Annotated in this window: 55 protein-coding genes and 1 pseudogene (2 of these 56 running past the window's edge); 28 read left to right on the top strand and 28 right to left on the bottom strand. The window is 64.4% G+C overall.

What is annotated here, in order from left to right:
• Window positions 1–14: the end of a type IV pilus twitching motility protein PilT gene (locus tag Mschef_RS12810; protein ID WP_081128995.1), read on the top strand. Its footprint begins 1,027 nt before the window's first position; 14 of the gene's 1,041 nt are visible here — the last part of the coding sequence; its start codon lies off the left edge, out of view; it ends in the stop codon at window positions 12–14.
• 116 nt (window positions 15–130) lie between these two features.
• Window positions 131–1,279: a PilT/PilU family type 4a pilus ATPase gene (locus Mschef_RS12805; protein WP_081128992.1), complete on the top strand. Its 1,149-nt coding sequence runs from the start codon at window positions 131–133 to the stop codon at window positions 1,277–1,279.
• Between the two features lie 27 nt (window positions 1,280–1,306).
• Here the strand turns inward: Mschef_RS12805 and Mschef_RS12800 are convergent, their stop codons facing one another.
• The 5 genes from Mschef_RS12800 to gshB are packed head-to-tail and all read right to left on the bottom strand — an operon-like array spanning window position 1,307 to window position 5,129.
• Window positions 1,307–2,233 carry an aspartate carbamoyltransferase catalytic subunit gene (locus tag Mschef_RS12800; RefSeq protein WP_081128990.1) on the bottom strand — a complete coding sequence of 309 codons (927 nt, stop codon included), beginning with the start codon at window positions 2,231–2,233 and terminating at the stop codon, window positions 1,307–1,309.
• Window positions 2,209–2,676, bottom strand: coding sequence for a Holliday junction resolvase RuvX (ruvX, locus tag Mschef_RS12795; protein WP_081128987.1), 468 nt, complete (start codon window positions 2,674–2,676; stop codon window positions 2,209–2,211). The genes Mschef_RS12800 and ruvX overlap by 25 nt, the downstream gene beginning before the upstream one ends.
• Complete coding sequence (locus Mschef_RS12790) at window positions 2,673–3,236, bottom strand: YqgE/AlgH family protein (protein WP_081130026.1); 564 nt, start codon at window positions 3,234–3,236, stop codon at window positions 2,673–2,675. Before Mschef_RS12790 ends, ruvX begins: the two co-directional genes overlap by 4 nt.
• A gap of 58 nt (window positions 3,237–3,294) precedes the next feature.
• The gene (locus Mschef_RS12785; protein ID WP_242426522.1) at window positions 3,295–4,173 is read right to left on the bottom strand and encodes an energy transducer TonB; all 879 of its coding nucleotides are present in this window, start codon (window positions 4,171–4,173) and stop codon (window positions 3,295–3,297) included.
• Window positions 4,170–5,129, bottom strand: a complete 960-nt coding sequence (gene gshB / locus Mschef_RS12780) for a glutathione synthase (RefSeq protein ID WP_081128984.1) — start codon at window positions 5,127–5,129, stop codon at window positions 4,170–4,172. The genes Mschef_RS12785 and gshB overlap by 4 nt, the downstream gene beginning before the upstream one ends.
• A gap of 281 nt (window positions 5,130–5,410) precedes the next feature.
• Between gshB and pilG the strand changes: the two genes are divergently transcribed.
• From pilG to prpC, 10 genes are all read left to right on the top strand, one after another.
• Entirely contained in the window at window positions 5,411–5,767 is a 357-nt protein-coding gene (pilG, locus tag Mschef_RS12775; protein ID WP_081128981.1) for a twitching motility response regulator PilG, read from the top strand.
• A gap of 12 nt (window positions 5,768–5,779) precedes the next feature.
• On the top strand, window positions 5,780–6,151 hold the full coding sequence (locus tag Mschef_RS12770) for a response regulator transcription factor (RefSeq protein WP_081128978.1): 372 nt from the start codon (window positions 5,780–5,782) through the stop codon (window positions 6,149–6,151).
• Window positions 6,152–6,173: 22 nt separating this feature from the next.
• The gene (locus Mschef_RS12765) at window positions 6,174–6,701 is read left to right on the top strand and encodes a chemotaxis protein CheW (RefSeq protein ID WP_242426521.1); all 528 of its coding nucleotides are present in this window, start codon (window positions 6,174–6,176) and stop codon (window positions 6,699–6,701) included.
• 34 nt (window positions 6,702–6,735) lie between these two features.
• Window positions 6,736–8,766: a methyl-accepting chemotaxis protein gene (locus tag Mschef_RS12760; protein WP_081128972.1), complete on the top strand. Its 2,031-nt coding sequence runs from the start codon at window positions 6,736–6,738 to the stop codon at window positions 8,764–8,766.
• 18 nt (window positions 8,767–8,784) lie between these two features.
• A complete protein-coding gene (locus Mschef_RS12755) occupies window positions 8,785–9,651 on the top strand; it encodes a CheR family methyltransferase (protein ID WP_081128969.1) in 867 nt (288 codons plus the stop codon).
• A 59-nt stretch (window positions 9,652–9,710) separates the two neighbouring features.
• On the top strand, window positions 9,711–15,821 hold the full coding sequence (locus Mschef_RS12750) for a hybrid sensor histidine kinase/response regulator (protein ID WP_081128966.1): 6,111 nt from the start codon (window positions 9,711–9,713) through the stop codon (window positions 15,819–15,821).
• A complete protein-coding gene (locus Mschef_RS12745) occupies window positions 15,805–18,009 on the top strand; it encodes a chemotaxis protein CheB (protein WP_168708917.1) in 2,205 nt (734 codons plus the stop codon). Before Mschef_RS12750 ends, Mschef_RS12745 begins: the two co-directional genes overlap by 17 nt.
• A gap of 4 nt (window positions 18,010–18,013) precedes the next feature.
• Complete coding sequence (locus Mschef_RS12740; RefSeq protein ID WP_081128960.1) at window positions 18,014–18,484, top strand: chemotaxis protein CheW; 471 nt, start codon at window positions 18,014–18,016, stop codon at window positions 18,482–18,484.
• Window positions 18,485–18,567: 83 nt separating this feature from the next.
• Window positions 18,568–19,464 carry a methylisocitrate lyase gene (gene prpB, locus Mschef_RS12735; protein WP_081128957.1) on the top strand — a complete coding sequence of 299 codons (897 nt, stop codon included), beginning with the start codon at window positions 18,568–18,570 and terminating at the stop codon, window positions 19,462–19,464.
• A gap of 106 nt (window positions 19,465–19,570) precedes the next feature.
• Window positions 19,571–20,725: a bifunctional 2-methylcitrate synthase/citrate synthase gene (gene prpC, locus Mschef_RS12730; protein WP_081130024.1), complete on the top strand. Its 1,155-nt coding sequence runs from the start codon at window positions 19,571–19,573 to the stop codon at window positions 20,723–20,725.
• Between the two features lie 64 nt (window positions 20,726–20,789).
• Here prpC and Mschef_RS12725 read toward each other — a convergent pair whose 3' ends face one another.
• The 5 genes from Mschef_RS12725 to Mschef_RS12705 form a co-directional block, all read right to left on the bottom strand.
• A complete protein-coding gene (locus tag Mschef_RS12725) occupies window positions 20,790–22,808 on the bottom strand; it encodes an NADPH-dependent 2,4-dienoyl-CoA reductase (protein ID WP_168708918.1) in 2,019 nt (672 codons plus the stop codon).
• Window positions 22,809–22,893: 85 nt separating this feature from the next.
• Window positions 22,894–23,118, bottom strand: coding sequence for a helix-turn-helix domain-containing protein (locus Mschef_RS12720; RefSeq protein ID WP_081128954.1), 225 nt, complete (start codon window positions 23,116–23,118; stop codon window positions 22,894–22,896).
• Entirely contained in the window at window positions 23,118–23,579 is a 462-nt protein-coding gene (locus Mschef_RS12715; RefSeq protein WP_136256419.1) for a hypothetical protein, read from the bottom strand. Before Mschef_RS12715 ends, Mschef_RS12720 begins: the two co-directional genes overlap by 1 nt.
• A 182-nt stretch (window positions 23,580–23,761) precedes the next feature.
• On the bottom strand, window positions 23,762–24,454 hold the full coding sequence (locus tag Mschef_RS12710) for a TerC family protein (RefSeq protein WP_081130023.1): 693 nt from the start codon (window positions 24,452–24,454) through the stop codon (window positions 23,762–23,764).
• Window positions 24,455–24,665: 211 nt separating this feature from the next.
• Window positions 24,666–25,466, bottom strand: coding sequence for a DODA-type extradiol aromatic ring-opening family dioxygenase (locus tag Mschef_RS12705; protein ID WP_206780159.1), 801 nt, complete (start codon window positions 25,464–25,466; stop codon window positions 24,666–24,668).
• 149 nt (window positions 25,467–25,615) lie between these two features.
• Between Mschef_RS12705 and Mschef_RS12700 the strand changes: the two genes are divergently transcribed.
• The 3 genes from Mschef_RS12700 to Mschef_RS12690 all read left to right on the top strand — a co-directional run bounded on the left by Mschef_RS12700 (window position 25,616) and on the right by Mschef_RS12690 (window position 28,309).
• Window positions 25,616–27,067, top strand: a complete 1,452-nt coding sequence (locus Mschef_RS12700; RefSeq protein ID WP_081128952.1) for a bifunctional 2-methylcitrate dehydratase/aconitate hydratase — start codon at window positions 25,616–25,618, stop codon at window positions 27,065–27,067.
• Window positions 27,068–27,257: 190 nt separating this feature from the next.
• Entirely contained in the window at window positions 27,258–27,992 is a 735-nt protein-coding gene (locus Mschef_RS12695; protein WP_081128951.1) for a porin family protein, read from the top strand.
• Between the two features lie 20 nt (window positions 27,993–28,012).
• Window positions 28,013–28,309 (top strand): OmpA family protein, encoded by a 297-nt coding sequence (locus Mschef_RS12690; protein WP_176212457.1) that lies wholly within the window; start codon window positions 28,013–28,015, stop codon window positions 28,307–28,309.
• Between the two features lie 105 nt (window positions 28,310–28,414).
• Here the strand turns inward: Mschef_RS12690 and Mschef_RS12685 are convergent, their stop codons facing one another.
• From Mschef_RS12685 to Mschef_RS12655, 7 genes are all read right to left on the bottom strand, one after another.
• Window positions 28,415–29,488 carry an SAM-dependent methyltransferase gene (locus tag Mschef_RS12685; RefSeq protein ID WP_081128949.1) on the bottom strand — a complete coding sequence of 358 codons (1,074 nt, stop codon included), beginning with the start codon at window positions 29,486–29,488 and terminating at the stop codon, window positions 28,415–28,417.
• Complete coding sequence (locus Mschef_RS12680) at window positions 29,485–30,279, bottom strand: DUF1295 domain-containing protein (protein WP_081130021.1); 795 nt, start codon at window positions 30,277–30,279, stop codon at window positions 29,485–29,487. The genes Mschef_RS12685 and Mschef_RS12680 overlap by 4 nt, the downstream gene beginning before the upstream one ends.
• A 13-nt stretch (window positions 30,280–30,292) precedes the next feature.
• Complete coding sequence (locus Mschef_RS12675) at window positions 30,293–30,850, bottom strand: DUF2878 domain-containing protein (protein WP_081128948.1); 558 nt, start codon at window positions 30,848–30,850, stop codon at window positions 30,293–30,295.
• Window positions 30,838–32,088 (bottom strand): SAM-dependent methyltransferase, encoded by a 1,251-nt coding sequence (locus tag Mschef_RS12670; protein ID WP_242426520.1) that lies wholly within the window; start codon window positions 32,086–32,088, stop codon window positions 30,838–30,840. The genes Mschef_RS12675 and Mschef_RS12670 overlap by 13 nt, the downstream gene beginning before the upstream one ends.
• Window positions 32,089–32,139: 51 nt before the next feature.
• Window positions 32,140–32,928 carry a DUF1365 domain-containing protein gene (locus tag Mschef_RS12665; protein ID WP_136256428.1) on the bottom strand — a complete coding sequence of 263 codons (789 nt, stop codon included), beginning with the start codon at window positions 32,926–32,928 and terminating at the stop codon, window positions 32,140–32,142.
• Between the two features lie 71 nt (window positions 32,929–32,999).
• Window positions 33,000–34,331 (bottom strand): NAD(P)/FAD-dependent oxidoreductase, encoded by a 1,332-nt coding sequence (locus Mschef_RS12660; protein WP_081128943.1) that lies wholly within the window; start codon window positions 34,329–34,331, stop codon window positions 33,000–33,002.
• Window positions 34,332–34,335: 4 nt separating this feature from the next.
• Window positions 34,336–35,292, bottom strand: a complete 957-nt coding sequence (locus Mschef_RS12655; RefSeq protein ID WP_081128941.1) for an acyl-CoA desaturase — start codon at window positions 35,290–35,292, stop codon at window positions 34,336–34,338.
• 106 nt (window positions 35,293–35,398) lie between these two features.
• Between Mschef_RS12655 and Mschef_RS12650 the strand changes: the two are divergent.
• A pseudogene (locus tag Mschef_RS12650) lies at window positions 35,399–36,214 on the top strand (pseudouridine synthase); the annotation flags it as partial.
• On the opposite strand, the gene Mschef_RS12645 reads toward Mschef_RS12650, so the two are convergent.
• The 4 genes from Mschef_RS12645 to Mschef_RS12630 are packed head-to-tail and all read right to left on the bottom strand — an operon-like array spanning window position 36,195 to window position 38,617.
• Window positions 36,195–36,578, bottom strand: coding sequence for a putative signal transducing protein (locus Mschef_RS12645; RefSeq protein ID WP_136256421.1), 384 nt, complete (start codon window positions 36,576–36,578; stop codon window positions 36,195–36,197). The pseudogene Mschef_RS12650 and the gene Mschef_RS12645 sit on opposite strands and share 20 nt — an antisense overlap.
• Window positions 36,579–36,580: 2 nt before the next feature.
• Complete coding sequence (gene tesB / locus Mschef_RS12640; protein WP_081128937.1) at window positions 36,581–37,450, bottom strand: acyl-CoA thioesterase II; 870 nt, start codon at window positions 37,448–37,450, stop codon at window positions 36,581–36,583.
• A gap of 48 nt (window positions 37,451–37,498) precedes the next feature.
• Window positions 37,499–37,930, bottom strand: a complete 432-nt coding sequence (locus Mschef_RS12635) for an HIT domain-containing protein (RefSeq protein WP_081128935.1) — start codon at window positions 37,928–37,930, stop codon at window positions 37,499–37,501.
• A gap of 21 nt (window positions 37,931–37,951) precedes the next feature.
• Window positions 37,952–38,617, bottom strand: a complete 666-nt coding sequence (locus tag Mschef_RS12630; protein ID WP_081128933.1) for a dienelactone hydrolase family protein — start codon at window positions 38,615–38,617, stop codon at window positions 37,952–37,954.
• 123 nt (window positions 38,618–38,740) lie between these two features.
• Here Mschef_RS12630 and rimO point away from each other — a divergent pair, with 123 nt between their 5' ends.
• The 10 genes from rimO (at window position 38,741) to Mschef_RS12570 (ending at window position 48,992) form a co-directional block, all read left to right on the top strand.
• Complete coding sequence (rimO, locus tag Mschef_RS12625; protein WP_081128931.1) at window positions 38,741–40,066, top strand: 30S ribosomal protein S12 methylthiotransferase RimO; 1,326 nt, start codon at window positions 38,741–38,743, stop codon at window positions 40,064–40,066.
• A gap of 366 nt (window positions 40,067–40,432) precedes the next feature.
• Window positions 40,433–41,797, top strand: coding sequence for a sigma-54 dependent transcriptional regulator (locus tag Mschef_RS18145; RefSeq protein WP_081130020.1), 1,365 nt, complete (start codon window positions 40,433–40,435; stop codon window positions 41,795–41,797).
• 439 nt (window positions 41,798–42,236) lie between these two features.
• Window positions 42,237–42,731, top strand: a complete 495-nt coding sequence (locus Mschef_RS12610) for a hypothetical protein (protein WP_136256422.1) — start codon at window positions 42,237–42,239, stop codon at window positions 42,729–42,731.
• 35 nt (window positions 42,732–42,766) lie between these two features.
• Window positions 42,767–43,366 carry a hypothetical protein gene (locus Mschef_RS12605; protein ID WP_081130019.1) on the top strand — a complete coding sequence of 200 codons (600 nt, stop codon included), beginning with the start codon at window positions 42,767–42,769 and terminating at the stop codon, window positions 43,364–43,366.
• A gap of 35 nt (window positions 43,367–43,401) precedes the next feature.
• Complete coding sequence (locus tag Mschef_RS12600; RefSeq protein WP_081128925.1) at window positions 43,402–44,754, top strand: hypothetical protein; 1,353 nt, start codon at window positions 43,402–43,404, stop codon at window positions 44,752–44,754.
• Window positions 44,755–44,830: 76 nt separating this feature from the next.
• Window positions 44,831–45,544 (top strand): C39 family peptidase, encoded by a 714-nt coding sequence (locus Mschef_RS12595; protein WP_081128923.1) that lies wholly within the window; start codon window positions 44,831–44,833, stop codon window positions 45,542–45,544.
• 60 nt (window positions 45,545–45,604) lie between these two features.
• Entirely contained in the window at window positions 45,605–46,393 is a 789-nt protein-coding gene (locus Mschef_RS12590; RefSeq protein WP_136256423.1) for a hypothetical protein, read from the top strand.
• Between the two features lie 48 nt (window positions 46,394–46,441).
• Window positions 46,442–47,815, top strand: coding sequence for a transporter (locus Mschef_RS12585; RefSeq protein ID WP_081130018.1), 1,374 nt, complete (start codon window positions 46,442–46,444; stop codon window positions 47,813–47,815).
• Between the two features lie 250 nt (window positions 47,816–48,065).
• Complete coding sequence (locus tag Mschef_RS12575; protein WP_081128917.1) at window positions 48,066–48,428, top strand: group I truncated hemoglobin; 363 nt, start codon at window positions 48,066–48,068, stop codon at window positions 48,426–48,428.
• Window positions 48,429–48,611: 183 nt separating this feature from the next.
• A complete protein-coding gene (locus tag Mschef_RS12570) occupies window positions 48,612–48,992 on the top strand; it encodes a hypothetical protein (RefSeq protein ID WP_136256424.1) in 381 nt (126 codons plus the stop codon).
• Window positions 48,993–49,203: 211 nt separating this feature from the next.
• Here the strand turns inward: Mschef_RS12570 and pcp are convergent, their stop codons facing one another.
• The 6 genes from pcp to pxpB are packed head-to-tail and all read right to left on the bottom strand — an operon-like array spanning window position 49,204 to window position 53,998.
• A complete protein-coding gene (gene pcp, locus Mschef_RS12565) occupies window positions 49,204–49,872 on the bottom strand; it encodes a pyroglutamyl-peptidase I (protein WP_081128913.1) in 669 nt (222 codons plus the stop codon).
• A gap of 39 nt (window positions 49,873–49,911) precedes the next feature.
• On the bottom strand, window positions 49,912–50,877 hold the full coding sequence (locus tag Mschef_RS12560) for a 5-oxoproline transporter, DUF979 family subunit (RefSeq protein WP_081130017.1): 966 nt from the start codon (window positions 50,875–50,877) through the stop codon (window positions 49,912–49,914).
• Entirely contained in the window at window positions 50,864–51,580 is a 717-nt protein-coding gene (locus Mschef_RS12555) for a DUF969 domain-containing protein (protein ID WP_136256425.1), read from the bottom strand. The genes Mschef_RS12560 and Mschef_RS12555 overlap by 14 nt, the downstream gene beginning before the upstream one ends.
• Window positions 51,577–52,335, bottom strand: coding sequence for a LamB/YcsF family protein (locus Mschef_RS12550; protein WP_081128909.1), 759 nt, complete (start codon window positions 52,333–52,335; stop codon window positions 51,577–51,579). Before Mschef_RS12550 ends, Mschef_RS12555 begins: the two co-directional genes overlap by 4 nt.
• Window positions 52,332–53,297 (bottom strand): 5-oxoprolinase subunit C family protein, encoded by a 966-nt coding sequence (locus Mschef_RS12545; RefSeq protein WP_081128908.1) that lies wholly within the window; start codon window positions 53,295–53,297, stop codon window positions 52,332–52,334. The genes Mschef_RS12550 and Mschef_RS12545 overlap by 4 nt, the downstream gene beginning before the upstream one ends.
• Window positions 53,294–53,998 (bottom strand): 5-oxoprolinase subunit PxpB, encoded by a 705-nt coding sequence (pxpB, locus tag Mschef_RS12540; protein WP_081128907.1) that lies wholly within the window; start codon window positions 53,996–53,998, stop codon window positions 53,294–53,296. Before pxpB ends, Mschef_RS12545 begins: the two co-directional genes overlap by 4 nt.
• A 152-nt stretch (window positions 53,999–54,150) precedes the next feature.
• On the opposite strand from pxpB, the gene Mschef_RS12535 reads away from it, so the two are divergent.
• Window positions 54,151–55,464, top strand: coding sequence for an NAD(P)/FAD-dependent oxidoreductase (locus tag Mschef_RS12535; protein WP_081128906.1), 1,314 nt, complete (start codon window positions 54,151–54,153; stop codon window positions 55,462–55,464).
• Between the two features lie 14 nt (window positions 55,465–55,478).
• Here the strand turns inward: Mschef_RS12535 and Mschef_RS12530 are convergent, their stop codons facing one another.
• A complete protein-coding gene (locus Mschef_RS12530; protein ID WP_136256426.1) occupies window positions 55,479–56,057 on the bottom strand; it encodes a DUF6491 family protein in 579 nt (192 codons plus the stop codon).
• A 52-nt stretch (window positions 56,058–56,109) separates the two neighbouring features.
• Here Mschef_RS12530 and Mschef_RS12525 point away from each other — a divergent pair, with 52 nt between their 5' ends.
• Window positions 56,110–56,275 carry the start of a class I SAM-dependent methyltransferase gene (locus Mschef_RS12525; RefSeq protein ID WP_081128904.1) on the top strand. It continues 467 nt past the right edge of the window, so 166 of the gene's 633 nt are visible here — the first part of the coding sequence; it begins with the start codon at window positions 56,110–56,112; the stop codon falls past the right edge of the window.

Genomic DNA, 56,275 nt, shown 5'->3' with positions numbered 1-56,275 from the left:
TTTTCAGGGCCTGAGGCGCTCGCGCGGTCAGCGCCACGGGTGTAGCGTTGCAAGGGGGCATGGCGCTTGCCGCCATGCTGGACCAACGGTTGGCCGCGCCGCGGCATGCGGCGCATTTCGGGAGGGTGCGATGAGCACGCCGGATTTCACCAGTTATCTCAAGCTGATGGCGCACAAGAAGGCCTCGGATCTGTTCGTGACCGCGGGCGTCGCGCCGTCGATCAAGATCAATGGCCGCATCACGCCGATCACCCAGGGGCCGCTCACCGCCAGCCAGGCGCGTGACATGGTGCTCAACGTGATGACGCCGGCGCAGCGCGAGGAGTTCGAGAAGACCCACGAGTGCCAGTTCGCCATCAGCCTCAGCGGCGTCGGCCGCTTCCGCGTGAGTGCGTTCTACCAGCGCAATTGCGTGGGCATGGTGCTGCGCCGCCTGGAGACGCGCATCCCCACGGTGGAGGAGCTCAACCTGCCGCCAATCCTCAAGCAGCTGGCGATGACCAAGCGTGGCATCATCATCTTCGTCGGCGCCACCGGCGCGGGCAAATCCACGTCGCTGGCGGCGATGATCGGTTACCGCAACCAGAATTCCACCGGCCACATCATCACGATCGAGGACCCGATCGAATATGTGCACAAGCACGAGGGCTGCATCATCACCCAGCGCGAACTCGGCATCGACACCGACAGCTGGGACAACGCGCTGAAGAACACCCTGCGCCAGGCACCCGACGTGATCATGATCGGCGAGGTGCGCACGCGCGAGACCATGAACCACGCGGTCAACTTCGCGGAAACCGGGCACTTGGTGTTGTGCACGCTGCACGCCAACAATGCCAACCAGGCGATGGAACGCATCATCCATTTCTTCCCGATCGACGTGCGCGAGCAGTTGTTCATGGACCTTTCGCTCAACCTGAAGGGGGTGATCGCGCAGCAGTTGATCCCCACGCCCGATGGCAAGGCGCGACGCGTGGCGGTGGAGATCATGCTGGGCACACCGCTGGTGTCCGACTACATCCGCAAGGGCGAGATCCACAAGCTCAAGGAAGTGATGAAGGAATCCACCCAGCTCGGCATGCGCACGTTCGATCAGAGCCTGGTCGAGCTGTACCACGCTGGCGAGATCACCTACGACGACGCGCTGCGCCACGCCGACAGTTCGAACGAGGTGCGCTTGAGCATCAAGCTGGCGCAGGGTGGTGATGCCAACACGCTGTCGCAGGGACTGGGTGAGGTCGAGTTGCTCGAAACGACGCCCAACGAATTGCGCCGCTGAGCGTGTCGCGCTGCCACCGTATCGCCTTCAGCGCGCCAGCAATTCCGCCAGCACAGCCATGCGCACGAACACGCCGTTGGCGACCTGTTCGAGGATGCGCGACTGCACGCCGTCGGCCACTTCCGAGGCAATCTCGATGCCGCGATTGATCGGGCCCGGATGCAACACCAGCGCGCCAGGCGCGGCGCGCTTGAGGCGCGCGCTGGTCAGCCCGTAGCGCGCGAAATAGGCGTCCTCGTCGGGCAACAGGGTGGCGATCATGCGTTCTTTCTGCAGGCGCAGCATGATGACCACGTCGCTGCCCGCGACCATGGCGTCGAAATCATCGCCGAGCACGCAGCCGGGGAATTCCTCGGCGCCGGGCAACAGCGCCCGCGGTCCGCACAGGCGCAGCTCGCGTACGCCGAGAGTACTGAAGGCGTGCACGTCGGAGCGCGCCACGCGCGAATGCAGGACGTCACCGCAGATGGTCACCGTCAGCGCATCGAAGTTGCGCCGGTGCTGACGCACGGTCAACGCATCCAGCAGGCCCTGGGTCGGGTGCGCGTGATGGCCGTCGCCGGCATTGATCACGCTGACCCCGCTGGCGGCATGGCGCACCATGAAATCGGGTGTGCCGCCCTCGCGGTGGCGCACGATCAGCGCATCCAGATGCATGGCCTCGAGCGTATGCAGCGTGTCCAGCAGGGTTTCGCCCTTGTTGGTCGAGGAATTGGCGATATCGAAATTGACCACGTCGGCGTCGAGCCGGCGCGCGGCCAGCTCGAACGAGGTGCGCGTGCGCGTGGAAGCTTCGAAAAACAGGTTGAGCACCGTGCGCCCGTGCAGCAGGTCGAGTTTGCGCGTGCCATGGGCGCTGGCCACGCGCAGCGCCTCGGCGCGATCGAGTAGGTGCACCAGCGTTGCCGCGTTGAGGTTTTGCAACGTGATCAGATGGCGCAGGTGCGGGTGCATGAGGGCTCACTCAACCAGGATTCGAGGATGACGGCTGCCGCCAGCGCGTCGAGCTGCGCGGCATCGCGCTTGCGTCGCTGCCCGGCCGCGCGCTGCGTGGCGAAGCGGCGCGCGGCCTCCTGCGAGCTGTGGCGCTCGTCGCACAGGTGCACGTCGATGCGGTAGCGCTGCTGCAGTTGCGTGGCGAAGGCGCGCGCGGCGCGTGTGATCGGCTGCTCGCTGCCATCGCCATCCAGCGGCAGCCCGACCACCAGCGCCAGCGGGCTCCAGGCGCGCAGCAGCGCATCGAGTTCATTCCAGTCCGGGACTCCTGCGTGCGCCGCCAGCGCCAGCAACGGGCGCGCGCTGGCGGTGAGGGTCGTGGCCACGGCCACGCCGATGCAGCGCAGGCCGAAATCGAAGCCCAGTACATTGCCCACGCGCGCGTCGGGGGCTGCGCTCATGCGTTGCCGGCGTAGTGGGTGAGGCGCTGCGCGTCCACGCCCATGCGCGCTGCAGCGGCGATCCAGCGCTGTTCCAGCGGCACCTCGAACAGCAATTCGTTGTCGGCGGCCACGGTCAACCAGGCGTTGTCGCGCAATTCGCGCTCAAGCTGGCCTGGCTCCCAGCCGGCATAACCCAGTGCGATCAGCATCTGTTGCGGTCCGTGCCCGGCGGCAATGGCTTCGAGAATATCGCGCGAGGTGGTTAGCATCAGGCGTTCATCGATCGCATAACTCGAAGCCCAGTGGCCATCCGGGTTGTGCAGCACGAAGCCGCGCTCGCGCTGCAGCGGGCCACCGGCCAACACGGCCTGCTGCGCGAGTGGGTCATCGTCGGTGCTGATGTCCATTTGCTGCAGCAGATCCTGCAGGTGGTAATCGGAGGGCCGATTGACCACCAAGCCGAGCGCGCCGTCCTCGCTGTGCTGGCAGATCAGCGTGACGGTGTGCTCGAAATCGGGATCGCGCAGCCCGGGCATGGCGATCAGCAGGTGGCCGGTAAGCGTGCTGGTTGCAATCATGCCCGCATTGTAACTGCGCGGCGGCCGCCGGCTGCAGGCTTGCGCTTCGACGCGTCGTTCAGCGTTCCGCCGCATGCTGACGCAACCGGCCGCCGGGCAGGAATTGCCAGGTGCGCGTGATGTACAGCTTGTCGAGACGGCCATCATTTTGCGGCAGCGGCGGGAATGGCGCCGCCATGCGCACGATGTGCTCGGCCGCCTGATCCAGCAGCGGAATGCCCGAGGATTTGATGATATCCAGATTGCGCACTGCGCCATCGCGGCCGATGCCCACGGTGAGGATCAGCTCGCCATGCAGATGTCCGGCACGCGCGGCTTGCGGGTAGTTGAGATTGCCGATGCGCTCGATGCGCTCCACCCAGGCCGCCATATAGGCGGCGAAGGCGTATTCGCGCGTGTTGGCCGAAATGAACTTGATGTGCGGGCGCCGTGCGTAGGCCTCGCGTTCGGCGCGCACTTCGGCGCTGAGCTGGGCCATTTGCTCGCGCGTGTCGGTCGGGATGGGCGCCTGCGGCAGGGGTTGGGCCGGCGCCGGACGCACAGCCGGACGCGAATCCACGCTGAAACGGTCGGCGCCGCGCGTGGTCACCAGCTCGGGACCGCTGACCACGGCCGGCGCCGGCGCGGCCGCATCGACATGTCGCGGCGCCTGTCCGCGGCTGTCCGCCAGCGGCGTGGAAAACGGTGCCCCGGGCTTGTGCGCATGCGCGCTGTTGCCGCCGCCGGCGTTGTTGGCCTGGGCGAGGAAATCCGCCCGCCGCGGTGTTTCCGCGTTGGCCGTATGCAGCAGGGTGATGTCCAGCGCCGGCAGGCTGGGACGCGGCGGCTCCATGCTGAAGCCCAGGCCGAGTATCAGTACCACATGCAGGATCAGCGAAAACAGCAAGGTTACGCTGATGCGTTCGTTGCCTTGATCCGGAGCAGGGATGCGCGTCACGCCAGCTTGCGCTCGATGGCATCGAACAGCGTCGCGGCGATGTTCAGCCCGTACTGCGTGTCCAGCTCGCGGATGCAGGTCGGCGAGGTGATGTTGATTTCGGTCAACCAGTCGCCGATCACGTCCAGACCCACGAACAGCAGCCCGCGCCGGCGCAGGTCCGGGGCCACCTGGCTGACGATCCAGCGGTCGCGCGCGCTGAGCGGCACGCCGACGCCGCGCCCGCCAGCGGCCAGGTTGCCACGGAACTCATCACCCTGCGGGATGCGCGCCAGCGCGAACGGCACGGGCTCGCCGTCGATCAGCAGGATGCGCTTGTCGCCCTCGCGGATGGCGGGAATGTACTTTTGCGCGAGGGCGAAGCGGGCGTCGTCGCCGACCAGGGTCTCGAGGATCACATTGAGGTTGGGATCGCGCGCGGCACTGCGGAAAATGCCGCGCCCGCCCATGCCATCCAGTGGTTTCAGTACGATCTCACCGTGCTCGGCGGCGAAGGCGCGCAGCGCGACGCGTTCGCGCGCCACCAGGGTGGGGACGCAGCACTGCGGAAACTGCAACGCGTAGAGTTTTTCGTTGCAGTCGCGCAGTGCCTGCGGCGGATTGATCACCAGCACGCCTGCGTCAGCAGCGCGCTGCAGCACCTGCGTGTCGTACAGGAACTCGCTGTCCAGCGGCGGATCCTTGCGCGCCAGGATCAGGCGCATCTGCGTCAGAGGTTGCCACTGCGCGTCACCCAGGCTGAACCAGTCATGGGTATCATCACGCACGACCAGCGGCCGCAGTCGCGCCCAGGGCTCGCCCGTGCGCATGGCCAGGTCGCCTTGCTGGAGATAGTGCAGCGCCCAGCCGCGGCGCTGCGCCTCCAGCAGCATCGCCAGCGAGGAATCCTTGTACGGCTTGATCTGCGCGATCGGGTCCATGAGGATGGCGAGGCGGGATGCAGGGCTGCTGTTCATGGGCTCTCCGGGGGGCGTGTGCGTGACGGTCATCACATGGCGGGCAGAGTTCACCAAAGCATCATCGCCGACAAGAACTTGCACGCTCAACTTGACACTTCGCATAAACGCGCGTTAAACAGTTCATAGCAGCGGAGCTAGGTCCGCAACTGTGCACCCCGCGCCGAGGCCTTGGGCTCCGGCATGCGGCTTGCATGTTTCCACAGGCCGCAGCGACCCTGACGCGGCGGGGGTGACAAGTGCTTGCAACCAGCAATACCAGCAATTCGACGTTGCGCGTGATGGTGATCGATGACTCCAAGACCATTCGCCGCACCGCCGAAACGTTGCTGAAGAAGGAAGGCTACGAGGTGGTGACCGCGGTGGACGGATTCGAGGCGCTGGCCAAGATTTCCGATCTGCAGCCGCACATCATCTTCGTGGACATCATGATGCCGCGCCTGGATGGTTACCAGACCTGCGCGTTGATCAAGAACAACCAGAATTTCCGCCACGTGCCGGTGGTGATGCTGTCCTCCAAGGACGGCTTGTTCGACAAGGCGCGCGGACGTATCTGCGGCTCCGACCAGTACCTGACCAAACCCTTCACCCGCGAGGAGCTGCTCGATGCGATCCGCTCCCACGTTGACGCGCACTGAGGCCGGCCCGTCATGGCGCACATCCTCATCGTCGACGATTCGCCCACCGACGTGCGCGTGTTCACCACGCTGCTCGAGCGCGCCGGACACCGCGTGTCCAGCGCCAGCAGTGCCGAGCTGGGCATCGAGATGGCGCGCAGCCAGCGTCCGGATCTGGTGATCATGGATGTGATCATGCCGGGCATGAACGGTTTTCAGGCCACGCGCACGCTCACCCGTGATCCCGTCACGCAGAATGTTCCGGTGCTGATCATCACCACCAAGAGCATGGAAACCGACCGGGTCTGGGGTTTGCGTCAGGGTGCCAGGGATTTTCTGACCAAGCCGGTCGGCGAGAAGGAACTGCTGGCGCGTATCCAGAAACTTCTGGTCCAGGCTGGATGAGGCACGCGCGATGAGTGTCCAAATGCCCTTCGCGATCCTGGCCGAATACGAGCGCCTCAGCCTCGTGCACCAGGCGGGTGTGCCGGAGCAGATCGAGGCGCCCGGACTGTGGCGCGGCATCGCCTTTCGTATCGGTGCGCGCAGGTTGGCCAGCAGCATCGGCGAGGTCAACGAAATCATGCTGCCGCAGGTATTGACGCCGGTGCCCGGCACCCGGCCATGGCTGCTCGGCGTGGCCAATGTGCGCGGCAATCTGGTGCCGGTGGTCGATCTCGGGCTGTTCCTGTTCGACAGCGTCACCCTGACCGGCGAGCGCACACGCGTGCTGCTGGTGCGTCAGGGCAACAGTGGCAGTGTCGGCCTGCTGGTCGATGAGGTCAGTGGCCAGCGCAGCCTGACCCTCGAAATGCAGTCCGACGCAGAAGGCGAGGACGACCCGCGCCTGCAGCGTTTCGTCGAGCGCAACGTGCGTATCGAAGCCCAGCGCCTGGGCATCTTCAGCATGCTGCGCCTGACCCGCGCGGTCGATTTCCAGCAAGCCGCCGCGTGATGCGTGCGGCACAATTTCAGGGTGAGGTGAAGGCATGAGCGCTACCAGTAACGTCATCGGCAAGGAGCGCAGCAACACGATCTGGATCGTGCTGCTGCTGCTTTCGATTGCGCTTGCCGTGATCGACTTCGCTTGGCTGACTGTGAACAGCAAGCACGAACGCGACGCGTCCAACTTGACCACGCAGATCCAGGTGTTGTCGCAGTCCACCGCCAAGTTCGCGCTGGAATCAGCCAACGGCAACCTGGATTCGTTCAAGGAGCTGGATGCCACGCGCGCCACCCTCGACAGCCTGATCAGGAAGCTCAAGAACGGCGATCCTGACACCGGCATGCCGGGCTACGGCGATGCCAGTGCCGGCGTCGGCACGTCCATCGCCGCGCTGGACAAGTCCTGGGCACAGCTGGATGGCGATCTGATCAAGATCCTGCGCAACAAGGAGCTGGTGCTTGATTCCAAGCAGCAGACCGACGCGTTCACCCGCGAGGTGCCGGTGCTCGATTCGCGCATGGACCAGGTGGCCAGCATCGTCAAGCAGGGCGGCGGCAGCGCCAACCAGACCTACACCGTGGTCAACCAGATGCTGCTGGGCGACCGCATGATCCGTCGCGCACTGGAAGTGCAGACCGGTGGCGAAGGCGCGCAAACCGCCGCCGATGGCCTCGCCCGCGACGCACAGTTGTACGGCGCAGTGCTCAGCGGCCTGATCCAGGGCAACAGCGAGGTCGGCGTGAGCCAACTGCCACAGCCCGCTGCGCACAACATCCTTGAAACCGTGAGCAATGGCTGGCAGGGCATATCCGATCCGCTCAACAAGCTGTTGGCCGCCGCGCCGACCCTGGTCGAGGTCAAACAAGCGGCCAATCAGGCTTCGGTGGATTCGCAATCGGTGCTGTTGCGCGCCAGCGACGTGTCCACGCGGCTGGACAAGCTGCCGCTGCAGCGTCCGTTTCCCAACGTCTGGCTCGGAGCCCTGGGCGCCGCCGGCGCGATCCTGTTTGCCCTGCTGCTGGTGTTCGCGCAGTCGCGCGCGCAGAAGCAGCGCCTCGCGGCTTCGGGTGAATTGAACCAGCGCAACCAGGAAGCCATTCTGCGTTTGCTGGACGAAATGGGTTCGCTGGCCGAGGGCGATCTCACGGTGCGTGCCACGGTTACCGAGGACATCACCGGTGCCATCGCCGACTCGGTGAATTTCGCCGTGGAAGCCCTGCGCAGCCTGGTTTCCACCATCAACGAAACCGTCGTGCAGGTATCGGCCGCGGCGCAGGAAACCCAGGCCACCGCCACGCATCTGGCCGAGGCGGCCGAGCATCAGGCGCAACAGATCACCTCGGCCTCGGCGGCCATCAACGAGATGGCGGTGTCGATCGACGAAGTGTCGAAAAACTCCTCCGAATCGGCCGAGGTGGCGCAGCGCTCGGTACAGATCGCCGGCAAGGGCGCCGCCGTGGTGCGCCAGACCATCGCCGGCATGGATGCCATCCGCGACCAGATCCAGGAAACCTCCAAGCGCATCAAGCGTCTGGGCGAGTCTTCGCAGGAAATCGGTTCGATCGTGGAACTGATCAACGACATCGCCGAGCAGACCAACATCCTGGCGCTGAACGCCGCCATCCAGGCCGCCTCGGCGGGTGAGGCCGGCCGCGGTTTCGCGGTGGTGGCCGATGAAGTGCAGCGCTTGGCCGAACGTTCGGCGACGGCGACCAAGCGCATCGAAGCGCTGGTGCAGGCGATCCAGTCGGATACCAACGAAGCGGTCAACTCGATGGAGCAGACCACGGCCGAAGTCGTCACCGGTGCGCGCCGCGCCGAGGACGCCGGCGCCGCGCTGGGCGAGATCGAAAAAGTCTCCAACGATCTGGCCGATCTGATCCAGAACATCTCCGAGGCGGCGCGCCAGCAGTCTGCGGCGGCAACCAATATCTCCTCGACCATGAACGTGATCCAGGAGATCACCTCGCAGACCTCGACGGGCGCGAGCCAGACCGCCGAGTCGATCGGCAATCTGGCGCAGATGGCGCAGGACCTGCGCCGTTCGGTCGCCGACTTCAAGCTGCCCGGCTGAGCGGGGGAATCGCAGTCCATGGCCGTCGCGCTCAACCCCCATGATTCCGCGCTTGCCCTCGCCGGCATGGACGAGGCTGTGTTCGCGCGGTGGGTGGCGTTGCTCGAACGGCGCACCGGCGTGGTGGTGGCGCCGCAGCGCAAGCCGTTTCTGGTCAGCGCGGTGCGTGCGCGCATGCGCGAAGTGGGCTACGGCAATTTCATGCAGTATTTCGAGCACATCAGCGCGCCGGGTGCGGGCGCGGTGGAGTGGGCCACCCTGGTCGATCGCCTGACCGTGCACGAAACGCGCTTTTTCCGGCACATGCCTTCATTCGACCTGATCCGCGAGCGCTGGCTGCCCGAGCGTCTGGGCAACGGGATCGGCGCGTTGCATGCGTGGAGCGTGGGCTGCGCCAGCGGCGAGGAAGCTTGGTCGCTGGCCATGGTCCTGCATCACGGCCTGCTTGGTCATGGCGGCAAAGTGCATTTTGGCGTGACCGCCAGCGACGTGAGTTCGGCGGCGGTGGCCACGGCGCGCGCGGCGATCTATCCGCGCGGCCGCATCGAGGAAGTCCCGGCGCTCTACCGCGCCAAGTACGTCGAGATGCGCGGCGAGGAGGCGTTCACGCCGATCGCCAGCCTGCGCAAGCGCGTGGCCTTCGCGCGCGTCAACCTGCTGCAGGCCGCCGCGGCGCCTCTGCAGCGCCTGAATCTCATTTTCTGCCAGAACGTGCTCATGTACTTCGCGCGCGAGCGTCGCCGCGAGTTGCTGGATGGTCTGGCGGGTCTCCTTGAACCACAGGGTCTGCTGCTGATCGGGCCCGGCGAGGTCACCAGCTGGAGTCATCCCGCGCTGACGCGGGTGGCCTGGCAGGGCACGCTGGCCTATCAGCGTCGTGACTGAGCGCTGATAGCGCCCAGCACTGCGTTCATGCAGCCGGTCATCGATCCCAGAGGCACACCATGCGACTCGACGAAGATATCGACTTCACCACCCTGGGTTGGGTCAAGAGTGAACTCGACGAGACCTTGCATCAGGCCCGGCTCTCGCTCGAAGCTTTCGTGCAGGATCAGGCCGACACCAGCCAGATGCGCTTTTGCGCGACTTATCTGCACCAGGTGCAGGGCACGCTGCGCATGGTCGAGTTGTACGGCGCCGCCATGGTCGCCGAGGAAATGGAGCAGTTGGCCAAGTCACTGCTCGATGGCGTGGTGTCCGATCGCGAAGCCGCCTATGCCGTGCTGATGCGCGGCATGATGCAGTTGCCTGATTATCTCGAACGCCTGCAAGGCGGCCACCGCGACGTGCCGCTGGTGCTGCTGCCGCTGCTCAACGAGTTGCGCGGTTGTCGCGGCGAGGCGCAGATTGGCGAGACCGCGCTGTTCATGCCCGATCTCAATGCCGAGTTGCCGTCGTTCGTGCCGGGTCTTGCCGCGGCGCCGGCGCCCGCCGCGCAGCAGCGCGCGCTGGCCGCGCTGCGCACGCAACTGCAGCTGCCGCTGCTGGCGTGGATTCGCAATCAGGGCGATGCCGCGCGTCATCTCGCCGCCATACGTGGCGTGCTCGACGGCATCTGCGCACAGTGTTATTCGCTGCCCGGGCGGCGCCTGTGGTGGATCGCGGGTGGCGTGGCGGAAGGCCTCGAACGCGGTCTGCTCGACGAGCACAGCGTCGAGGCCAAGAAGCTGATCGGCAAGGTCGATCGCAACGTGCGCGCGCTGATCGAAGAAGGCGAAACCGCGCTCGCCCGCGGCGACTGTGAGGAGCTGGCGCGCAGCCTGCTTTACTACGTGGCGCACGCGCGTCCGGGCAGCGAACGTCTGGCCGCGATTTACGACACCTACCGGCTCGATCGCCTGCTGCCCTCGCAGAGTGAAATCGCGCATGCCGAAGGCGCGCTGGCGGGCCACAACCGCATGCTGCTGGATACCGTGGCGCGCGCCATCAAGGAAGACCTGCTGCGCGTCAAGGACGCGCTGGACCTCTACCTGCGCAACGCCGAACACGATCCGCGCCAGCTTGCCGGCGAGGCTGATGCGCTGGCGCGTGTCGCCGACACGCTGGGCATGCTGGGCCTCAATGTACCGCGCCGCGTGGTGCACGAGCAGCGCGAAACCGTCGCGCAACTTGCCGCGGGCGCACGCACGGTGGACGAGTCGACTTTGCTTGATGTCGCCGGCGCCCTTTTGTACGTCGAATCCTCGCTGGACGATCACATCGATCGCCTGGGCGCCGAAGGTGGCGATGACGCCGAGCTGCAACTGCCCAAGGCCGAGGCGCGGCGATTGCTTGAAGCCGTGCTCAAGGAGGCTTCCACCAATCTGGCGCGGGTCAAGGATGACCTTGTGGCCTTTATTGAATCGCCCTGGGTGCACGCCCGTGTGGCCGCCGTGCCGGAACTGCTGGACGAACTCGCGGGTGCGCTGCGCATGCTCGATGTGCCGCGGTTGCCGGAGCTGGTCGAGGCCATCGGTCGCTTCGTGCACAATGAACTGGTGGCTGATCAACGCGTGCCCACGGCGGAGCAAATGGACCTGCTCGCCGATGCGCTGGCCTCGGTCGAATATTTCCTCGAAGCCGTGCGCGAACAGCGTCCGCAGCGCGAGCGCATTCTCGATGTCACCCAACGCAGTCTGAGCGCGCTGGGTTACTGGCCGGCACCGGCCTTGCGCGCCCAGCCTGCGGCAAACACTGGCATGGGCATCGCGCCGCAGGTCGCGCCCAGCCTGAGCGAAGCGGTCAGCGTGGTTTCCGGCACCGGTCTGGATGCCTTGCTGATCGGCACTGCCACGCCTGCGCCTGCGCCGAGTCAGGATCTGGCCGGTTTGCGCTTCGCCAGCACCGAGCCCACCACGCCGCCGCAGGCCGAATTGCCTGCCCCCGAAGCAGGTCCTGGTGAATGGGTCGAGATCACCGAGGAGATCGAAGAGTCGATTCCTTCCGGCGCCGAGCCACTGACTGGTTTTCGCCAGGACGGCGAGGCCGCCGATGCCGAGATCCGCGAGGTATTCATCGAGGAAGTCGGCGAGGAAATCCAGGCGCTCAACAATGCTCTGGATACGTGGCTGTCCACCCCGGAGGACATGGATACCTTGCGCAACATGCGCCGTGCCTTCCACACCCTGAAGGGATCCGGGCGCCTGGTCGGGGCGATGGAACTGGGCGAGTTCGCGTGGAAGGTGGAAAACCTGCTCAACCGCGTACTCGAGCGCAGCGTGCCACCCGGCCCGATGGTGCAGGCGCTGGTCAAACACGCCATTGCCGCTTTGCCGGCGGTGCAAAGCTCGCTGCAGGGCGAGCAGGCCTGGGCGCCGCTGGCGGCGATCATGCAAGCCGCCGAGCGCCTCAGCAATGGCGAGGCAGCCGAACTCGCCGACTTCGGCCTGGCTCCAGAAGCGGGTGTGCAACGGCGCCGCGTCACGCGCCGCGTCTGGCTGCCCCACGCACAGCCGCAGCCAGTCACTGCGCTGGAGACGGACACGGTCGCCGTGTCCGCCGAAATCCACCCTGACATGGAGATCGCAGCGCCGCTGTTGCCGCCGATCGATGCGGTGCTGCTGGAGATTCTGCGCAGCGAGACCGCGCAACATCTCGAAACCGTGCAGGCGTGGCTGGCCGCGGCCGGCGATGGCAGCGTCAGCGAGCCGCTGTTGCGCGCCGTGCACACGCTCAATGGTGCCATCGCCATGGTCGACATTCCGGTGATCGGTCACGTGCTGGCGCCGCTGGAAACCTACCTCAAACGCCTGCGCGGGAGCGCTGAGCGCATGTCCGCTGCCGGGCGCGAGGCACTGGGCGAAGCCGCTGCGCTGATTGCCCAAGTCATGGCCGAGTACGACCGCACGCAACCCGCGGTGCCCGATTCCGACGCGCTGGCGGCGCGGCTGATCGCGCTGCGCGATGCCTTGCCCGAGCCCGAGCACGCCGGTGCGATCTACGGCATCGGCATGCATGTCGATGACGTGCATGGAGCTGAGCGTGCCGGGGTTGAACCTCGGGAAACCGATCTTCCCGAAGACGAGGAAATTGACGCGCAACGCATGGAGGCCGAGCGTATGGAATCCGCGCGCGCAGAAGCTGCGCGTGTCGAAGCTGCGCGTGTCGAAACCGAACGCCTCGCTGCCGAGCGTGCCGAGATCGAGCGTGTCGAGATCGAGCGTGCCGAGGCCATGCGACTTGCGGCCGAGCGCATCGAAGCCGAACGCGCGGAAGTTGAGCGTTTGCAGGCCGAGCGTCTGCAGGCGGAGCATGCCCAAGCCGTGCGTGCCGCAGCCGATCAGGCCGTGGAAACCTGGCTGGCCGATCTCGCGCGACCGGGTGCCGAACCCGCCATTGAGGCCACGTCAGCGGCGCCGGACGTGGGCGCCCTCGCCGAGGATGCGCTGACCCGTTTGCTGTTGCAGGGCTTGCAAGCCCCAGACACCGAGTCCGGTGCTGCTGCGCCGCAAGAAGTTGTGTCGGATGCGGAGCCATGCGCACCCGGCGATGCGGAGTCATCGGAATCCGCACCGCAGTCCGCGATGGGTTGGCAAAACGCGGCTGTGCACGCTGCCGAAGTGCCCACTACGGCGCCTGCTGCGGAGCCGCCGTACCCGCAACCGGCACCGGAACTCGCTGCCAGCGCACGCCTGCCGGAGGCGCCTATCCCGATATTCCCGGACGATGCCCAGCCCGATGGACATCTGTCCCTTGCCGAGTCCGACCCGGATCTGCTCGAAGTCTTCGTGCAGGAGGGCTTGGAAATCCTCGATCAGGCGGATGTCCGCCTCAACGCATGGCGTGCGCAGCCCGATGCGCATGACGCCGTGATCGGCCTGCAACGCGACTTGCATACCCTCAAAGGGGGCGCGCGCATGGCCGGCATTCTGCCGGTAGGCGATCTTGCGCATGCCATGGAAAGCCTGCTGGATGCCGTGGCCGCCGGGCGTCGTCTGGGCGATACCGCCGTGGTCGCCTCGCTGGAGCGCGGATTTGATCGTCTGCACGAATTGGTCGAGCGCGTGCAGCACGGCCATGCAGTGGCATTGCCGGTCAACGCCATCAACTTGTTCGAGCGCCTTGCCGAAGTCGGCGTGGCGTCCGCAGCGCGCGCCGCAAAGGCCGAACCCGCGGTCGTGCCCGCTGTCGTCGACACAACCGCACGCGTGCCGCTGCAGCCGCTGCCGCCGATCGAGGCCGAGGATGTCGTACGCACCACCCAGGAAATGGTGCGCGTGCGCTCGGATGTACTTGATACGCTGGTCAACCAGGCAGGCGAGGTTTCGATCTACCGTTCGCGTCTGGAGCAGCAGATTTCCACCTTCCGCTTCAATCTGGTCGAGCTCGACCAGACCGTGGCGCGCTTGCGCGATCAGTTGCGCAAGCTCGAAATCGAAACCGAGGCGCAGATCATCGCGCGCTTCCAGCGCGAGCAGCAGATCGCCGCGCATGACAGCGGTTTCGACCCGCTCGAACTGGACCGTTTCTCGCAGCTGCAGCAATACTCGCGCGCGCTGGCCGAGTCGGTGTCCGATCTGGCTTCGCTGCAGGGCTTGCTGGATGACACCACGCGTCAATCGGAAACCCTGTTGCTGCAACAGTCGCGGGTCAGCTCCGAGTTGCAGGAAGGGCTGATGCGCACGCGCATGGTGCCGTTCGAGGCACTGGTTCCATCGTTGCGTCGCACATTGCGTCAGGCCGTGCAGGACCTGAACCGGCGCGCGCAGCTGCGTGTCGAAGGAGCGCACGGCGAAATGGATCGCACCCTGCTGGAGCGGATGAAGGCGCCATTCGAGCACATGCTGCGCAACGCGGTCGCGCACGGCATCGAAGCCGCCGCCGAGCGTGCGGCCGCCGGCAAGCCCGAGGAAGGCACAGTCACCATCCGCGTCAGCCGCGAGGCGACCGAGGTGTTGCTGGATGTCAGTGACGACGGCCGCGGTCTCGATCGTGATGCGATCCGCGGCAAGGCCATCGAGCGCGGTTTGTTGCGTCCCGATGCCGAGCTTTCCGATCGCGACCTGTACGCTTTCATTCTTGAAAGCGGTTTTTCCACGGCAGGCGAAATCACGCAAATCGCCGGACGTGGCGTCGGCATGGATGTGGTCGCCAGCGAGATCAAGCAGCTCGGTGGCTCGCTGGCCATCGATTCGGTTCATGGCCATGGCACACGTTTCCAGATCCGTCTGCCGTTCACCCTGGCGGTGACCCAGGCGATCCTGATCAAGCAGGGCGAGTCGGTATTTGCCGTGCCGATGACCTCGGTGCAGGGCATGGCGCGCATCACCCGCGAAGATCTCGCCGCGCGCCTGCTCGATGCCGCGCCGATGTATACCTACGCCGGCGAGCGCTATGTGATCCACGAACTGGGCCGCTTGCTGGGCGTGGGCACGCGCCATAGCGACGAGCCGCAATTGCCGCTGCTGCTGATCCGCAGCGGCGAACTGCGCGCCGCGGTGCACGTCGATCAGGTCGTCGGCTCGCGCGAAATCGTGGTCAAGTCGGTCGGTCCACAGATCAGCTCGGTGCCCGGCCTGTTCGGCGCGACCATCATGGGCGATGGTTCGGTGGTCATCATCCTTGATCTGCCGCCACTGGTGCGGCGCGGTACCGCGCTGGGTCAGCATGCCGATGCCGCCGCGCATGCGGCGGCTGAGGATGGCAACGCGACGCAGTCGATTGCAGCGCCCACCAGCCTGCTTGCAGCCGCGCCGCGCGCGCGGCCGCTGGTGATGGTGGTGGACGATTCGATCACCATGCGCAAAGTCACTTCGCGCGTGCTGGAGCGCGTGGAGATGGACGTGATCACCGCGAAAGATGGCATCGACGCCCTCGAACGCCTGCAGGAACGCACCCCGGATGTCATGCTGCTCGACATCGAGATGCCGCGCATGGATGGCTACGAGCTGGCCACGCACATGAAGAACGACCCGCGTCTCAAGCGCGTGCCGATCATCATGATCACCTCGCGCAGCGGCGAGAAGCATCGTCAGCGCGCACTCGAGATCGGCGTCGAGCGTTACCTTGGCAAGCCATATCAAGAGGCCGATCTGCTGCGCAATGTGCAGGAGGTGCTCAGTGGCCAGCACGCCTGATTCCGGGCCCGCGATCGCGCTGTTGTTCGAGGATCTCGACATGGGTTCCCGCTTGCGCGAGGCGTTGCGCGATCGCGGCGCGCGTATCGTGCTCGAGGCCCGTGTCAGCGAATTCCAGCCGCAGGCGCTCATCGAGCACGCTGCCGAAGTGGTGGTACTGAATCTCGATCCGAACGAGGAGGCCGCGCTGCAGCGCGTCGTCGAGGCGCTGGACCCGGTCCACCAACGGCTGGTGCTGAATGATGCGGAGGCCACGCGCAGCCTGGCAGGCTGGGATGCCGCCCGCTGGGCGCGGCACCTTGCGGCCAAGATTCTCGGCACCGATATCGATCCACCGCGCCCAGCCGACGCTGCCGGGGTGCCTGTTGCCGCAGCGCTTGCGGCGTTGTCAGGGGCGGGTTCCGGTCCGGTCGTTGCGGATGCGCACGTGGATGCGCCGACGCAGGCACCCTCGCGCCCCGAGCCCGCCATGAACGCGGCGCTCAGTCGCGAGATCGAGGCATTGCTCGACGAAGTCAGCGCACCTGATGTGGCGCCGATGCCGGATGCCACGTCGCGCTCTGCTGCCGTTGCAGACAGTGCGCAGGATCGCCTCGACCCCTCGCACGATGATCTCGACGCGTTGCTGGCCTCGTTCTCCGCTGGCGACCTGGAATCGGCGCAGGCATCCATGGGTGTGCAGTCGCCAGCGGATTTCGAGCCCGCTGCGCAGGCGCATTCGGATCCTGATGCGGCGGATGAAAACCAGGCTTCCGTAGCGCCCACGTCGTTCGAGACAAGCGCGGACGCCGTACCGATTGCGCCCGTTGTGGTCGACATGCCGGAGTTCGATGCGCTGGATTTCGATCTGGATGCGCTGCTGGCTGACCTGCCTGTGGCGGAGACTCAGCCGGCAGCGTCGGCCACGCCCGTGGACACCGCCGTGAACGCGACTGACCCGATCGAGATGGCGCTGGACGAATCGGTCGCATTCGAGCGCGTACCCCAGCACGAGGCCTTGGCGCCGCCGGCCGCCACCGAGAGTCCGGGCGAATTCTCGACGGCCGATCTCGACGCATTGCTGGCCGAGATTCCGCCGCCCGCCACGGATGGGGTGGACGTTCAATCGGCAGTGCCGCCCGCCGCCGACTTGTCCGGCGATGACGGTCGTCATGACCCGCTGCTGTCGATGCTTGCCGAATCCGAAGAATCCACGCCGTTGGCTGAATCGGCCGACTTCGATCCTGAAACATGGACGCCGCCGCCGGAAAGCGCGCGTGCCGGCGCGGATCCGGCACTCAACGCCGACGCCAGCAGCGCTGGCGGGTTGCCCGAGGCCATCGCCGTCCCGGTCAGCGTTGGCGATACCAGTCCCGATCTTGAACTCATGCTCGACGAGATGTTCGAGCACGGTGTGCCGGACGCTCCAGCGGCGCCCGCCGTTGATGTCTCCGCGCCAGACTGGGGCTTGCTCGATTTCGATGTCGCGGCGACGCCTGCTGCGCAACCTGCTGCCGGGACGGATGCATCGATTCCAGCGCCGGATTTCGCGGCTCTGGACGGGATCGAACTGCTGCCGATCGAGGACGCCGCGCCTGCCACCACGAACGCGAATGGTGCCGCACGGCGCGAGCCAGCGCGCGGGTTCCGTCGCGTGGTCGTGATTGGAGCCTCGATTGGCGGGCCGGATGCCGTGCGGGAATTCCTGGGCGTGCTGGCGCCGGGATTGCCACTGCTGCTGGTCGTCGTGCAGCATCTGGATGAAGCTTTCTTCGCCGGCTATGCCACGCAATTCGAACGCGCCCTGCCGCATCCCGTGCATACCGCCAGAAATGGCTTGAATGCAGGTGCCGGCGACGTGTTGCTGGTGCCACCGCGCGCGCGTATCGCGCTGGATCCGGATGGCGGCGTGCATCTGCTGCCCGGTGGCGACGAGCGCTATACACCATCGATCGACGATACCTTCACGCGCATCGCCGACGTTTTTGACGAGCGTGTGTTGGCACTGGTGTTCTCGGGCATGGCCAGCGATGCGTTGCAGGGCATGCGCAGGGTGGTTGAGCGCGGTGGCGCGGTATGGACGCAAACCCGCGAAACCTGCGTGGTCAGCGCCATGGTCGATGCGGCGGCGGCGGCTGGTCTGGCGACGTTTTCGGGTACGCCTCAGGAGCTTGCGGCGCGGCTCAATGCGGATTTTGCGGCAGGGTGAATGCATGGCTTTGACCAGTTCGGAAATTCGTGGCGTGATGATTCCGGTGAGCGGCGGGCGCGTGTTGCTGCCCAATGCCAGCGTCGCCGAAGTGATCACGCTGACCACTCCCGAGGCAGTGGGCGATGCGCCGGCGTGGCTGCTGGGGCGCATTCCATGGCGCGGCTGGCGCCTGCCGCTGGTTGCCTATGCGGTGCTCATCGGCCAGGTCGAGACGGAGGGCTCCCTGCATGCGCGCGTGGCGGTGCTGAAGGCGCTTGGCGCGCATCCGCGCATGCCGTACCTGGCCCTGCTCACGCAGGGGTTTCCGCGCCTGGTCACGCTGACGCCTGATGTGCTGATGCCGGCGGGCGATAGCGGCGGTAACCACTTCGGCGTCCGCAGCGAAGTGCTGGTGCGCGACGAGCCCGCGCATATCCCAGATCTGCAGGCAATCGAAGCGCGGCTGTTGACGGTGTTGAATATCGCCGCCTGAGGCACGACACGCATCAGCGCATGCCGCGCGAAGTCCAGCATGGGAGCCGGGGTTTACAATGGCGCTTTCCATGCGGAGCGATCATGAGCCCCCACGCATCTTCCGGCGCGTGCTTTCGCGCCGCACTGTCTGCCGAAAGCCCGTTGCAGGTGGTCGGCGCGATCACCGCCTATGCCGGTCTGCTGGCCAAACGTGCCGGTTACCGGGCGCTGTATCTTTCCGGCGGCGGCGTGGCGGCCAATTCGCTCGGCCTGCCCGACCTCGCCATCAGCACGATGGAGGACGTGCTGACTGACGCGCGACGCATCGTCGAGGCCACGCAGATGCCGCTGCTGGTGGATATCGACACCGGCTGGGGTGGTGCGTTCAACATCGCGCGCGCGATCCGCAGCTTCGAGCGTATCGGCGTGGCCGCGGTGCACATCGAGGATCAGATCGGGCAGAAGCGCTGCGGCCACCGTCCCGGCAAGGAGGTCGTCAGCACGGCGGAGATGGTCGATCGCGTCAAGGCCGCTGTCGACGCGCGCAGTGATGCCGATTTCGTGATCATGGCGCGCACCGATGCCGCCGCAGTCGAAGGCGTCGACGCGGCCATCGAACGCGCCTGCGCCTATACGGAAGCCGGTGCCGACATGATCTTTCCCGAGGCGATGCGCACGCTGGACGACTATCGCTGTTTCAAGGCCGCGGTCAGGGTGCCGATCTTGGCAAACCTCACCGAATTCGGCGCGACGCCGTATTTCTCCGTCGCTGAATTGCGCGGTGCGCATGTCGATATCGCGTTGTATTGCTGCGGCGCCTACCGCGCCATGAACAAAGCGGCGCTGAATTTCTATGAAACCCTGCGCCGCGATGGTACGCAGCGTGCCGTCGTGCCCGCCATGCAGACACGCGAAGAGCTCTACGAAGTTCTCGGCTACCACGCCTACGAGGACAAGCTCGATGCATTGTTTGGCGCGCCGCGTCGATCCGGCGATTAGCCTCGCGCGGCATGCACGCGGCGCCGAATTGCGCGGATCCATGGCGCGCCGAATCCCCATGCTTGCCTTGCTTCGCGCAGCGGCGAGCCCCCAAGGAGAGCAAGCGATGAGTGACACCCCGCAACAGGTTCTGCCCAAGGCCAAGAAATCGGTCGCGCTATCCGGCGTGACCGCCGGCAATACCGCAGTCTGCACCGTCGGCCGCAGCGGCAACGATCTGCACTACCGCGGCTATGACATCCACGACTTGGCGACCCGCGCCAGTTTCGAGGAAGTGGCGCACCTGCTGGTGCATGGCGCGCTGCCTGGCTGGAGCGAACTGAATGCCTACCGCGCCAGGCTCAAGCGCCTGCGCGGCTTGCCGCTGCCGGTGCGCGTGGCGCTGGAACAACTGCCGGCGGCGACGCACCCGATGGATGTGATGCGCAGCGGCTGCTCGGTGCTGGGCACCGCGCTGCCCGAGCAGGAGGGGCATGGCGTGGTCGGCGCACGCGACATCGCCGATCGCCTGATGGCCAGTTTCGGTTCGATGCTGCTGTACTGGTTTCATTACAGCCACAGCGGCAAGCGCATCGAAACCGAGACCGACGACGACGGCATCGCCAGTCATTTTTTGCACCTGCTGCATGGCAAGGCGCCCAGCGAGTCGCATGCGCAGGCATTGGACCATTCACTGACGCTGTACGCCGAGCACGAGTTCAACGCCAGCACCTTCGCCGCACGCGTCATCGCCGGAACCGGCGCGGATATCTATTCGGCCATCACCGGCGCCATCGGCGCGCTGCGCGGTCCCAAGCATGGCGGTGCCAACGAGGTGGCGATGGAGATCATCGCGCGCTATCGCAGCGCCGACGAAGCCGAGGCCGATATCCGCATGCGCATCGAGCGCAAGGAGATCGTCATCGGATTCGGACATCCGGTCTATACCATCGGCGACCCGCGCAATCCCATCATCAAGGAGATCAGCCGCAAGCTCTGTGCCGAGGGCGGCAATCCGCGCTTGTTCGAGGTGTCCGAGCGCATCGAACAGGTCATGTGGAGCGCCAAGAAGATGTTTCCCAATCTTGACTGGTACTCGGCCAGCACTTACCACATGCTGGGCGTGCCGACACCCATGTTCACGCCGTTGTTCGTGATCGCGCGCACTTCGGGCTGGAGCGCGCATGTCATCGAGCAGCGCGAGGACGGCAAGATCATCCGCCCCAGCGCCAACTACATCGGCCCCGAGGATCGGGCTTTCGTGCCGATCGAAAAGCGCTGAGAGCCCACGTTGCGTGGCGTGGTGCACGCAGGGGCCGTGCCATCCGTCTGCGCGGCGTTTCGCGTTACAAGGCTGCCGCCAGCGTGGTGGCCTGCGCGATCGCACGTTTGGCATCCAGCTCAGTGGCGACGTCGGCGCCACCGATGCGATGCACCGCCACCCCGCGCGCGGCCAGCGCATCGGCCAGCGCACGCTGTGGTTCCTGGCCGGCACAGACGACGACGTGGTCCACCTCGAACAGACGCGGCACGCCGTCGATCATGGTGTGCAGGCCGGCGTCGTCGATGCGTTGGTATTGCACGCCGCCCAGCATCTGCACGCCCTTGGCCTTGAGCGCGGCGCGGTGCACCCAGCCGCTGGTCTTGTTGAGGCGCGCGCCGGGGCGGCCGGTGCTCCGTTGCAGCAGCCACACTTTGCGCGTGGGCGGTTCGGGTGCAGGCTTCCGCAACGCGCCGCGTGTCGAGAGCGTCATGTCCACGCCCCACTCGTTCGTCCAGCGCGCGACGTCGGTGGTGGGCGAGGGTGCCGATTGCACCAAGAATTCGGCGACGTCGAAGCCGATGCCGCCGGCGCCGACGATGGCGACGTGCGGCCCGACTGTGGCGTTGCGCGCCAGCACGTCGAGGTAGCTCAGCGTCTTGCGGTGATCCTCGCCCGGGATGCCCGCTCGTCGCGGACTGACGCCGGTGGCGATAATCACCGCGTCATAGCCCCTGGCCAGCGCGTCGACGGTGGCGGCCTCGCCCAGCTGCAGTTTCACTCCGGTCTGCTCGAGGCGGCTGGCGAAATAGCGCAAGGTTTCGGCGAACTCTTCCTTGCCCGGAATGCGCTTGGCGAGATTAAATTGTCCGCCGATCTGCGCGTCACGCTCGAAGAGCACGACCGAGTGGCCACGCTCGGCCAGCGTGGTCGCGCATGCGAGTCCGGCGGGCCCCGCGCCGACCACGGCGTAACGCCGGCGCAGCGTGGCCGGCGCGATCAGCAGTTCGGTTTCGTGACAGGCGCGCGGATTGACCAGGCACGAGGCGCGGCGATTCTCGAACACATGATCCAGACAAGCCTGATTGCAGGCGATGCAGGTGTTGATGCGACTGGCATGGCCATCGCGCGCCTTGGCCAGCCAGCGCGGATCGGCCAGCAGCGGCCGCGCCATCGACACCATGTCGGCGTCGCCGCGCGCCAGCACCGCTTCGGCCACATCGGGCATGTTGATGCGGTTGGTGGTGATCAATGGAATCGACACTTCGCCCTTGAGCCGCTGCGTGACCCAGGTGAACGCAGCGCGCGGCACGCTGCTGACGATGGTCGGTACGCGCGCCTCGTGCCAGCCGATGCCGGTGTTGATCAGTGACGCGCCCGCGCCTTCGACGGCCTTGGCCAGTCGCACGATCTCGTCCCAGCTCTGGCCGTCTTCCACCAGATCGAGCAGCGAGAGTCGGTAGATGATGATGAAGTCCGGGCCTGCGCGCTCGCGCGTGCGGCGCACGATCTCGACTGCGAAGCGCATGCGGTTCGTGTAGCTGCCGCCCCAATGATCGCTGCGCTGGTTGCTGTGCGCGGCGAGGAACTGGTTGATCAGGTAGCCCTCGGAGCCCATGATCTCGACGCCGTCGTAGCCGGCCTCGCGCGCCAGCGCCGCGCTGCGCGCGAAGGACTCGATCGTGCGCCGCACGCCCCAGTCGCTGAGCGCGCGTGGCTTGAACGGCGTGATCGGCGACTGGATGCGCGAAGGCGCCACCGACAGCGGGTGGTAGCCGTAGCGCCCGGCGTGCAGGATCTGCATGCAGATGCGTCCGCCCTCGGCATGCACCGCGCGCGTGAGCTTGCGATGCCGCGCCACGTGCCAGGGCAGCGACAGACGCCCGGAGAACGGCTTCAGCCAGCCGGCGATGCTGGGCGCGATGCCGCCGGTGACCATCAGGCCGACGCCGCCGCGCGTGCGCTCGGCGAAGTACGCGGCCAGCTTGTCGTAGTCGCGCGCGTGGTCCTCCAGGCCGGTATGCATCGAGCCCATCAGCACACGGTTGGGCAGGGTGAGGTGGCCGAGATCCAGCGGTGCGAGCAGGTGCGGATAGGCGGACATGGCGGCCGACGTGATTCAAACGGTTGTTCGATGATGGCGCTGCGCTGGTGCATGGGCAAGCGCTGCAGCGTACAGTCCGATGTGCCTATTGCGCGCGCACGACGTCTGCGGCGCGGAACTCGAGCAGATCGCCGGGCTGACACTGCAGCGCGTCGCAGATCGCGGCCAGCGTCTCGAAGCGCACGCCTTTCACATGGCCCTGCTTGAGCAGCGACAGGTTGGCCTCGGTGATGCCGATGCGCGCGGCGAGATCCTTCGATTTCATCTTGCGCCGCGCCAGCATCACGTCGAGGTTGACGATGATCGGCATCAGACGAACCCGCGGTTTTCGTCCGCGGCGCGCGCGCCTTCGAGCACGATCGAACTGATCGCCCTGCAGAGAAGTGCCAGGATGACCGTCATGAACAGCCCGTCACCCAGTTGGATCCGCGCGGTGGGCACGAACAGGGCATCACCGACATTGCCCAGCAGGCCCACCAGTAGGCAGAGCAGCAGCCAGTTGCCGAAGGCGCGAAAGCGCCGTGCGACCAGGACGCTCAGCAGCGGACCTTCATACAATGCGCGGGCAAGCTGGCGCAACGACCACAGCATAAGGATCTGTGCCGACCAGAAAGCGACCAAATCCGACACGACCCACGCGGTTGGCACGTTGAGCAGTTGAGCATGGAGCTCACGGTAGATGCGGCTCTGTGGGTTCGCCATGCCCCCCAGCGCAATGGCCAACCCGACAAAGGCCACGATCACGGTAGAGAAGATTCCGAGGCTCGCCATGGATATCAGCCAGCGTGCGGTGCGCCTCGGGTGGGCTGTTCCAGCACGCCGTCGAGCAGCAGAAAGCGCGCCCAGCCCGGATGCTGTTCGCGGAAGTGTTGTCGGCCCATATGCATTCCCCTCTGCGATGAAAAATTATTCCAAAACAATAAAATTACATCACCAGAAAAGATTCAAGTGCCTCAACTCCCGTCCGTGGTCCCTGCGGCACGCGTCGTGCGCCGCTGCTTCAGCCAGGCACCGCCGCAGATCGCCAGCACCAGCACCAGCTCCAGCGCATAGCCGGCCCAACGATGTGCGGCGAACCAGTCCTTCACCAGCAGGTCGTGGCTGAGCATGCGCCCCGCCGTCCAGGCGATGGCGGCGGCGCCGATGTAGACCACGGCAGGCAAGCGCTCGATCAACTTCAGGATCAGCGTGGAGCCCCACACCACCAGCGGCACGCTGACCAGCAGGCCGATGACCACCAGTGACATGTGGCCATGCGATGCGCCGGCGATCGCGAGCACGTTGTCCAGGCCCATCAGTGCATCGGCGATGACGATGGTCTGCATCGCCGACCAGAAACCTATCGCCGGCTTGATGTGGTGCTCGCCGGAATCCTGGCGCAGCAGTTTCCAGGCGATCGGCAACAGCAGCAGGCCGCCGGCCAGCATCAGCCCCGGCAGCTTGAGCAGCCACACCACGATGGCGGTCATCACGATGCGCACCGCGATGGCGCCAAGCGTGCCCCAGAAGATGGCCTGCTTCTGCAGATGTTTGGGCAGGTTGCGCGCCGCCAGCGCGATGACGATGGCGTTGTCGCCGGCCAGCACCAGGTCGATCAGGATGATGCTGAGCAATCCCGACCAGAAGGTGGAAGCAAAAACGTCCATGCAGACTCCAGCGCGCTGAGCGGACAGCGCCGAGGCGGGCGCGCGGCCGCTCGAGCTGCCCATGGTCTCGCTCGCAAACCGTCATGCGGCTTGCCACGGCGACCGGGGCATGCGCCCGTGCTGACGGCCGGCGTGCAGGGGACGCTGCGTCCCTGCGGAGCTACTCCCCGTGGGAGGCAGTAGGCGATTGTTGGGGCCGCACGCCGCGCGGTCAAGCGCGGCCGTCGAAGCGGAACGCGTGCAGCGCCAGCGTGGCGAACTCCCAATCCTCGTGCAGCAGCATGCCCGCTCCCGCCGCCGCCCCCCACGCGACGAATAGAGGCAGCAGATGTTCCGGCGTCGGATGGGCACGCTGTGCCTGCGGTGCATGCGTAAGCCAGCGCGTGGCCGCAACGGTGTCGCCTGCACGCACGCGTGCCGCCAGCCATGTGGCAAATTCCAGTGCCCATGGGGCAGGCCCGTGTGCAGCAGTGCTCCAGTCAAGCGCACCTAAATTGTGTACGAAGCCGCCCGAGCCAATCACCAGCACCTTGTCCGCACGCAGCGGAGCCAGAGCCGAACCCAGCGCGTAGTGCCAGGCGGCATCGTGCTGCGGACTGATGCTGAGTTCGACCACGGGAATATCCGCCTGTGGAAACATGCGCAGCAGTGGCACCCAGGCGCCGTGATCCAGTGGCAGCGTGGCATCCGTGGTCGCCGCGAAACCCCCATCACGCAACAGCTCTGCTGCGCGCAGTGCCAGCTCCGGTGCGCCTGGCGCCGGGTAGCGCAAGGCGTAAAGCTCGCGCGGGAAACCGCCGAAATCGTGCAGCGTGGCCGGGGCCGGCGCAGCCGTGAACACTGGCCGCGCGGCAGACAGGTGCGCCGAGGCGATGAGAATTGCACGCGGTCGCGACAACGCCGGACCCAGGCCATCCAGGAAGCGACCGGTGGGGCTGTCCTCCAGCGCCAGCATCGGGGCGCCATGCGAAATGAACAGACTGGGTAATTGCATGCTGCTTTGCGCATCCATGCATGCATCATGCGGGCGGGTACGGCGCGCGCGCGCACGCATCCGCGAACAGCCTGTTGCGGCAGGCGCAACAACAACGCAGGCCGTGTCTGGCTTCTGGCAAAATGAGCGGCTAGCTGTTTGGCTTGGTCCACCGATGGAAGCCCGTCATGTCCCAGCACGATATCCGTTCCGCCCGGCGTCCCGCGCCCGATGCGCCGATGGTCGCCATCGCCGACTACGTGGCCGATTACCCGATCAGCTCACGTGATGCCATCGATACGGCGCGCTACATGGTGATGGATTCGCTGGGTTGCGCCATGCTGGCGATGAAGTTTCCTGAATGCGTCAAGCACCTGGGGCCGGTCGTGCCCGGCGCGACCATGCCCGGCGGCGTACGCGTGCCGGGCACCAGCCACGAGCTGGATCCGGTCCAGGCCGCATTCGCCATCGGTACGCAGATTCGCTGGCTGGATTTCAACGACACCTGGTTGGCTGCGGAGTGGGGTCATCCTTCCGACAACCTCGGCAGCATTCTCGCCGTAGGCGATTACCTCAGCCGCAAGGCCGTGCGCGAGGGGCGCGCGCCGATGACGATGGGCGAAGTGCTGCGCTATGCCGTCAAGGCACACGAAATCCAGGGTGTGTACGCGCTGCAGAACAGCTTCAACCGGGTCGGCCTGGACCACGTGATTCTGGTGCGCGTGGCATCTGCGGCGGTTGTCACGCATATGCTCGGCGGTGACAAGGACGCCATCATGACCGCCGTGTCGCACAGCTGGATTGACAACGGCGCGCTGCGTACCTATCGGCATGCGCCCAATACCGGGCCACGCAAGAGTTGGGCCGCTGGCGATGCCTGTCGGCGCGCGGTGACGCATGCACTCAATGCGGTGGACAAGGGCGTGGTGGGCTATCCATCGGCGTTGAGCGCCAAGACCTGGGGCTTCTACGATGTGGCGTTCAAGGGCAACCCCTTCGAATTCGAGCGCCCGTTCAGCAGCTACGTCATGGAGAACGTGCTGTTCAAGATCAGCTACCCGGCCGAATTCCACGCGCAGACCGCGGTGGAGTGCGCCATGCGCCTGCATGCCGAGGTCGCGCCGCGCCTGCATGAGATCGAGCGCATCGAGATCGAAACCCAGGAGGCCGGTGCACGCATCATCGACAAGACCGGGCCGTTGGCCAACTACGCCGACCGCGATCACTGCATCCAGTACATGGTTGCGGTGCCGCTGATCTTCGGACGTCTGACCGCCGATGATTACGGCGACGCCGTGGCCTGCGATCCACGCATCGACGCGCTGCGCGACAAGATGCAGGTACGCGAAAACCCGCAGTTCACGCGCGATTATTTCGATGCCGACAAGCGCTACATCGGCAACTCGGTGCAGGTGTTTTACAAGGATGGCTGTCACAGCGACAAAGTCGCCATCGACTATCCGATCGGGCACCGCAAGCGCCGCGCCGAGGGCATTCCGGTGTTGCTGCAAAAATTCGACGGCGCACTGCGTGGTCATTTGCCGCAGCAGCAGGTGCAGCGCATTCAGCAAACATGCGCCAGCGCCGAGCGTTTCGACTCCATGCCCGTGCATGACTTCATGGACTTGTTTGCACTGTGACGGCGATCGTGCGCCACGATATGCTTGACGCGAAACTGAACGGATCTTTCAGGCGAGGATGTATTTGTTTGTTTTTTGCTAAACTGTGCTGGTTGCCATTGGATGTCTGTATCCGACCGGCAAGTCTTGAGCTTTAGCGTGGCGCCGACGCCAACCGGAACGGGCGCATCAACTGAATTAGGAGATTGCGATGAAAAGAAAGAGCCTTTACGCTCTGATCGCGCTGATCGTAGCGGGTAGCAGCATCGGCACCGCGCAGGCCGTGGACTATGGCAACTGGTACATCGCACCACGTCTTGGTGTGCTGGTACCCGATTCCAAGCGTGACACACAGAATTCGGTCTTGGCTGGACTGGGTGTCGGCTTCTGGGTCAACCCCAATTTTGCGGTGGATTTCGAGTACACCCTCAACGACGCGGACTACAAGAGCAGTTCGCCTTATGCCACACGCCAATGGCAGACGCAGAGCGTGGGTGTGACCGGTCGCTATTTCTTGGGCGATGAGCAGGGTTATGACGGCTGGCGTCCTTACGTTGCGGGTGGCCTGGATTTCGTCGGGCATGATGCGTTCATGTCGCGCAGTGGCTGGGGCCCCGGCTTCCTCGTCGGTGGCGGCGTACAGCGCGCACTGACTGATCGTGTCGCCTTGCGCGGTGAAATCGACTATCGCTGGAATCGCGATACCGTCTCCCTTCCGACCACCAGCAACTATGGTGACTGGGCTGCCACGCTGGGTCTGGTGATTTCGATGGCGCCGCCGCCGCCGCCGCCGCCGGCAGTTGCTCCGCCGCCGCCCCCCCGCCACCGCCGCCGCCACCGCCGCCGCCGGAACCGGCTGCGCACAAGGTGGTCATCGAGTTGCGTGGTGTCAACTTCCAATTCGATCGTCCGCGTCCGGGCCAGACCGACATCAACGGCATACTGAACAAGCCCATCTCCGACTCCGTGGCCATTCTTGATCAGGCTGCGGATACGTTGAAGCGTTATCCGAACGTGGAAATCAAGATCGATGGTTATACCGATTCGATCGGCAGCCAGGCCTATAACCTGAAGTTGTCCGACCGTCGCGCCGAGTTCGTCAAGCATTACTTGGTAAGCCATGGTGTGGCCGAATCGCAGATCATCGGCACCAAGGGTTATGGCAAACTTGATCCGGTTGCGAGTAACGCTACGGCCGAAGGCCGCTCGCGCAATCGTCGTGTCGAGTTCAAGGTCGAGAACCCGGGGCAGATGGGGCAGTAATCCAGCTTCACTCCGCACCCAGGAAAAGCCCGGCGCAAGCCGGGCTTTTCCTGTTTCAAGGATATGCGTGCGTTATGCGAATGGCCTTGCGCATGGAGTCTGACATCAGCCGCGCTTGTGAAAGCGGTAATGCGCAACCAGCCATTGATTGCCATGGTCATAGCCGAACAGCTCGGCGCAGGCCATCCAGAACAGGCGCCAGCGTTGCCACCAACGACGTGCATCGGCGGCATAGACAGACGCAAGGATCGGCATCAGCGTGTCGCGTGCTGCATCCTGATTGTGCAGCCATGCATTGGCAGTGCGCTGGTAGTGGGTTCCGGAAATTCGCCATTGCCGTTCGATGATCAGGTGGTCGGCGAAGTGCAGCAGCGTGTGTTCGGAAGGCATCAGACCACCGCTGAAAAAGTAGCGCCCCATCCAGTCGTCACGCCCTTCGCGCTCGAATGGATAGGCCAGTTCGCGATGGCAGAAGATGTGCACGAACAGCTTGCCCTCGGCGCGCAGCCAGGTGGCGATATGTTGCATCAGCGTGGCGTAATTGCGCACGTGTTCAAACATCTCCACGGATACGACCCGGTCAAACGTAGCGGCTGGAAGTTCAAGCTGGTTGACGTCGCGAGTGAGAATGGTGATGTTGTGCAAATCGCGCCGAGCCGCCGTTGCCAAAATGAACTCGCGCTGCAGGCGCGAGTTGGATACTGCGGTGATGTGTGCATGCGGATAACGCGCGGCGATCCATAACGTGAGCGATCCCCAGCCGCAACCGAGTTCAAGAATGTCCTGGCCGTCCGCCAGCTCGGCGCGTTCGGCATACATCGTCAACATGGATTCTTCGGCTTGGGCCAGCGAGGTATCCGCCTGCTCGAAATAACAGCACGAGTACTTCAATCGCGGACCGAGGCAGCGCTGGAAAAATTCCGGCGGCAACTCATAGTGCTGGGCATTGGCCAGATCGGTGTGCAGCGCCAATGCCGAGCTCCGCAAGGAATCGAGCAGTGCGACCTGACGCTGACCTACCCGTTCGGCGCCGCCCCGCCATTCTTCGCGCAGGCGCTCGGCGCAGAGTCTGCGGATTCCCACGCGAACCAGTGAATCAGGAAGCAGTCCGGATTCGGCTAGCGCGATCGTGCCCCAGGGCTCGCGTTGTTGCCGCATGCTTGCGACTGAGCTGCTCATGCCTGTCTCCGTTGCTGTGGTTTGGATTTTGCTGGGAACCACGGGAAAAATATGCTGGTGTTGCGCTGGTACTCCCGATAATCGTCAGGTCGACTGCGCAGCGCCTGTGCTTCAACGAAAGGAATTCCCGTAACCCAGCGCAACGAGATCAGCATCAACACGGGTCCGATCCAGGCCAGCCAGAACAACCCCGCCCCCCAGGCCAGCAGGACATAAGTGAACCAGTGCAGCCATTCGAAGAAATAATTGGGATGTCGCGAATAGCGCCACAGCCCCGCGCGACAAGTACGTCCGCGGTTGGCTGGCTCCGCGCGGAACTCTGCAAGTTGGCGGTCGGATAGCGCTTCGCCACCAATGCTGATCAGCCAAACCACGATCGCGATCATCATCAGCGGCGTGATGCGCATTGCAGGGTTCTGTGCAGCCGCCATAAATGGGAGCGAAAACATGGCGGTCAGCAAAGCCTGGAACTGGAAGAACAGGAAAAACTTGCCTTGGTGACCGCGCCAGTGTTCGCGCAGATATCGATAGCGGCCGTCTTCATGCTCGTTCAGGACACGCACCAACAGATGCATGGCCAAGCGGAAACCCCAGAAGCCCCCCAGCGTCGCCACCAGAAATCGAGCCATCAGCCCGCCCGGGCCAATCGTGGCGTAATACAGTGCGCTGGCGCTCATCGTGGCAGACCAGATCACATCGACGATGCCGGCATTGCGCGTGCGCACCTGCAGCCACCAGCCGCCAGCCATGCATAGCGCGCTGGCTAGCCACACCCAGAAAACATCCGACATGATGGCTTGCATGTCAGCGCGCTCCGGGAAGATGCCGTGCATGCAGGCGCGCGGGCAGAAGCGACAGACGCATCAGCATGAATGCGGCGGGCAACGCGATGAACCACGCCACGGCCAGCGCGGCCAAGGCGGCACCTTCGCCCAAAGGAAATTTGACCACGCCGAATCCGCGCGCAGCCCCCAGGTAGCTCAACGGCGCGCCGACCGCACCAAGAATTCCGGCCAGCAGTGGACGTTCGTGGAGAAATCCAAGTCCATCACGCAGCGTCAGCGCAAAAGCCAGCCAGATCATCACGATCCATAATGGCGCCAGCGCCGCCGATGGCCATGGTGCGGCGTAGCTCATCAGTCCAGTCGCCGCGAAGCCGGAGTCAACTAGGAAACCCAGTGCACCCACGGTTAGCATGTGCAGCAAATCCTCACGCCAGCGTGTGCGCGTGCCGATGATGAATCGCAACGGGATGAAGCACGCCAATGCCAGCGGCGATGACCACAACCAGCCGTGCTCGGCCCCCATCACGCACGCGAACCAGAACGCCTGATAAGCGATCCACAGTATCAGCGCGCGCATGACACATCCACGGCAGGCAGCCAGGGTGAAGTACGCGCGCGCGGTCGATGCAACAGCATTTGCACGTCACCCAGTGCGCGCTCGCGGAATCCGGCTTCGCAATAGGCCAGATAAAATTCCCACATGCGGATGAAGCGCTCGTCATAGCCCAGCGCGCGCACCTCGGGGAGACGAGCGAGAAAGCGCTGGCGCCATGCTTGCAAAGTCATGGCGTAGCTGGTGCCGATATCCTCGAGATTGACCAGTCGCAAATCGCTGGAACGAGCCAATGCGCCGCTGAGTGCGCTCACGCAAGGGATGAAGCTGCCTGGAAAGATGTGTCGCTTGATAAAGTCAACCTCGCGCAGTGCCTTGCGATAGCGGGCATCCTCGATGGTGATGGCCTGTAGCAGCGCCGCGCCGTGCGGCTTCAGCAGCTCGGCGATACGCGCGAAGAAGCGGTCGAGATATTGGTGCCCGATCGCCTCGACCATTTCGATGGACACCAGCTTGTCGTAGTGTCCGTCGAGGTCGCGGTAGTCCTGCAGCACTACCTCGACGTGCTGTGACAGGCCCGCGTCAGCAACACGAGCACGCGCCAGATCATATTGTTCGCGCGATATGGTCGTGGTTGTGACATGGCAGCCATAGTGACGTGCTGCATGGATTGCAAATCCACCCCAGCCAGTGCCGATTTCCAGCACATGATCGGTCGGAGAAAGTTCGAGCTTGCGGCAGACGCGATCAAGTTTGCGCCAGGATGCGTCCTCTAGAGCCTCGCCTTCGTACGCATAAATGGCGGACGAGTACATCATGTCGCCAGACAGGAACAGCTCGAACAGCGCGTTGCCCAGGTCGTAGTGCGCCGCGATGTTGCGTCGGCTGCCTTGGCGTGAGTTTCGGCGCAATGCGTGCCAGAGCTTGAGCAATGTTCCAGCCACGCGAGCGCTGCCGCTATCAAGCGTATCGAGACGATCGCGATGCCGTACCAGCATCCGCATTAGCGCAACAAGGTCGTCACTGCGCCAGAGCCCGTCCATATAGGCCTCACCGGCACCAATGCTGCCTTGTGTGGCCACGCGCAGATAAAACGAAGGATCGAGAATATCGACACGCGCCGTCAGCGGTTCGACGGCATGCGCGTCGCAGCGTCCAAGAATCATCATGCCTGCAGCATCGTTGATGCGTAGCTGGCACTCGTCGATGTCGCCGAGCATGCCGAGCAAGCGGTCACGCAGCTTGCGCACGATGAAGCTCATCTGCGTGTTCGCAGTGGCTTGCGGGAGGTCGGTGCTTTGCGTGCTCATGGACTACTCGTGGCCACGGGGTCGTGTACGCGGTTGCGCGGTTGCACCGGCGCGATCGTGCACCGGGTTGCGTCGCAGAAAGATCAACAAGGCCTGCCAGTGAATCGCGAGGATCACCTTCATGGTCATGGCCGGATAGCGCAGCAAGACGCGCGCGAGGCCGCGGCCATCCAGTGCTTGCCGCTGCAGCTTCAAGCTGGCGTCGAACTGATGCTGTCCTTGACGCAGTACCTTCATGTGCACCAGCAAGTCTGCGCCCGGCGGTGTCAGCGCCCACGCGTAATCGCAATCCATCGGCATGAAGGGCGAGACATGGAAGCGCTTGGCGAAATGCCAGTGCAGCGCGCGCCCATGGATTTGCGCGTTGACAATCTGCAGAACGTACGCGTGGCGCTCGCGCCATGGCGTATTGGTGATTTCAGCGACGATGGCTTGCAAAGTCTGCCCGTCCTCGGCATAGCAGTAGTAGAAGCTGACCGGATTGAAGACGTAGCCAAAGTAGCGCGGATGTGTCAGCAGCCGGATCGGTCCGCGCGGATAGACCTGCGTTGCGCCGAACACGCGCAGGCGTACCGCTTCGTGCAGCGGAATGTCGATCGGTCCGAGGTAATCCTCCCGATGGAATGCAGCCAGATTGCTGCGCTCGTTGGACCACAACAGGCGTCCATCGAAAACGTGCTCGATTTCGTCAAGGTCCAGATACAGCATGGCCACGCGGTAGCGAAATGCATGTGCATGGGGCTGCTCACGCCGATGCTGTACCCAACCGGTGTAGATCGCGCTGTGCAGCAGGGATGATGTCGGCAGCACCGTTGCAGATCGGTCTTGCGTGGCCGTGTCGGCGGTATGTTGGAGCCGTGCGTTCATGACGCGGACACGCGCTGCGCGTCGTGATTGATGCGCTGGCTGGATGCGTTCTGCAGCGCTGTGGCGGGTACTGCCTGCAGTGGCCAGTGTATGCCCAGCGCATGCGCGATCTCGGTCGCGCTGCGCAGCCCGTCCTCATGAAAGCCGAAGCCCCAATAGGCACCGGCGTACCAGGTCTTGCGTTGCCCCTGGATCTCGCCCTTGCGCGCGCGTGCCGAGACCGACACATGGTCGTACACCGGGTGTGCGTAGCGCATGCGGCGCAACACCCGTGAGGGGTCGATGCGGTGGCTGCTGTTGAGGCTGACGCAAAATGGCTCTGCCGAGTCCAGTGACTGCAGCAGGTTCATGCAATACGTCACCATGCGGCTTTCTTCCGCTTGCTTTGGCAGCAGCACATTCCATGCTGCCCACGCCTTGCGTTGCCTGGGCAAGAGCCGCGCGTCGGTATGCAGCACGGCTTCATTGGTCTGATAGCCGATGGCGCCGAGGATCGACTGCTCGCGAGCGTCGGCATCAGCCAGCAATGCCAGCGCCTGATTGCTATGGCAGGCCAGCACGACTTGGTCGAACTCTTCGTTGCCTGCGGCACTGCTGATACATACGCCGCGCGCATGGCGCTGCACGCGCTGCACCGGACAGGCAATTCGCTCGTCTACGGTCCATTGCGCACGCAGCGCGTCGACATAGCGTTGTGAGCCGCCCTGCACGACGCGCCACCGTGGCCGGTCCAACACTTGCAGCATGTGGTGGTTAGCCATGAAACGTATCAGGTAGCGGATCGGAAAGCGCAGGATGTCGCTTCCAGGCGATGACCACAGCGCTGATGCCATCGGCACCAGATGTTCGTCGCGGAATGCGTTGCCATAACGCTGGTCCCGCAGCCATTCGGCCAACGTCGGACCTGCGCCATCGTCATCCTGTTCAAGCAGCGCCGGTGCCTCGCGATAAAAGCGGACGATGTCGCGCATCATGCCGATGAAGCGTGGCGAAAGCAGATTGCGGCGCTGGCAAAACAAGGTGTCCAGCGAAGTTGCGTTGTATTCGAGGCCGCTGGCTTCATTGCGCACCGCGAAACTCATCGTGGTCGGTTGGCTGGCCACACCCAGCTCGTTCAGCAGGTGCGTGAGCAGCGGGTAGTTCTGCGGATTGAACACGATGAAGCCGCTGTCGATGGCATAGCTGCGCCCAGCCTGCACGATTTCGTGCGTGTGTGTGTGACCACCCAGATAGGCATTGGCCTCGTACAGCGTCACTTCATGCTCGCGTGACAGCAGCCAGGCGCTGCCCAACCCCGCGATGCCCGAGCCTATGATCGCGATGCGCATGCGCTCAGCCCCGCCCCAGGCGGCGCAAGCCTGCGGGGACCGGCCGCAGATCCCAGATCAGACCGCATGCAGCCAGCAGGCGCAATCCGTAGTAGGTCAGATCGATCTCCCACCAGCGAAATCCCTGCCGCGCAGCACCCGGAAAGTGATGATGGTTGTTGTGCCAGCCCTCGCCGAAAGTCAGTAGCGCCAGCCAGAAATTATTGCGGCTGTCGTCACGCGTGTCGTAGCGCCGGGTACCGAACTTGTGGGCCAGCGAATTGATGGTCACGGTGACGTGAATCAACACCACGGTGGAAATGCAGAAGCCCCACACCACGAGCTGCGCACCGCTGGTATGCAGTTGGGGCGCAGCGTGTTGCAGCCATAAGCCCAGGGCGAACAGACCTGCAGCCAGCGCGATCGGCACGGCGATGTCGAAGCGATCAAGCCAGCGCAGCTCGGGATAACGACGCAGATCCTGTACTGCGCTCAAGTCTGGCTGGAAACCCGAACGGCTCAGAAACCAGCCCATGTGACTCCACCAGAAGCCGCGCCGTGGCGAGTGCGGATCACGCTCGGTATCGGCATGCTTGTGGTGATGGCGATGATGCGCCGCCCACCACAGGGGGCCACGTTGCACCGCACTGGCGCCCAGTATCGCGAACACGAGTTGCGCTGCGCGCGAGGTGCGAAACGCGCGATGCGCGAAATAGCGGTGATAAAACCCGGTGATCGCGAACATGCGCAATACGTAGAGCTCCAGCGCGACCAAGACTGCCGTCCATGACACCCCCACCCAGATGACCGCAAGACACGCCACGTGCAGCGCGACAAACGGCAACACACGCAGCCAGTCGATGCCATGATCGGCGGTAATCCCGGCACCCTCGATCGGGGCGGTGTCGAACCACTGCCGCAACACAGTCCATATGCGTGCGATGGGTCTGGATGTTGGCGTTGGCGTGGAGAAGGATGGCATGGCGATACCTTGCGGGCGAACCGGAGTGTCCCGGCAGGCAAGTGAAGACCCGGTGAGATGGTGGCCCGCGCTAAGTCAGCCATGACCCAGTGCTAGGCTGTGCGCCATGTCTGACAGTGATCGCTTGCGTGATGACCGACGCGCCGCCAAGCCCGCGCGAAACGCCGCCGCAAGCGCCGTGCCTGCATCGCGCCGCGGATTGGCGCGCGAGATATCGCGGCGCGGCCTGTGTTCGCGCGCCGATGCCGCCACGGCCATACGCGCGGGACGGGTTTGCGTCGATGGCCGCTGTATTCGTGATCCTGAGCACCCCTGTGGCGCACATGCACGCATCGAGATGGATGGGCATCCCGTGCTGCCAGGTGAGGGCATTTATCTGGCACTGAACAAGCCGCGTGGATTGTTGACCACGGCGCGGGACGAGCACGGCCGCGACACCATCTACGCGCTGCTGGCAGATGCAGGCCTGCCATGGCTGGCGCCAGTAGGACGCCTGGACAAGGCCAGCGAAGGACTGTTGCTGGTGACCAACGACAGCGCGTGGGCGGCAGCGTTGATTGATCCCGCGCGACACGTGCCAAAAACCTATCGCGTGCAGGTACGCGGCGTTCCGGATGCTGCCGCGCTGGCACGCATGCGCACCGGAATCAGCGATAACGACGAACATTTGGCCGTACGCGAGGTCGCGTTACTGCAAAGTGGTGGTCGCACTGCTTGGCTGGAATGTGTGCTTGATGAGGGACGCAATCGCCATCTGCGACGACTGTTTGCGGCGCTGGATTTCGAGGTGCTGCGTTTGTTGCGCGTGGCAATCGGGCCGCAGGTCCTGGGGGATCTGGCGCGTGGGGCCTGGCGCCGGCTGGACGCGCGCGAAGTGGCCGCGCTGGCTGCCGCTGCGGGGCTTACAGCCAGCCGAGCGCGCGTAGCGTCATCACCGTCAGCAGGCCGAAAATTCCCAGCAGCAGCAGTGCCCGCACGCGCCCCGTCCAGCGCCCGCCGCGGTGCGCCTGGCGCACGCTGAATTCCAGATTCGCCATGAGGCGCTCGGCGGGCGCCGCGATGCCCATGCCACGCAGCAATTCGCGTGCGCGTGGCAGGTCATCGGCATTGGCAACCCAGACCTTGGGCCAGGATTGAACATCGTTGTCGCGAAAGCTGGGCCGGTTGTAGCTGGCGCGCTGATACACGGGTCGATCGGTCACGCGCGTCTCGATGCCATGTTCGCCGAGCAAGGCTACCATGCGCTCGATGTTTTCCAGCCGCGGCGATGTATAGATCTGGCGCATGCTCAGCCTGGCCGGTGCATGCGCAAAAGGCCTTCCTGCGCGGTCGAGGCGACCAACCTGCCGTCCCGCGCGAAGATCATGCCGCGCGCCAGTCCGCGTGCGCCCTGTGCACTGGGGCTGTCGCAGCTGTACAGCAACCATTCGTCGACGCGAAATGGCCGATGAAACCACAGCGCATGATCGAGACTGGCCATCTGCACCTCGTGACTGAGATAGGAAATGCCGTGCGGTAGCGTGGCCGTGCCGATCAGGTGGAAATCCGAGGCATAGGCCAGCATCGCGCGCTGTAGCCGCGCGTCATCCGATGCGTGTCCATCCAGACGGAACCATACCTGTTGATAGGGCGGGCGCTTGCTCGGGCGCAACTCATCGCGCGGGTACACCGGGCGAAACTCGAACGGCCCACGTCGCGTCAACCAGCGCTGCATTTTTTCCGGCAACTGCGCAAGTTCCTCGGGTGAAATCGTCGCTGGCGGCTCCAGATCGTCGGGGCCGGGTACTTCGGGCATGGACAGCTGATGCTCGAAGCCCGGTTCGTCGATCTGGAACGAGATCGAGCCGTTGAGGATGGGTTGCCCATGCTGGATGGCGAGCACACGGCGCGAAGAAAAGCTGTGCCCATCGCGCAGGCGCTCGACCTGGTACACGATGGGCGCATTGATATCGCCGGCACGCAGAAAATAACCGTGCAGCGAGTGTGCAATGCGCGCGTCATCCACCGTTTGCTGCGCGGCGGCCAATGCCTGGCCGAGCACCTGGCCACCAAACACGTAGCGTGTTCCGATATCGCGGCTCTGGCCGCGAAACAGATTGTCTTCCAGGCGCTCGAGGCTGAGCAGCGAGGTCAGTTCATCGGCCAGAGCCTGGGACATGGCGGGCTGCGTGATAGGCGGGATCACGAGTATAGCGGTGCGCTGCACTCATTCCGTGGATGTGGTGAGCCGCTGCCGCAGTGCCGCGCACAAAGCTTTGCCCGCGGTCGGCGTGTAGGGTATGCGCGTGCCGTGGCCCCAGACTGGTCCCGGCCATGCGGCGTCACCGATGCGGCGCGCGACCAGATGCACATGGAGTTGGCGTACGACGTTGCCGAGCGCGCCCACGTTGAACTTGTCGCCGGGCAGTTCTGCGTGCAGCGCTGCTGCTGCCAGATCCAGCTCGGCAAGCAACTGCATGCGCGCATCAGCATCGAGATCAAAAATCTCCTGCAGCGCGGCGCGGCGTGGAATCAAAACCAACCAGCCGAACCGCGCATCGTCCAGCAGCCGCACCTCGCACAGCGCGAGCTGTGCGACGGGCAGGGTGTCAGCCGCCAGACGCGCATCGAGCGCGAATAGGCCGGCGGCAGCGGTCATCGCGGCGTGTCCCTGGCGCGTTCAGCCGCCAAGCTGCTTGGCGAAGAACGCCAGCGTGCGTGTGCGCGCCAATTTGGCCGCAGCAGCATCGAAGCTCGCGCGCACATCGCAATTGAAACCATGGTCGGCGTCGTATACATAGAACTCGGCGGTCGGGTTGGCGGCGCGTACTTTCTCGCGGTCCCCGGCACTGATATGTGCATCCTTGAGGCCATAATGAAACATCAGGGGCGCCTTGGCCTGCATGCCGACTAGCTGCGTATTGCGCCCGCCGTAGTAACTCACTGCCGGCATGCCCAGCTTGATCGCGGCCAGGTAGGCGATGCTGCCGCCCCAGCAGAATCCGACCACGGCGATCTTGCCGGCGCTCTTGATCGCCTCGGCTGCGCTGGAGACGTCTTCGAGCGGCCGTTCGAAGCCAAGTTCGCTGATCAGCGCGATGCCCTTTTTCATGCCTGCTTCGTCATAACCCAATTCGACGCCGGTTTCGAGGTGGTCGAACACGGCCGGTGCGATCGCCAGGTAGCCATCGGCCGCGAAATCATCGACCACGCTGCGGATATGCGGGTTGACGCCAAAGATCTCCTGTACGACGACCACGCCGCCCTTGGGCTTGCCTGCGGGTTTGGCCAGATACGCGCCGATGCACTGCGTGCCCGTGCTGCCGATGTTGATGAACTCGCCCATGAGATGACTCCTGCATTGATCAAAACACAAGCCTAAGGCCTGACCTCGCGAAGTCAACGCCAAAAGCGCAGCGCCTGCATGCATTGACCTTACAATCGTGCTCTGTGTCTTTGCGCTGACCCCATGTCCCGTTCCGACCCCGCCATTGGTTTTGTCAGTCTCGGTTGCCCCAAGGCACTGGTCGACTCCGAGCGCATCCTCACCCAGCTCAGAGTGGAGGGCTATCGTATTGTGCCGAGCTATGCGCAGGCCGATGCCGTCGTGGTGAATACCTGCGGCTTCATCGACAGCGCGGTGCAGGAATCGCTTGATGCCATCGGCGAGGCCCTGCACGAAAACGGCAAGGTGATCGTCACTGGCTGTCTGGGAAAGCGCAGCGAGTTGATCCGCGAGGCCTATCCCGGGGTGCTGGCGATCAGCGGGCCGCAAGACTATGCCAGCGTCATGCAAGCCGTGCATCGAGCGCTGCCGCCGCGACGCAATCCGCTACTGGACATCATCCCGGATACCGGCATCAAGCTCACGCCCAAGCACTACGCCTACCTGAAGATTTCAGAAGGCTGCAATCATCGCTGCAGCTTCTGCATCATTCCATCGATGCGCGGTGATCTGGTCAGCAGGCCGGTGGATGAGGTACTGATCGAGGCGGAGAAGCTGGTCCGCAGCGGTGTGCGTGAACTGCTGGTGATCAGCCAGGATACCAGCGCCTACGGCGTGGACGTGAAATACGCCGCGCGCGAATGGCGCGGGCGCAGCTACCGCACGCGCATGACCGAGTTGTGCGACGGTCTTGGTGAGCTTGGCGCATGGGTGCGGCTGCACTATGTGTATCCGTATCCGCATGTGGACGAGCTGATGCCGCTAATGGCCGCGGGCAGGCTGTTGCCCTATCTGGACATTCCGTTCCAGCACGCCAGCACGCGCATCCTCAAGCTGATGAAGCGGCCAGGCAACATCGACAAGACGCTTGAGCGCATCACCCGCTGGCGCAAGGTGGTACCGGAACTGACGATTCGCAGCACCTTCATCGTCGGCTTCCCGGGCGAGACCGACGCCGAGTTCGAGTTGCTGCTGGATTTTCTGCGCGCAGCCCAGCTGGATCGTGTCGGGGCCTTTGCCTATTCGCCTGTCGATGGCGCCCGCGCCAACGAGTTGCCCGCCCCGGTACCCGAAGAACTCAAAGAAGACCGCCTCGAACAATTCATGGCGGTGCAGGCCGGCATCAGCGCCGCCAAGCTGCGGTGCCGGATCGGTCGGCGCTTGCGCGTGCTGGTTGATCACGTCGATGCTGACGGCGTTGTCGCGCGTTCGACCGCCGATGCCCCCGAGATCGACGGCGTGGTGCGCATCCGCGATGGCCAGCACCTGCGCCCCGGCGACTTCGCCGAGGTGATCGTCGAAGGCGCGGATGCGCATGATCTGGCGGCGCGCTGTGCCGCCGGGGGCTGATCGGCAGCATCCGCCACCGCGCCACTGCGCCCGCTTTTCGCATGGGCGGACTGACAGCGAGCCACTGTCTTTGGCACAACGTCCTACGCTCAGCGATTCGCGGAGCGAGGACGCGCGCCTGCGGGAAAGGTCACTGAAATCGCGCGTAAGCCAGACGTATATGACGCATCGCGGCAATCTGGCCGTGCTGCAGATCATGCGGATGGGTGCCATGCGCAAGAGCGCGGCCAGTAGCTGAATGGCAGATCAGCAGGCTGCGCCACGCCAACATTACGGATTGTAATGTTTCGGGTTCAGGATTAGGGTTGCTCTCCCCACGCAACGCATAGGCGCGCTGCCGGCTCGGGGAGGATGGGGAGAATGGCCATGGCTTCGGTGCATCCGGTCGCACGCGATTTCGTGCATTACGGCGCTTTCGCGCCATCAGTGGACAAGGCCTTGCGCGATGCCGGCTGGAGGCGCGTCGAGGTCGAGCAACTCGACCATGTACCCGAAGCGCTGCGGCGCCACGATGCCCACGTCGCACTGCTCGATCTGGGTGCCGGACAGGCGCCGATGCTGCGCCGGGTCGAGCGTTTGATCGCATCGCATCCATCCACCGAGTGGCTGGCCCATGTCAGCGAGCATGCATTGACCGACAAGCACGTATGCGAAGTCATCTATGGCAGCTTTTTCGATTTCTGCACGCAACCGGTGGACATCAATCGGCTACTGGCTGCGCTAGGACACGCCTGGGGCATGGCCAAGCTGGGGCCGCAAGCCGCCAATGCCGAGCAGCAGGCCGCGCTGGGGCTGGATGGCATGGTCGGTGCCAGTGATGCGCTGGTGGAGATGCACGGTCAGGTGCGCAAGCTGGCCGCGGTCAACGTACCGGTGCTGATTACCGGCGAATCAGGTACCGGCAAGGAAGTCGCGGCACGCAATCTGCATCGTCTGTCAGCGCGCGCACGCGGTCCGTTTGTCGCAATCAACTGCGGCGCCCTGCCGGAAAAACTGGTGCAGTCGGAGTTGTTTGGTCATGAGCGTGGTGCATTCACTGGCGCCAACGCGCGCAAGATCGGCAAGCTGGAGTCGGCCCAGCAGGGCACGGTATTCCTTGATGAAATCGGCGACCTGCCACTCGACGCGCAAGTCAATCTGCTGCGTTTCCTGCAGGAAGGCACCATCGAGCGTATCGGCGGCAATGAGCACCTGCGCCTGGATGTGCGCGTCATCGCCGCCACGCATGTCGATCTGGAGCGCGCCGTGGCCGAAGGCCAGTTTCGCGCCGATCTCTACTACCGACTCAACGTGTTGCGTCTGCGGATGCCGCCGCTGCGCGAGCGCGGACAGGACGCCGAAATGCTGGCGCGTTATTTCCTCGAGCGCTTCGCGCGCGAACATGGTGTGCGTGCGCGTGGTTACAGTCGCGAGGCGCTCGATGCCATCAGCCTGCATCCATGGCCAGGCAACGTCCGCGAACTGATGAACCGCGTGCGTCGAGCAGCCGTGCTCTGCGATGGCGGATTGATCCACGCGCAGGATCTTGAGCTGGAAAGCGATCTGGCAGAAGGCCGCTGCGCGCCCTCACTGGATCATGCCCGCGAGCAGGCCGAGCGCGAATTGATCCAACAAACGCTGCGCGAAACGCGCCACAACATGAGCGAGTGCGCGCGGCGTCTTGGCATATCTCGCGTCACCCTGTATCGGCTGTGCAAGAAGCTGCAGGTATCTCTGGGCAGCGCTGCCTGAGAGCCGCAGATGCGCATCCGGCAGCGCGCAACGCGCGCGGGTTCATGGCGCACTGACCACGCCGGCATCGCGATAAGTCCCACCGGTTGATTCCGCACGTTGCGCTGCGTTGCTCCGCGCGGCGGGGCTGCTCGTGAAATCGCCGACCATCCATTTTTCCGAGTCCCGACGTTGCGCCAGCGCCAAATCAGGGCTTCGTGCTGGCGGCGGACACGTTGTAATGATTTCGCGAGATGCCTGTTTCATGGCTGCTACAGCCGGTTCGAGGACGCGCACAAGCAATCAGGCCGTTCCCTCGCGATAGGCATTCGGCAGGCGTATCAAGATCGAGACACTGGCCACCGACTCCGCTAGAAAAAAATGAACAACTATATGATTTATATGGTTTAAATTTATTGGCATCAAGCTTGCTTGAAGACATGGGCGCAAGGAGAGTGCCGTGATCAAGTTCCCTCGAATATTCATCAGTTCGGTGTTGTTGCTGGCTCTGCTGCTGGTATTGAGCGTGTTGGCGCTCCCGGTGGAAGCCGCGGGCGCCCGGCGCGGCGTCAATACCAAGCCCGGCGAGTTCGTGTTGGTGCGCGCCGTGCCCGATCGTCACGCGACACGCATGCAAGCGCCGGGGCTGGCCACCATCATTGACCCCAGCGTGCGCCCCGAGATGCGCGACATGCTCGGCAATCTCGAGTTGGACGACGCGGCGTATGCCGCGATCAGCGGCGCAGCGCCGGGCGCCGTGGTCGAAAACGCAGTCGGCGGCGCGCTGCACGGCGCGGATCTTCTGCAGAGCGGCTCCAGTAGTGGCCGCGTGCCGGCGATCAACTCAGGTGGCCCGGGCGGTGTGCTGGGTAGCGTGGGTGGTATCACGCGCAGCATCGGCAATCAGATCACGGGTGCCTTGCAAGGCGCTGGCGTGATCAAGGGTGGCGGCTGATGGTCCGCCTCTTCGCTGTTGCATGTGCTCTGCTGATGCTGGGTCTCTCCACCGCCAGGGCCCAGGACGGTTACGCTGAGATGTTGCGTTATCTCACCACCAGCAGCATAGGTGGCAATGCGCTGGCCGGCGCCAGTGGCGCGATTGCGGTGAATCTGGCCGCTGGTGACAGCAATCTTCAGTCGAACGCAGCGGCATTGGCCATCGGGCCGCTTGCAAATGTCCAGATCGAACAACGCCAGCGCATCAGTGCGCTGAGCGCCAGCGTGCCCGACGCGATGGTCGCCGACATCAGCGGCAACGCGTTATCCGGCGCGCGCGGGCTGATTTCCATCAATCAGGCCAGTGGTATCGGCAATCGCGAGGCCAACGCCATCGCGGTCGCCGTATCGCTGGCGCAACAAGGTATCGAGGAGCAGACATCCAGTACCTGGCTGGCTGGCCTCGGCACGCAAACGAACGGTGCCGCGGGGGGCCGTTCGCAAGCCAATCCATCTTCCTCGCCACGCTCGGCGTCCGTTGCGGGTACGGCGTTGCGTGGGGCGGAGGGGGTGGTGCAACTCAATCAGATCGCCGGGATGGGCAATACCGCGGGCAACCGCCTGCTCATCACGGTTGATCTGCCACCCCGTTGAAAGCCTGAAACCATTCCAACGACAGGAGATGCATCATGCGTAACTTGAAACGAAACCTGCTCACGCTGGCCATTCTTGCTGGTGCCGGCAGCATTGCGCCAGCGGCGTTCGCGCAGGAAGGTCCCAGCTGCGGTGGTACTTGCACCGTCAATACGACGGTGAACTACACCCTCGACCAGCAAGACTGGATCCGCAACTATCTGCTCAACGCGAGTGCCTATATCTACGGCGACGTGCAGTACTACGAGAACGTCGACATCAATACCGACACCTCGATCCGCCGCGTGCGCATGAACAAGGATCTGAGCCTGCTGACCGATGTCTCGATCACCGGCAATCCGACTGTCAGCGGCGCGATCAACACCGACTCAGCGGCGATCGCCGTGGTGGACAACCGCCAGCACAATGTCGGCAACAATGGTGAAAACTATCTGCTGGCCAACGATGCGTCGATCGCTGACGACGCGGCCCAGAATGCACAGGGCAATATCGGCCTGAACGTGGCAGCGGGCGACAACAACCAGCAGCACAACGCGGCCGCATTGGCGGCGGCGGACGCTTCGTTCGCCTTCACCATGGCCGACTCGGAGGTGTTCGTCGAGCAGGTCAACGCCGCCAATACCACCGGCAACTTTGGCCAGACCAACATGGCCAACCTCGGTGGTAACGCACTGCAGAATGCGACGGGCAACATCGGCGTCAACATCGCAGCGGGCAACAACAACCAGCAGCAGAACAACCTGGTGGCTTCGACCGGGACCAACAGCATGGCCACGGCCTCGGTCAACAGCAAGCAGGATTCGGGCGGCAACTACACGCTCAACGAGGGCTATACCCAGCAGTTCGTGGACTTGATCACAATCAACTTGACCGGCACGGTGGGCGGCAGCGGCGAGGGTGGCCAAGTGATGGGTACCTCCATCGGTACCTCGGACCAGCGCTACAACATGTTCCCGGACAATTGGGGCGTGGCGCAGGGTGAAACGCCGACTTCGGCGCATCCGACCAATGGCCCGTGGCTGGGCCACACTGACTGGGATACCAGCACACAGGGCACCGACATCAACGGCAACCCGATCGTGCGTACCCCGGGCAATGATCCGATGGATCCCAGCAACGACGGTGGTTCGCTGGTCATGAACAACAACGATGAAATCACTCTTGAAGAGATGAGCGCAGCGTTGTCAGGGCAAATCGTTGACTACAGCTATGTCGCGGTGATGAGCACCAACACGGCCTCGCTGAGTGGCTCTGCGCTGCAGAACGCGCAAGGCAACATCGGCGTGAACATCGCTTCAGGCACCGGCAACCAGCAGGCTAACTCCCTCGCGTTGGCAGTCACCCAGGCTTCTTCGGGTGGCGGCAGCAGCGGTGGCGGGGCTGAGTAATCGCTGATTGATCGACGTATCCGGCGGGGCAGTTCGCTGCCCCGCTTTTCGATCGAATCCAGCGAATCGAGCCTTCATGGACGCCAAAATTCCGTTTGCCGTGTTGTTGGCTTGCCTGCTTGCACCGGGCGGTAGCGGCTCCTTCGCACGCGCGGCCGATATTCGCTTCGGCAACGTGCAGCCTACCGGCGAGGTGTATCGCGCCAAGGTCACCAGCCTGCGCGAGGCGCGCTTCACCGGCATCGTGCCGCAGGCGACCGACTTCAGTTGTGGTGCGGCGGCTCTGGCTACCTTGCTCAAGTACGCCTACGACATCGATGTGAACGAGTGGACGGTGATGGCCGGCATGCTGGCCAAGGCCGATCCAGGCAAGGTCGAGAAACAAGGTTTCTCGCTGCTGGATATCAAGCAATACGTCGAAGGCCTGGGCATGCGCGGCCGTGGCTACAAAGTGTCCGAGCCGCGCCTGCGTAGTTTGCGTGTGCCCGGCATCGTGCTGCTGGACACCAAGGGCTACAAACATTTTGTTGTGCTCAAGCGCATCGCTGGTGATCGCGTGTATCTGGCTGATCCCGCGCTGGGCAACAAGACGCTGGCATTCAACGATTTCATGGCCGCCTGGCCTTCCAAGGCGGTGTTCGTGGTGATCGGTTCGGGCTTCAATCGCAATTCGGTGTTGCTGGATGCCAAGGGTGGACCCAGCGCGCGCACGCTGCTGGGTTCGCGTCAGGGCCCGATCACCGATGCCGAACTGATCGATTTCGGTTTCACCAAAGCCGACCTGTTCTGAGCGCGCGCAAGCAGTCGCAGCGTGCAGTCGAGTCGACGCAGCACAACTTGGAGATCCACCATGCGCGGCATTCCGACTTTGATTGTACTGGCTCTTGCCACGGTCCTAGCCTTGCCTGCAGCAGCCGATGAGGGCTTGCTGGGCGAACGCGTGCCCACCGCTACTCAAGACATCCAGCCCATATCCGATCCTGCCCTCGATGCCATGCGCGGGCGCTTTGTCACCGGCGCCGGACAGGTGCTTTATTTTGGCGTCGAGATGCTGTCCACCTGGCACAGCCCGGATGGACGCGTACTCAGTGGCAGCGCATTGCTCAGTTTCGATTTTTCCAAAGGCACGCCGCAGGTCAGCTTCGTGCCAACCGTCAGCATCGTGCAGGGCAGCTCTGGCGGTGTGCTGGTCGACACCAGCCATCGGACGATTGATGCCAGTGGCTTGGATAACGTCAGCGGTATCGAGCAAGGCATCCAGATCGTCGGCGACTTCAACAATGCTGGCAACAGCACCGAGCTGCACCTGACCAACACCCTGCCCACAGGCGCGGGCAACGGCGTCGGCGCCAACACGGCATTGAGCATGGACGGTGCCAACGCCAGTGCGGCGCTGCAGGCAGACGGCATGGCGGTGACGCTGGGAATCGATGACCAAGGCAGCCTGCGCCAGATGATCCGTGGCGATGCATCGGGCAATGGCGCGGTGCTGCAAACCGTCGCTCTGCTCGGCGATGGACATGACGTATCCAACCAATTGCGCATCACCCTGGTGCAGCCGATGCAGGGTTCGAGCCAGTTGCTGCAACAGAGCGTGGCGCAGGCGTTGGGGCAATTGAAGGGCATTGGTGGGCACTGAGTCATCAACACATATGCGAGCAACACTCTACAGGGGACGACGATGACCATGCGCAAGATCAAAACAGGCGCGTTGTTGGCATTGGTGGCAGTGACACTCGCCGCCAGCGCATCAGTAGCGGCGCAGCAGACGCAGCAGGCCGGAGGTACCGCCGCCGCCGAGAACACCCAGGACATGCAGGCAATCACCCGCGAGATGCAGGCACTCAAGTCGCGTTACGCTGACGAAGTCCGCAAGCTGCGCGAGTTGGAGATCCGCTTGCAGGCGCTGACCGCGCGCGTGCAGGCGCAGGAGGGCGTGGCGCGGGTACAGGCTATTCAACAGGGGGGCAAGCCCGCAGCCACGACTGGCGTGGCAGGTATTGGCGTGGCGGCGGGGGCGGCACAGGCAGCAACCGCGACCAGCAGCAGTGAAACGCTGGTCAGCAGCGAGGGCAGCACGCGCCAGGAGCCCACATCGCGCAGCGTCGAGGATGTATTGCAACAGCAGCATGTGCTGTTTAACCAGCCATTGACGCTCGAAGTCGGCCTCAACTACGCGAGATACGACCGCAAGCAACTCACGCTCAACGGGTTCCTCGCCCTCGACGCGATATTCCTTGGCAGCATCGCGGTCGAGGATGTCGCATCCGACACATTCACTTATACCTTTGCCGCGCGCAAAGGCATCACCCGCGACCTTTCCGCCAGCATCGAAGTTCCCATGGTGCAGCGCTGGACCACCTACCAGAAAGGCGGTGCCGGCGGCTCAGCGGCCGCTGTGGCCGAGGCTGGCGTGGGCGGTGATGTGGCCATCGGTGATGTCACCGCAGGCGCAAGTTATCGCTTGTTTCCAGAGACAACCGCGCGGCCTGAAATCGCTCTCAATGCCAGCGTCGGCATGCCCACCGGACAGGCGCCTTACGGCATTCCATGGACCGTGCTCGAGCGCGACAACGACGACTTCATCCGCTTCGCTGTGCCGACCAAACAGCCCACCGGGCAGGGCGTCTGGAGCATCAACTTTGGCGCTTCGATGTTGAAAACACTGGATCCGGCAATCCTGTTCGCCAATGCCAGCGTCACCCATACCTTCAAGAAGCACTTTTCCGATCTGGATAACAGCCCGGATACGGTCAGCCCGGGCAAGGTCGACCTCGGCAACGCGCTCAACTACGGTATCGGTGTGGCTTTTGCCTTGAACGAGCGCATGAGCCTGAGCATGAGTTTCTCGGAGCGGCTCAACAGCAGTGCCAGGATTCGCCCCGATGCTACCGGCGTGTGGCAAGGCATCATCGGCAGCTCCGGCAACGCTGCGACATTTGGCATCGGCATGACCTATGCGCTCAGCGAAAGCATGACTTTTGTGGGCAATCTGGGTATCGGCCTGACACCCGACGCACCGGATTTCAGCATCACCGCCAAGTTGCCGTTCACGCTGTGACATGTTTCAGCGCGCGTGCCCCTGCGACCGACCCGTTGCGGAAGCCACACCTGCGGGCACACACGACGTGGTGTTGCTGGTGGAGACTCAGGGGTCCCGCGCGATTTACAGCGGCAAGGGCTGCCAATGCGCACTCAGCATACTCATTGGCAAGCAGATCGTCGGATCTGCATGTGGATAACCGCACGGCTGCGTTGTGGCAATTCCAGCCACAGTGCGAACCGGTTGATCGATCCGGGTAGAGGATTCTATGACCGCGATACTTTATGAACGCCTGGGCGGTGCGCCCGGCATCGCTTCTCTCGTTGACGATGTGATCGCCGCGCATCTGGTCAATCCCGTCGTCAAAACCCGCTTCGAGAACATCAAGGATCTGCAGCACGCCAAACGCATGGCGCGCGAATTCTTCTGTTCTGGATCTGGCGGCCCGGAAGCTTACACGGGCCGGGACATGCTCGCGGCCCACAGAGGCATGAATATCAGCGAGCAGGAATACCTGGCGGTGATGGACGACATCGTCGGGGCGATGGAAAAACACGGACTGGATGCGGACACCCGCAACGACGTGATCGCCATCCTCTATTCGATCAAGCGCGACATCATCCGCGTGTGACAGGCTCGCCAAAGTTCAGCGGGTCGTCTTTCGGCGCTCCGCTGCGTGATCCAAGCTCAGGCTCCAGGGTGGAGCAGGACGTCCCATTCGGACTGTCCTGCAAGACACGACATGCACGGCGTTCCGTGCCGCCGCTGAACCGAAGCGTTTGCCGACAGGCGTCGGCGGAATGAGGAACTCGAAATGAAAGCACGATATGCATCATGCGTGGTCGCATCCTTGCTTTTCGCAACGATCGCGGCGGCGGCATCAAACCTCAATCTTTCCAAGAGCAACATCTATCGACTGACCTATTCCAGCGAACTCGCGGGCCCGATCCAGGTGCAGGCGATGCTCGCGGAACTGGATCAGATGGGGCCTGCCGATGTCGCGAAGTTGAAGCTGTGGCTGCCTGCCAATTTCAAGCGCTTCGGCATCGCAGGTGAGCGGATCAGGAAGATCGTCGTCTTGCCTCGTGGCCGGAGCATGAAGGAGACAGGAATTGTTCTTTTGACACAGCCCGATGATGAGGCGGCGGCGATCGCAGTCACGGTCAAGAGTAGCAAGTCCAATGTTTCCGACTGAGAGGCCCGGCAAGGTCGATGCCGATCTGCTGCGAGAGTAATGGGCGCACTCCTGTCTGGATTGTTGCCCCTCGTGAATTTCGCGTGCCCTGCGTGGCGACGTCCGAAGTGATGTGTGTATCGTGGCGCAGGCTTCGCGCTGTGCAAGGCGCGGACACGATGCTGCGTTTATGGTAGGCGGGGCGCAGACAAGGATGTCGGCAACGTGCACATCAATGCTCGCGCCCCGAGGCATGTGTGCCATGCGGCGCGGCTGACGGATCGAGCGTGGCGGCGACGATCAAGCGCAGCGCAGCGGCGATTTGTTCCAGCGCCATGCTCGGTGCACTGCGCCGTTCCAGCACCTGCGCCGGAATGAATGGGATATGCACGAAGCCCGCGCACGCCTCGGGCTGTCTGCGCAGTTCATGCAGCAGCACATACATCACCTGATTGCACACAAAAGTTCCGGCGCTGTTGGATATCTCGCCTGGAATGTCCGCGCCATGCAGTGCGGCAAGGCAAGCATCCAGCGGCAGACGGCTGAAATAGGCCGCCGGGCCGCGTGCGATCACCGGCATGTCATGCGGCTGCGCGCCATCGTTGTCCACGATGCGCGCATCGCACACATTAATCGCCACGCGCTCCAGCGAGATTTGCGCGCGGCCACCGGCCTGGCCAACACAAATCACCACGCGCGGTTGTAGTTCGCGCAGGGCATCACGCAACACTACCGGCGCACGGGCGAACGAAGTCGGCAGTTGCCTGGCAATGAGGCGATGCCCCTGCATGCGCGCACCATGCAGCGTGCGCACGGATTTCGATGATGGATTGATGTACTCGCCGCCGAAGGCATCGAAGCCGGTCAGCAGCACGCAGGGCAGGGAATGGTTTGCAGACATGATTCAAATTCTCAAGAGATCAAAACGCGAAACGGGCTTTCAGTGCATCGCCAGCAGGTAGAGCGCGAACAGATTGAAAACCAGCAGCGGCAGCGCCGTAGGCCATTGCGCGCGGATCACCGACCACGGATTTCTCAGTTCCAGCAGCGCCACCGGCACGATGTTGAAATTGGCCGCCATTGGCGTGAGCAAGGTGCCGCAGTACCCACATAGCATGCCCAGCGATCCGACGACGGCCGGATCGGCGCCGTGCAGGCGCACCAGCAGCGGCAGGCCGACGCCGGCGGTGAGCACGGGGAACGCGGCGAATGCGTTGCCCATGATCACGGTAAATACCACCATGCCGAGCCCATAGGCCAGCACGCACGCCGCGAAACTGGTGGTTGGAATGACATCGCCCATCAACGTGGACAGCACGCGCCCGACGCCTGCGGCTTCGAACACGCCGCCCAGTGCGGCCAGCACCAAGGGCAGCAGAGCTGCCCAGCCCAGGGTATCGATCAGGCGCCGGCTCTCGTGCAACACCGCGCCTGCGGGCGCACGCGTGAGCCGCCATGCGGCCAGCAGTGCGACCAGCGATGCCACGGCCAGACCCATCAAGGTCTGCTGCGCGGCGACGAAGAGTGTCGTGCCGTGCCAGTGCAGATCGGCACCGAACAACGCAATCAGCAAGGTGACGCCGGGAATCAGCAGAGCGGGCATGAACAACCAGTGGCCGAGAACACCGGCGCGCAGCTGACGCAGCCGCAGTGGTGCCTCGCCAGCATCGACGCGGCGCATCATTGGGGCCAGCAGAGCCAGTGCGAGCACACCGATGCCGGCGATTTGCGCGGGCTGCGCATGGCCCGATTGTTGCGCGCGCAGCACCCAGTGACCACTGGCGAACAGCGCGGCAAGAACCATCCAGAACGCGGCTTGCGCCCAATGACGCTGGCGCAGGTTCAGCCATGCGGTTCCGGTCAGCAGCAGCGCCAGAGCTGCGTAAGCCCATTCAAGGTGCAGCATGGTCATCGCTGGCATGGACGGCACGCGCGCGGCGCGCCATGGCGCGGGTGACGAGGTGCACGCGCAGCGCATGGATGACAAACGCCGCGATCGCCGTGGGCAAGGCCCACAGTGCGATATGCAGCGGTTGCAAGTCGATGCCCTGGCTCACGTAAAAACCCTGGATCAGCAGCACCGCGCCAAGCGCGATAAACACGTCCTCGCCGAAGAACAGACCGATATTGTCGGTGGCCGCGGCGAGTGCACGCGCTTCCTCGCGGATTTGCGCCGCGGTGGATGCATCGGCGCCGGGTGACTCGCGCATGGCCGCGGCCTCGGCCATCGGTGCCAGCAGCGGGCGCACGGTCTGCGCCTGACCGGCGACGTTGGTCAGTCCCAGCATCGACAGGATCTGACGGAGTCCGAGATAGCCGATCAATAATCGTGACAAGGTGAGTCCGTGCAGGCGTTCGATCCAGCGCTGCGCATGTTCGCGTAGCCCGGCGCGTTCGAGCAGACCGATCGCCGGCAGGGTCAGCACGTACAACAGCAGCGCGCGGTTGGATTCGAAACTGGTGCCCAGCAGCGCCAGGATTTGCGCGATCGAGAATCCCGCCAGCAACCCGCTGAGCACCCCGGCGCTGACCACCACCAACACGGGATTCCAGCGCCGCGCGAAACCCAGCACCACCAGCGCCACGCCCAGCAGCGGCCACATGTTCATGACGTTGCGGCCTGTACGTCGATGCCCGCGGCGGTCAGCGCATCGCGCACGGCCTGCGCCAGCATCGCGGCATCATCGCGATCGCCATGCAGGCAGAGGGTGTCGGCGGTGAGGGTGAGGCGCGCGCCGTGATGTTCGACGACTGCATCATGCGCGGCGATCATCACGGCCTGCGCCGCAGCCTGTGCGGTTTCCAGCAGCGCACCCGGGGTACCACGCGCCAGAAGCTTGCCATCATTGTCGTAGCCACGATCGGCGAATGCTTCGCGCAGCCCGCGCAAATGCAACGTCTGCGCCGCGTCGAGCAAGGCGCTGCCGGATTGCGCAACCACGGCAAGCTGCGCGTCGAAATCGCGCACGGCCCGCGTGAATGCCTGTGCCAGTGCGGCATCGCCGGTCGTCTGGTGATAGAGCGCGCCATGCGCCTTGACATGGCGCAGGCGCGCGCCCGCGGCATGTGCAAAACCGGCCAGCGCGCCGAGCTGATACAGCACCAGGGCATGCAGGTCGGCAGCGCTGATGGCCATGGCGCGGCGCCCGAAGCCCTGCAGATCCGGCAGTGATACATGCGCGCCGATGGCCACGCCATGCTGCACGGCAAGTGCCACGGTGCGCTGCATCGTTGCCGGATCACCGGCGTGCATGCCGCAGGCAATGTTGGCCGAGCTGATCCACGGCATCACCTGCGCATCCTGGCCCATGTTCCAGACGCCGAATGATTCACCCATGTCACAGTTGAGATCGATGCGTTTCATGTCGCGGCCAGTCTCGAACGGATGCGTGATTCCAGATCGGCGCGCGCGTGTTGCCGTGCCAGCAGCGCCCGCGTGGCGGTATCCAGATCAGTCAGCATGAAGCGTAGCGCACTACCCGGGCGTGCCTGCGCCAGACGCGGCAAATCCACCGCGGCAAGCTGCGCGATGCGCGGATAGCCGCCGCTGACCGGATGCTCGCCCAGCAGCACGATCGGTTGCCCGCCGCCCGGCAGTTGCACCACGCCAGGCACGCAGCCTTCGGATACGCATTCCAGCGTTTGCGTGAGTCGCAGCGCAGGGCCATCGAGGCGCAAGCCGACACGGTTGCTGGCCGTGGCCACGCGGAATTCCGAGTTGTACAGCGCGGCCATCGAGGCTTGGTCGAGGCCTGCGTGATCGCGCCCCTGCAGCAGGCGCAATGGCTCGTGTTCGGCCACCGCAAACCATGGGCGCGGATTCAGCGACCAGCGTGCCGACGGCGCCCGCGGAGTCGATGCGTGAGCCCCCAGTGGCAACACGTCGCCACGGCGCAGTGCACGCGGCAGCGGCCCCAGCCCGGCATTGAGATCAGTGCTGCGACTGCCTAGCACCGGCGGCAGATCGATCCCGCCGGTCAGCGCCAGCCACCCACGGCAGCCGCTGCTGGCACGGCCCAGTTCCAGCACGCTGCCGGTCTGGGCCTGCAATGCTGACCAGGCATTGACCGGGTGGCCATCGAGGCGTGCGCTGAAGTCCGCGCCGCACAATGCGAACCCGGTGCGCTCGTTGAAGCGCAGCGTGGGGCCTTGCAGGGTGATTTCCAGTCCCGCCAAGGTGGCCGCATTGCCGAGCAGTGCGTTGGCAAGGCGCAACGCATCGGCGTCCAGCGCGCCACTGCGGCCGACGCCCAGCGCAGCGTGTCCGCAGCGGCCCAGGTCTTGCACCGTGCTCAGCAAGCCGGGGTGCAGCACTTCGATGCTCATGGGCGATCACGCGCTGATGCTGAAAATTCTTCTGCGCTGATCGATGTGAAGCGCACGCCATCGCCCGGTTGCAGCAGACACGCGGGCTCGCGCGCAGCATCAAACAGGCGCCATGGCGTGCGCCCGAGCAGGTGCCAGCCACCGGGCAGCGCGCCAGGATAAATGCCGGTTTGTGCTCCGCCGATGGCTACGCTGCCTGCGGGCACGCTGACGCGGGGTTGCGCGCGGCGCGGCATTTGCAGTGCAGCATCAAGGCCGAGCAGGTACGGAAAACCCGGCGCGAAACCCAGCATCGCCACCCGATACAGTGGCGCGCAGTGCAAGGCGATCAACGCCTGTTGACTCAGCTTGGCACGCCGTGCGACCTCGGCGAGGTCGGGACCGTGTTCACCGCCGTAGCAGACCGGCACGCACAGCTCGCGTGAGGGTAGTGTGGCGCTGGCGGATGTGGCGGCGAGCAGGGGATCAACCGCCTCATGCAGTGCGCCGAATGCGTCGCGTGTCCCGCGCGCGCTCCAGACATCGAGGTCGAAACGCAGCAGCAGACTGGCATAAGCCGGAGCAATGTCCTCGATGCCGGGCAGGGCCGCGCGGCGCAGCGCATGGGCCGCGGCATGCACCGTGGCATTCAGCGCCGCATCGAGTGTTTGGCCCCAGCGCAGAAGTACCGCGCTTTCGCCCATGGTTTCCCATTGCGGCATGCGCCGAGAGTGCCGCAGCGTTGTGATTGCTGCAAGCATACGGATGCAAGACTGGCCGCATCCTGCGTCGGATTGTCCCGCAACGCACGCGGCGTCCGGCATTGGTTAGCATGCAATCATGATGCGGACATCGGTCCGCGCGAGGGGGGCACATGACGATCAAGAGGCAGCGCCTGGTCATCGTCGGTGGTGGCGCGGGTGGCCTGGAACTGGCCAGCCGCCTGTCTTCACGGCATTTGCGCAAACGCCTGCAAGTGACCTTGATCGACGCGCAGCGCACGCACCTGTGGAAGCCGTTGTTGCACGAGGTGGCCGCCGGCAGTTTCGACCCGGCTGAGCATGCGCTCGAATATATGGTGCATGCTGCGCGCCACGGCATCGACTTTCGCTTGGGCACGATGCAACGTCTCGACCGCGCACAGCGCCAGGTTTGGCTGGCTCCGGTGATCAACCGCGAGGGCAACGAAATCCTGGCGCAGCGCAGCGTGGCCTACGACACGCTGGTGCTGGCGGTGGGCAGCGTGGCCAATGATTTCGGTGTGCCGGGCGTGGCCGAGCATTGCTGGTTTCTGGATACCCTGCACGAAGCCAAACGCTTCCAGCGGCGCCTGCTGGATGCCCTGCTGCGTTTCGCCGGTCATGTCGCGGATGATCCTGCCGCCGAGTTTCGCATCGCCATCGTCGGCGGCGGCGCCACCGGCGTGGAACTGGCCGCGCAGCTGCACCGCGTCAGCCGTGTGCTGACCCAGTACGGACTGGAGGCCTTGCAACCCGAGCAGCGCATCCGCATCAGCGTGCTCGAAGCCGGGCCGCGCATTCTGCCTGGGCTGCCGCCGCGCATGAGCGCCAGCGTCACGCGCGAGCTGCAGCGCATCGGCATCAGCGTGCTCGTCGAGCAACGCGTGATTGGCGTCGACGCCGAAGCACTGCTGCTGGCGGACGGTCACCGCATCGAGGCCGAAATCAAGGTGTGGGCGGCCGGTATTCGCGGACCCGAGTGCCTGCTGCACGGCGATGGCCTGGAACTCAACCGCATCCGCCAGCTCGTGGTGCAGCGCAATCTGCTGACCACGCGCGATGAAAACATATTCGCACTGGGCGACTGCGCCGCGTTTCCGCCCGATGCGCAGGGGCAAACCGTGCCACCGCGTGCGCAGGCGGCGCATCAGCAGGCCAGTTTTCTCGCGCGCGCGATCCGGCGGCGACTGCATGGCAAGGGCAGTCTGGGCGAGTACCACTACCGCGATTACGGTTCACTGGTGGCACTCGGCCACTACAGTACCGTCGGCAATCTCATGGGTGCGATCACCGGCAATGTCTGGATCTCGGGTTTTATCGCGCGCTTCATGTACGTGTCGCTGTACAAACTGCACCAGGCCGCCTTGTATGGCTGGTGGCACACGTTGCTGCTGGGCCTGGCCAACCGTCTGCGGCGCACGGTGGACCCCGAGATCAAACTGCACTGACCGCGCGGCGGTACTCAGCCGCCACTGGCTTTGATGAAGGCATCGAACTGCGTTTTGTCGAGGGGCCTGATGCTGGCGATCGCGCAGATGTCGCCCGCACTGCTGATCGCGGTTTCATCCGGATAGCCGCACAAGCGCGCCGGTGCCTGCGTGGACATCTGCCAGGCACTGGGTTTGTTGCGACCGGCGCTGCAGTCGGCCGCGAACTCAAGCGCGAAATAGGTGTTGCCGCGGGTTGTCACCGCCACGCGGTGCGGGCCGAGTTTATCCCAGCGCTCGATGGTGGCCGGATCGAGGCATTTCGCCTGCGGCTGGATGATCGCCGGCGCCAGGGTTGCGGTGCTGGACGCCGCCGCGGCGGGCGCATCCTGCGCGTTCGCGAAATGTGCGGCGGCGGTCAGCGCGAGCAGCATGCCCAGGAGGGCGGTGCGCGTGTATTTCATGATGGACATCCCCTGATGATTGCGATGTGCGCAGATGTTGCACCGTGCTCCCCGCACAGTCGTCATGCATTGTGCGCCGTGCACATGCCGGCAAGTTGTCCGTTCAATACATTCATTCGTAAACGAATGTGACTCGCCTTCGGCACGCATTGCAGGCAGGATAGGGCGGGCAGCGCTCGTGCCCAACCGGGAAAAATTCCTAATGTCACCATCCCCCGTCGCACCTGCAAGCAAATCGATTCCTGCCGCGCATTGGCGCGCGTTCTTGCGCGCATGGCTGAGTGATCCGCTGCGTACCGCGGCAATGTCACCCTCCGGTCCGCAACTCGCGCGTCTGATGGTGGCGCAGGTGCCACGGGGGAATGGTC

Origin of the sequence: Metallibacterium scheffleri (genome assembly GCF_002077135.1) — a bacterium.
In the GTDB taxonomy this organism is placed as follows: Bacteria; Pseudomonadota; Gammaproteobacteria; order Xanthomonadales; family Rhodanobacteraceae; genus Metallibacterium; species Metallibacterium scheffleri.
This window is presented reverse-complemented; position numbering and strand designations above follow the sequence as displayed.

What these genes read in the sequence shown, in the direction of transcription:
- pilG (WP_081128981.1), top strand. Translation starts at nt 5,411, where the DNA reads ATGGTGATCGATGACTCCAAGACCATTCGCCGCACCGCCGAAACGTTG.
- Mschef_RS12585 (WP_081130018.1), top strand. Translation starts at nt 46,442, where the DNA reads ATGCGCAAGATCAAAACAGGCGCGTTGTTGGCATTGGTGGCAGTGACA.
- Mschef_RS12530 (WP_136256426.1), bottom strand. Translation starts at nt 56,057, where the DNA reads ATGCGTGCCGAAGGCGAGTCACATTCGTTTACGAATGAATGTATTGAA.
- Mschef_RS12800 (WP_081128990.1), bottom strand. Translation starts at nt 2,233, where the DNA reads ATGCACCCGCACCTGCGCCATCTGATCACGTTGCAAAACCTCAACGCG.
- Mschef_RS12560 (WP_081130017.1), bottom strand. Translation starts at nt 50,877, where the DNA reads ATGCTGCACCTTGAATGGGCTTACGCAGCTCTGGCGCTGCTGCTGACC.
- Mschef_RS12645 (WP_136256421.1), bottom strand. Translation starts at nt 36,578, where the DNA reads ATGCGCCAGATCTATACATCGCCGCGGCTGGAAAACATCGAGCGCATG.
- Mschef_RS12655 (WP_081128941.1), bottom strand. Translation starts at nt 35,292, where the DNA reads ATGCCATCCTTCTCCACGCCAACGCCAACATCCAGACCCATCGCACGC.
- prpC (WP_081130024.1), top strand. Translation starts at nt 19,571, where the DNA reads ATGAGTGACACCCCGCAACAGGTTCTGCCCAAGGCCAAGAAATCGGTC.
- Mschef_RS12685 (WP_081128949.1), bottom strand. Translation starts at nt 29,488, where the DNA reads ATGAGCAGCTCAGTCGCAAGCATGCGGCAACAACGCGAGCCCTGGGGC.
- Mschef_RS12575 (WP_081128917.1), top strand. Translation starts at nt 48,066, where the DNA reads ATGACCGCGATACTTTATGAACGCCTGGGCGGTGCGCCCGGCATCGCT.
- pcp (WP_081128913.1), bottom strand. Translation starts at nt 49,872, where the DNA reads ATGTCTGCAAACCATTCCCTGCCCTGCGTGCTGCTGACCGGCTTCGAT.
- Mschef_RS12680 (WP_081130021.1), bottom strand. Translation starts at nt 30,279, where the DNA reads ATGTCGGATGTTTTCTGGGTGTGGCTAGCCAGCGCGCTATGCATGGCT.
- Mschef_RS12750 (WP_081128966.1), top strand. Translation starts at nt 9,711, where the DNA reads ATGCGACTCGACGAAGATATCGACTTCACCACCCTGGGTTGGGTCAAG.
- Mschef_RS12710 (WP_081130023.1), bottom strand. Translation starts at nt 24,454, where the DNA reads ATGGACGTTTTTGCTTCCACCTTCTGGTCGGGATTGCTCAGCATCATC.
- Mschef_RS12535 (WP_081128906.1), top strand. Translation starts at nt 54,151, where the DNA reads ATGACGATCAAGAGGCAGCGCCTGGTCATCGTCGGTGGTGGCGCGGGT.
- Mschef_RS18145 (WP_081130020.1), top strand. Translation starts at nt 40,433, where the DNA reads ATGGCTTCGGTGCATCCGGTCGCACGCGATTTCGTGCATTACGGCGCT.
- Mschef_RS12675 (WP_081128948.1), bottom strand. Translation starts at nt 30,850, where the DNA reads ATGCGCGCGCTGATACTGTGGATCGCTTATCAGGCGTTCTGGTTCGCG.
- Mschef_RS12695 (WP_081128951.1), top strand. Translation starts at nt 27,258, where the DNA reads ATGAAAAGAAAGAGCCTTTACGCTCTGATCGCGCTGATCGTAGCGGGT.
- Mschef_RS12545 (WP_081128908.1), bottom strand. Translation starts at nt 53,297, where the DNA reads ATGAGCATCGAAGTGCTGCACCCCGGCTTGCTGAGCACGGTGCAAGAC.
- Mschef_RS12760 (WP_081128972.1), top strand. Translation starts at nt 6,736, where the DNA reads ATGAGCGCTACCAGTAACGTCATCGGCAAGGAGCGCAGCAACACGATC.
- Mschef_RS12630 (WP_081128933.1), bottom strand. Translation starts at nt 38,617, where the DNA reads ATGGGCGAGTTCATCAACATCGGCAGCACGGGCACGCAGTGCATCGGC.
- prpB (WP_081128957.1), top strand. Translation starts at nt 18,568, where the DNA reads ATGAGCCCCCACGCATCTTCCGGCGCGTGCTTTCGCGCCGCACTGTCT.
- tesB (WP_081128937.1), bottom strand. Translation starts at nt 37,450, where the DNA reads ATGTCCCAGGCTCTGGCCGATGAACTGACCTCGCTGCTCAGCCTCGAG.
- Mschef_RS12635 (WP_081128935.1), bottom strand. Translation starts at nt 37,930, where the DNA reads ATGACCGCTGCCGCCGGCCTATTCGCGCTCGATGCGCGTCTGGCGGCT.
- Mschef_RS12755 (WP_081128969.1), top strand. Translation starts at nt 8,785, where the DNA reads ATGGCCGTCGCGCTCAACCCCCATGATTCCGCGCTTGCCCTCGCCGGC.
- Mschef_RS12660 (WP_081128943.1), bottom strand. Translation starts at nt 34,331, where the DNA reads ATGCGCATCGCGATCATAGGCTCGGGCATCGCGGGGTTGGGCAGCGCC.
- Mschef_RS12770 (WP_081128978.1), top strand. Translation starts at nt 5,780, where the DNA reads ATGGCGCACATCCTCATCGTCGACGATTCGCCCACCGACGTGCGCGTG.
- Mschef_RS12715 (WP_136256419.1), bottom strand. Translation starts at nt 23,579, where the DNA reads ATGGCGAGCCTCGGAATCTTCTCTACCGTGATCGTGGCCTTTGTCGGG.
- Mschef_RS12805 (WP_081128992.1), top strand. Translation starts at nt 131, where the DNA reads ATGAGCACGCCGGATTTCACCAGTTATCTCAAGCTGATGGCGCACAAG.
- Mschef_RS12605 (WP_081130019.1), top strand. Translation starts at nt 42,767, where the DNA reads ATGCTGGGTCTCTCCACCGCCAGGGCCCAGGACGGTTACGCTGAGATG.
- Mschef_RS12720 (WP_081128954.1), bottom strand. Translation starts at nt 23,118, where the DNA reads ATGCCGATCATCGTCAACCTCGACGTGATGCTGGCGCGGCGCAAGATG.
- Mschef_RS12670 (WP_242426520.1), bottom strand. Translation starts at nt 32,088, where the DNA reads ATGAGCTTCATCGTGCGCAAGCTGCGTGACCGCTTGCTCGGCATGCTC.
- Mschef_RS12740 (WP_081128960.1), top strand. Translation starts at nt 18,014, where the DNA reads ATGGCTTTGACCAGTTCGGAAATTCGTGGCGTGATGATTCCGGTGAGC.
- Mschef_RS12590 (WP_136256423.1), top strand. Translation starts at nt 45,605, where the DNA reads ATGCGCGGCATTCCGACTTTGATTGTACTGGCTCTTGCCACGGTCCTA.
- gshB (WP_081128984.1), bottom strand. Translation starts at nt 5,129, where the DNA reads ATGAACAGCAGCCCTGCATCCCGCCTCGCCATCCTCATGGACCCGATC.
- Mschef_RS12555 (WP_136256425.1), bottom strand. Translation starts at nt 51,580, where the DNA reads ATGAACATGTGGCCGCTGCTGGGCGTGGCGCTGGTGGTGCTGGGTTTC.
- Mschef_RS12705 (WP_206780159.1), bottom strand. Translation starts at nt 25,466, where the DNA reads ATGGATGCGCAAAGCAGCATGCAATTACCCAGTCTGTTCATTTCGCAT.
- Mschef_RS12595 (WP_081128923.1), top strand. Translation starts at nt 44,831, where the DNA reads ATGGACGCCAAAATTCCGTTTGCCGTGTTGTTGGCTTGCCTGCTTGCA.
- Mschef_RS12765 (WP_242426521.1), top strand. Translation starts at nt 6,174, where the DNA reads ATGCCCTTCGCGATCCTGGCCGAATACGAGCGCCTCAGCCTCGTGCAC.
- Mschef_RS12725 (WP_168708918.1), bottom strand. Translation starts at nt 22,808, where the DNA reads ATGTCCGCCTATCCGCACCTGCTCGCACCGCTGGATCTCGGCCACCTC.
- Mschef_RS12550 (WP_081128909.1), bottom strand. Translation starts at nt 52,335, where the DNA reads ATGAAACGCATCGATCTCAACTGTGACATGGGTGAATCATTCGGCGTC.
- rimO (WP_081128931.1), top strand. Translation starts at nt 38,741, where the DNA reads ATGTCCCGTTCCGACCCCGCCATTGGTTTTGTCAGTCTCGGTTGCCCC.
- Mschef_RS12600 (WP_081128925.1), top strand. Translation starts at nt 43,402, where the DNA reads ATGCGTAACTTGAAACGAAACCTGCTCACGCTGGCCATTCTTGCTGGT.
- pxpB (WP_081128907.1), bottom strand. Translation starts at nt 53,998, where the DNA reads ATGCCGCAATGGGAAACCATGGGCGAAAGCGCGGTACTTCTGCGCTGG.
- ruvX (WP_081128987.1), bottom strand. Translation starts at nt 2,676, where the DNA reads ATGAGCGCAGCCCCCGACGCGCGCGTGGGCAATGTACTGGGCTTCGAT.
- Mschef_RS12700 (WP_081128952.1), top strand. Translation starts at nt 25,616, where the DNA reads ATGTCCCAGCACGATATCCGTTCCGCCCGGCGTCCCGCGCCCGATGCG.
- Mschef_RS12790 (WP_081130026.1), bottom strand. Translation starts at nt 3,236, where the DNA reads ATGATTGCAACCAGCACGCTTACCGGCCACCTGCTGATCGCCATGCCC.
- Mschef_RS12570 (WP_136256424.1), top strand. Translation starts at nt 48,612, where the DNA reads ATGAAAGCACGATATGCATCATGCGTGGTCGCATCCTTGCTTTTCGCA.